This window comes from Aeromonas sp. 62-46 (genome assembly GCF_001898585.1).
GTDB lineage: Bacteria > Pseudomonadota > Gammaproteobacteria > Enterobacterales > Aeromonadaceae > Aeromonas > Aeromonas caviae.
The window spans coordinates 1-57,671 of record NZ_MKUI01000029.1; the positions used below are offsets into that span (position 1 = coordinate 1).

The 57,671-nt window shown below is 61.1% G+C and carries 47 protein-coding genes, 1 tRNA gene and 1 pseudogene (1 of these 49 running past the window's edge); 28 read left to right on the forward strand and 21 right to left on the reverse strand.

From position 1 onward, the window contains the following. Positions 1-118: 118 nt before the first annotated feature. The 3 genes from BGO64_RS09710 to BGO64_RS09720 all read right to left on the reverse strand — a co-directional run bounded on the left by BGO64_RS09710 (position 119) and on the right by BGO64_RS09720 (position 2,857). Positions 119-868 carry a tRNA-uridine aminocarboxypropyltransferase gene (locus tag BGO64_RS09710; RefSeq protein ID WP_286700592.1) on the reverse strand — a complete coding sequence of 250 codons (750 nt, stop codon included), beginning with the start codon at positions 866-868 and terminating at the stop codon, positions 119-121. A 190-nt stretch (positions 869-1,058) separates the two neighbouring features. Continuing rightward, positions 1,059-2,048 (reverse strand): D-alanine--D-alanine ligase, encoded by a 990-nt coding sequence (locus tag BGO64_RS09715; RefSeq protein WP_041215087.1) that lies wholly within the window; start codon positions 2,046-2,048, stop codon positions 1,059-1,061. Between the two features lie 200 nt (positions 2,049-2,248). Continuing rightward, positions 2,249-2,857, reverse strand: coding sequence for a 2OG-Fe(II) oxygenase (locus BGO64_RS09720; RefSeq protein WP_041211488.1), 609 nt, complete (start codon positions 2,855-2,857; stop codon positions 2,249-2,251). Positions 2,858-3,069: 212 nt separating this feature from the next. Here BGO64_RS09720 and BGO64_RS09725 point away from each other — a divergent pair, with 212 nt between their 5' ends. Continuing rightward, positions 3,070-3,546, forward strand: coding sequence for a glutathione peroxidase (locus BGO64_RS09725; protein WP_039038588.1), 477 nt, complete (start codon positions 3,070-3,072; stop codon positions 3,544-3,546). A gap of 196 nt (positions 3,547-3,742) precedes the next feature. Next, positions 3,743-5,131: a DEAD/DEAH box helicase gene (locus BGO64_RS09730; RefSeq protein WP_069651325.1), complete on the forward strand. Its 1,389-nt coding sequence runs from the start codon at positions 3,743-3,745 to the stop codon at positions 5,129-5,131. 70 nt (positions 5,132-5,201) lie between these two features. Here the strand turns inward: BGO64_RS09730 and BGO64_RS09735 are convergent, their stop codons facing one another. The 3 genes and pseudogenes from BGO64_RS09735 to BGO64_RS09745 form a co-directional block, all read right to left on the reverse strand. Beyond that, positions 5,202-5,639, reverse strand: coding sequence for an acetyltransferase (locus BGO64_RS09735; protein ID WP_045524585.1), 438 nt, complete (start codon positions 5,637-5,639; stop codon positions 5,202-5,204). A gap of 36 nt (positions 5,640-5,675) precedes the next feature. Next, positions 5,676-6,160 (reverse strand): annotated as a pseudogene (locus tag BGO64_RS09740) (GNAT family N-acetyltransferase). A 116-nt stretch (positions 6,161-6,276) separates the two neighbouring features. Beyond that, entirely contained in the window at positions 6,277-7,122 is an 846-nt protein-coding gene (locus BGO64_RS09745) for a DUF5718 family protein (protein ID WP_286700610.1), read from the reverse strand. A 291-nt stretch (positions 7,123-7,413) separates the two neighbouring features. Between BGO64_RS09745 and BGO64_RS09750 the strand changes: the two genes are divergently transcribed. The 4 genes from BGO64_RS09750 to BGO64_RS09765 all read left to right on the forward strand — a co-directional run bounded on the left by BGO64_RS09750 (position 7,414) and on the right by BGO64_RS09765 (position 9,405). Beyond that, the gene (locus tag BGO64_RS09750) at positions 7,414-7,965 is read left to right on the forward strand and encodes a class IV adenylate cyclase (protein ID WP_286700594.1); all 552 of its coding nucleotides are present in this window, start codon (positions 7,414-7,416) and stop codon (positions 7,963-7,965) included. A 26-nt stretch (positions 7,966-7,991) separates the two neighbouring features. Next, positions 7,992-8,384: an NUDIX hydrolase gene (locus tag BGO64_RS09755; protein WP_039038593.1), complete on the forward strand. Its 393-nt coding sequence runs from the start codon at positions 7,992-7,994 to the stop codon at positions 8,382-8,384. 101 nt (positions 8,385-8,485) lie between these two features. Continuing rightward, complete coding sequence (locus BGO64_RS09760; protein WP_010674875.1) at positions 8,486-8,992, forward strand: GNAT family N-acetyltransferase; 507 nt, start codon at positions 8,486-8,488, stop codon at positions 8,990-8,992. 104 nt (positions 8,993-9,096) lie between these two features. After that, positions 9,097-9,405, forward strand: a complete 309-nt coding sequence (locus BGO64_RS09765; RefSeq protein WP_069651329.1) for an antibiotic biosynthesis monooxygenase family protein — start codon at positions 9,097-9,099, stop codon at positions 9,403-9,405. A gap of 40 nt (positions 9,406-9,445) precedes the next feature. On the opposite strand, the gene pdxY is transcribed toward BGO64_RS09765, so the two are convergent. The 3 genes from pdxY to BGO64_RS09780 all read right to left on the reverse strand — a co-directional run bounded on the left by pdxY (position 9,446) and on the right by BGO64_RS09780 (position 12,263). Further along, complete coding sequence (gene pdxY / locus BGO64_RS09770; RefSeq protein ID WP_069651330.1) at positions 9,446-10,309, reverse strand: pyridoxal kinase PdxY; 864 nt, start codon at positions 10,307-10,309, stop codon at positions 9,446-9,448. 557 nt (positions 10,310-10,866) lie between these two features. Continuing rightward, positions 10,867-11,622, reverse strand: coding sequence for a DUF429 domain-containing protein (locus BGO64_RS09775; RefSeq protein WP_286700595.1), 756 nt, complete (start codon positions 11,620-11,622; stop codon positions 10,867-10,869). A gap of 77 nt (positions 11,623-11,699) precedes the next feature. Then, positions 11,700-12,263 (reverse strand): VC2662 family protein, encoded by a 564-nt coding sequence (locus tag BGO64_RS09780; protein WP_010674879.1) that lies wholly within the window; start codon positions 12,261-12,263, stop codon positions 11,700-11,702. A gap of 303 nt (positions 12,264-12,566) precedes the next feature. Between BGO64_RS09780 and BGO64_RS09785 the strand changes: the two genes are divergently transcribed. The 4 genes from BGO64_RS09785 to ybcJ all read left to right on the forward strand — a co-directional run bounded on the left by BGO64_RS09785 (position 12,567) and on the right by ybcJ (position 15,642). Then, on the forward strand, positions 12,567-12,917 hold the full coding sequence (locus BGO64_RS09785) for a phasin family protein (RefSeq protein ID WP_039040883.1): 351 nt from the start codon (positions 12,567-12,569) through the stop codon (positions 12,915-12,917). 95 nt (positions 12,918-13,012) lie between these two features. Then, positions 13,013-14,842, forward strand: a complete 1,830-nt coding sequence (locus tag BGO64_RS09790) for a class I poly(R)-hydroxyalkanoic acid synthase (RefSeq protein WP_286700596.1) — start codon at positions 13,013-13,015, stop codon at positions 14,840-14,842. Then, positions 14,839-15,243, forward strand: a complete 405-nt coding sequence (locus tag BGO64_RS09795; RefSeq protein ID WP_286700597.1) for a MaoC family dehydratase — start codon at positions 14,839-14,841, stop codon at positions 15,241-15,243. The genes BGO64_RS09790 and BGO64_RS09795 overlap by 4 nt, the downstream gene beginning before the upstream one ends. Positions 15,244-15,408: 165 nt before the next feature. Next, positions 15,409-15,642, forward strand: coding sequence for a ribosome-associated protein YbcJ (ybcJ, locus tag BGO64_RS09800; RefSeq protein ID WP_010674882.1), 234 nt, complete (start codon positions 15,409-15,411; stop codon positions 15,640-15,642). A 156-nt stretch (positions 15,643-15,798) separates the two neighbouring features. On the opposite strand, the gene BGO64_RS09805 is transcribed toward ybcJ, so the two are convergent. Next, positions 15,799-16,272 carry a DUF4442 domain-containing protein gene (locus tag BGO64_RS09805; RefSeq protein WP_010674883.1) on the reverse strand — a complete coding sequence of 158 codons (474 nt, stop codon included), beginning with the start codon at positions 16,270-16,272 and terminating at the stop codon, positions 15,799-15,801. Between the two features lie 428 nt (positions 16,273-16,700). Here BGO64_RS09805 and BGO64_RS09810 point away from each other — a divergent pair, with 428 nt between their 5' ends. Continuing rightward, a complete protein-coding gene (locus BGO64_RS09810; protein ID WP_201901128.1) occupies positions 16,701-17,882 on the forward strand; it encodes an Evf family palmitoylated virulence factor in 1,182 nt (393 codons plus the stop codon). A gap of 54 nt (positions 17,883-17,936) precedes the next feature. Here BGO64_RS09810 and BGO64_RS09815 read toward each other — a convergent pair whose 3' ends face one another. The 3 genes from BGO64_RS09815 to BGO64_RS09825 form a co-directional block, all read right to left on the reverse strand. Continuing rightward, positions 17,937-19,688 carry an ABC transporter transmembrane domain-containing protein gene (locus tag BGO64_RS09815; protein WP_286700598.1) on the reverse strand — a complete coding sequence of 584 codons (1,752 nt, stop codon included), beginning with the start codon at positions 19,686-19,688 and terminating at the stop codon, positions 17,937-17,939. A 109-nt stretch (positions 19,689-19,797) separates the two neighbouring features. Beyond that, positions 19,798-21,534 (reverse strand): ABC transporter transmembrane domain-containing protein, encoded by a 1,737-nt coding sequence (locus BGO64_RS09820; RefSeq protein ID WP_253584999.1) that lies wholly within the window; start codon positions 21,532-21,534, stop codon positions 19,798-19,800. Positions 21,535-21,673: 139 nt separating this feature from the next. Then, a complete protein-coding gene (locus BGO64_RS09825) occupies positions 21,674-24,472 on the reverse strand; it encodes a hybrid sensor histidine kinase/response regulator (protein WP_045524566.1) in 2,799 nt (932 codons plus the stop codon). Positions 24,473-24,625: 153 nt separating this feature from the next. On the opposite strand from BGO64_RS09825, the gene trxC reads away from it, so the two are divergent. The 3 genes from trxC (at position 24,626) to BGO64_RS09840 (ending at position 27,377) form a co-directional block, all read left to right on the forward strand. Then, the gene (gene trxC, locus BGO64_RS09830; RefSeq protein WP_010674892.1) at positions 24,626-25,066 is read left to right on the forward strand and encodes a thioredoxin TrxC; all 441 of its coding nucleotides are present in this window, start codon (positions 24,626-24,628) and stop codon (positions 25,064-25,066) included. A 154-nt stretch (positions 25,067-25,220) separates the two neighbouring features. Continuing rightward, complete coding sequence (locus BGO64_RS09835; RefSeq protein ID WP_010674893.1) at positions 25,221-26,609, forward strand: SLC13 family permease; 1,389 nt, start codon at positions 25,221-25,223, stop codon at positions 26,607-26,609. Positions 26,610-26,810: 201 nt separating this feature from the next. Beyond that, positions 26,811-27,377, forward strand: coding sequence for a cytochrome b/b6 domain-containing protein (locus tag BGO64_RS09840; protein WP_279962801.1), 567 nt, complete (start codon positions 26,811-26,813; stop codon positions 27,375-27,377). Between the two features lie 64 nt (positions 27,378-27,441). Here BGO64_RS09840 and BGO64_RS09845 read toward each other — a convergent pair whose 3' ends face one another. Both BGO64_RS09845 and BGO64_RS09850 read right to left on the reverse strand, forming a co-directional pair. Continuing rightward, on the reverse strand, positions 27,442-29,916 hold the full coding sequence (locus BGO64_RS09845) for a glycogen/starch/alpha-glucan phosphorylase (RefSeq protein WP_045524561.1): 2,475 nt from the start codon (positions 29,914-29,916) through the stop codon (positions 27,442-27,444). Positions 29,917-30,309: 393 nt separating this feature from the next. Next, complete coding sequence (locus BGO64_RS09850; RefSeq protein WP_005323525.1) at positions 30,310-30,507, reverse strand: DUF4250 domain-containing protein; 198 nt, start codon at positions 30,505-30,507, stop codon at positions 30,310-30,312. 234 nt (positions 30,508-30,741) lie between these two features. On the opposite strand from BGO64_RS09850, the gene BGO64_RS09855 reads away from it, so the two are divergent. Next, positions 30,742-31,221 (forward strand): cell division inhibitor, encoded by a 480-nt coding sequence (locus BGO64_RS09855; protein ID WP_286700599.1) that lies wholly within the window; start codon positions 30,742-30,744, stop codon positions 31,219-31,221. A 289-nt stretch (positions 31,222-31,510) separates the two neighbouring features. Here BGO64_RS09855 and BGO64_RS09860 read toward each other — a convergent pair whose 3' ends face one another. After that, positions 31,511-33,034 carry a fumarate hydratase gene (locus tag BGO64_RS09860; protein WP_010674897.1) on the reverse strand — a complete coding sequence of 508 codons (1,524 nt, stop codon included), beginning with the start codon at positions 33,032-33,034 and terminating at the stop codon, positions 31,511-31,513. A 210-nt stretch (positions 33,035-33,244) separates the two neighbouring features. Between BGO64_RS09860 and pabB the strand changes: the two genes are divergently transcribed. The 3 genes from pabB (at position 33,245) to BGO64_RS09875 (ending at position 36,739) form a co-directional block, all read left to right on the forward strand. Continuing rightward, positions 33,245-34,615 carry an aminodeoxychorismate synthase component I gene (gene pabB / locus BGO64_RS09865; protein WP_286700600.1) on the forward strand — a complete coding sequence of 457 codons (1,371 nt, stop codon included), beginning with the start codon at positions 33,245-33,247 and terminating at the stop codon, positions 34,613-34,615. A gap of 43 nt (positions 34,616-34,658) precedes the next feature. Next, the gene (locus BGO64_RS09870; protein WP_029314598.1) at positions 34,659-35,225 is read left to right on the forward strand and encodes a CoA pyrophosphatase; all 567 of its coding nucleotides are present in this window, start codon (positions 34,659-34,661) and stop codon (positions 35,223-35,225) included. 215 nt (positions 35,226-35,440) lie between these two features. Then, positions 35,441-36,739, forward strand: coding sequence for a serine/threonine transporter (locus BGO64_RS09875; RefSeq protein ID WP_029314600.1), 1,299 nt, complete (start codon positions 35,441-35,443; stop codon positions 36,737-36,739). A gap of 738 nt (positions 36,740-37,477) precedes the next feature. Here BGO64_RS09875 and sstT read toward each other — a convergent pair. Beyond that, positions 37,478-38,728 (reverse strand): serine/threonine transporter SstT, encoded by a 1,251-nt coding sequence (gene sstT, locus BGO64_RS09880; protein ID WP_039040871.1) that lies wholly within the window; start codon positions 38,726-38,728, stop codon positions 37,478-37,480. A 332-nt stretch (positions 38,729-39,060) separates the two neighbouring features. Here sstT and BGO64_RS09885 point away from each other — a divergent pair, with 332 nt between their 5' ends. The 4 genes from BGO64_RS09885 to BGO64_RS09900 all read left to right on the forward strand — a co-directional run bounded on the left by BGO64_RS09885 (position 39,061) and on the right by BGO64_RS09900 (position 46,304). Continuing rightward, positions 39,061-40,983, forward strand: coding sequence for a RecQ family ATP-dependent DNA helicase (locus BGO64_RS09885; RefSeq protein WP_286700601.1), 1,923 nt, complete (start codon positions 39,061-39,063; stop codon positions 40,981-40,983). 572 nt (positions 40,984-41,555) lie between these two features. Continuing rightward, positions 41,556-43,478 (forward strand): PrkA family serine protein kinase, encoded by a 1,923-nt coding sequence (locus BGO64_RS09890; RefSeq protein ID WP_010674903.1) that lies wholly within the window; start codon positions 41,556-41,558, stop codon positions 43,476-43,478. Between the two features lie 24 nt (positions 43,479-43,502). Beyond that, entirely contained in the window at positions 43,503-44,774 is a 1,272-nt protein-coding gene (locus BGO64_RS09895) for a YeaH/YhbH family protein (RefSeq protein WP_128272823.1), read from the forward strand. A 9-nt stretch (positions 44,775-44,783) separates the two neighbouring features. Further along, positions 44,784-46,304, forward strand: a complete 1,521-nt coding sequence (locus BGO64_RS09900; protein ID WP_113070181.1) for a SpoVR family protein — start codon at positions 44,784-44,786, stop codon at positions 46,302-46,304. Between the two features lie 59 nt (positions 46,305-46,363). Here BGO64_RS09900 and fadR read toward each other — a convergent pair whose 3' ends face one another. Next, the gene (fadR, locus tag BGO64_RS09905; protein WP_010674906.1) at positions 46,364-47,077 is read right to left on the reverse strand and encodes a fatty acid metabolism transcriptional regulator FadR; all 714 of its coding nucleotides are present in this window, start codon (positions 47,075-47,077) and stop codon (positions 46,364-46,366) included. A gap of 333 nt (positions 47,078-47,410) precedes the next feature. On the opposite strand from fadR, the gene nhaB reads away from it, so the two are divergent. Both nhaB and dsbB read left to right on the forward strand, forming a co-directional pair. Beyond that, positions 47,411-48,985 carry a Na(+)/H(+) antiporter NhaB gene (gene nhaB, locus BGO64_RS09910; protein ID WP_286700602.1) on the forward strand — a complete coding sequence of 525 codons (1,575 nt, stop codon included), beginning with the start codon at positions 47,411-47,413 and terminating at the stop codon, positions 48,983-48,985. Positions 48,986-49,071: 86 nt separating this feature from the next. Further along, positions 49,072-49,593, forward strand: coding sequence for a disulfide bond formation protein DsbB (gene dsbB / locus BGO64_RS09915; RefSeq protein WP_010674908.1), 522 nt, complete (start codon positions 49,072-49,074; stop codon positions 49,591-49,593). Positions 49,594-49,837: 244 nt separating this feature from the next. On the opposite strand, the gene BGO64_RS09920 is transcribed toward dsbB, so the two are convergent. From BGO64_RS09920 to uvrB, 3 genes are all read right to left on the reverse strand, one after another. Beyond that, on the reverse strand, positions 49,838-50,500 hold the full coding sequence (locus tag BGO64_RS09920) for a DedA family protein (RefSeq protein WP_010674909.1): 663 nt from the start codon (positions 50,498-50,500) through the stop codon (positions 49,838-49,840). Positions 50,501-50,647: 147 nt separating this feature from the next. Then, positions 50,648-50,905 (reverse strand): DUF1232 domain-containing protein, encoded by a 258-nt coding sequence (locus BGO64_RS09925; protein WP_010674910.1) that lies wholly within the window; start codon positions 50,903-50,905, stop codon positions 50,648-50,650. Then, positions 50,902-52,914, reverse strand: a complete 2,013-nt coding sequence (gene uvrB / locus BGO64_RS09930) for an excinuclease ABC subunit UvrB (RefSeq protein WP_286700603.1) — start codon at positions 52,912-52,914, stop codon at positions 50,902-50,904. Before uvrB ends, BGO64_RS09925 begins: the two co-directional genes overlap by 4 nt. Positions 52,915-53,046: 132 nt before the next feature. Between uvrB and BGO64_RS09935 the strand changes: the two genes are divergently transcribed. The 4 genes from BGO64_RS09935 to BGO64_RS09950 all read left to right on the forward strand — a co-directional run. Beyond that, positions 53,047-53,122 (forward strand) — tRNA-Asn (locus BGO64_RS09935). Positions 53,123-53,893: 771 nt separating this feature from the next. Next, entirely contained in the window at positions 53,894-55,579 is a 1,686-nt protein-coding gene (locus BGO64_RS09940; protein ID WP_124244211.1) for an aspartate:alanine antiporter, read from the forward strand. A 224-nt stretch (positions 55,580-55,803) separates the two neighbouring features. After that, positions 55,804-57,291, forward strand: a complete 1,488-nt coding sequence (locus BGO64_RS09945; protein WP_286700611.1) for an MltF family protein — start codon at positions 55,804-55,806, stop codon at positions 57,289-57,291. Positions 57,292-57,465: 174 nt separating this feature from the next. Then, positions 57,466-57,671, forward strand: partial view of a tripartite tricarboxylate transporter substrate binding protein gene (locus BGO64_RS09950; RefSeq protein ID WP_010674916.1) — the 5' portion only. It continues 760 nt past the right edge of the window; the window shows 206 of its 966 coding nt (coding positions 1-206); its start codon is at positions 57,466-57,468; its stop codon lies beyond the right edge, outside the window.

Below are 57,671 nucleotides of genomic sequence, written 5' to 3' on the forward strand. Positions count from 1 at the left end.
GATTAATCCAGAGCGCGGCTCTGGGCTTTGATGGCCTCCAGCCCCTCCAGCAGGGGCGCTTCATCCTCGCCGGGTGCACGGCTCACCCGGCCAGCCATGTAGCGGCTGCTGATGAGGATTAATCCAGAGCGCGACTCTGGCCCTTGATGGCCTCCAGCCCCTCCAGCAGGGGCGCTTCATCCTCGCCGGGTGCACGGCTTACCCGGCCAGCCATGTAGCGGCTGCTGAAGAGATTGAACCAGAGTTGCAGCGCCTGCCCCGCCCGTAGCTCCCCGGCCACTTCCAGCACGCAGGCGGCCACCTCGGCGGTGCACAGGTGCTCGTCGCTGTGGGCGACGCGCATACCGTAGGTAGAGAGCGCATCCGGCTTGATGGCGAGCACAGGGAAGCTGTCCAGATAGGGACTCTTGTTGAACATCTTGCGCGCCTCGGGCCAGGTGCCGTCCAGCAGGATGAACAGCGGCTTCTTGCCCGGGGCCAGTACCACCTCGCCGGTCAGACGGTCGGGCGCTTTCTCGCAGGCGGGAAAGACCACGTAGGGCTGCCAGGCGGGATCCGCCAGCAGGGCCAGCAGCTCGGGATGGGGTTCGGTACGCGACCAGAGAAAGGCCCAGGTGGAATCCGGCAGCACGTCGGCGATGAGGCGCCCGGTGTTGGAGGGCTTCATGGGCTCGCTGTCATACATCATGAGGCAGAAACCGGCCTCGGCCTTGAGCGCCGGGCGCCAGTCGCAGGCACACCAGTCGTGGCGCAGCTGGCAGGCATCGCAGCGTGGTACGCTGCCGCCACGGGCAAGAAAGGGTCGGGTCGAGACGCTCTTGCGCCAGATGCGCAGGCGGTTGACGGCGTGATCGGGGATGGGCTTCATGGAACGCGGCTCTGACGGTGCCTGTGGCGGGACAAAAGGGGGCTGATTGTAACGGCGCGCCCTCCTGGCGGCAAGGCTTGCCGGGCGGCGCCCTGCCCCCTTCCCTCCCCGCGTTCTGCCCGCCTCGCCCCCATGAAAAAAGGGCCCTGAGGCCCCTACTCACCATCCGTTGCAACCGGGTCTGGCGACATCAGACCGCCTTTCGCAGGATCTGCTCCAGATAGTGCGCGAAGCTGTGGCCGTGGTGCTCCAGCAGTTTCGGGAACATGGAGATGGAGGTCATGCCCGGGAAGGTGTTGATCTCGTTGAGCAAAATCTCCCCCTCTTCGGTCAGGAAGAAGTCGATGCGCGACAGATGGGTCAGCTTGAGCTGACGGAACGCCTTCAAGGCGTACTCGTGAATGGCGTCAGCCTGCGCCTGAGTCAGCCCCTCGGCCTTGAGCGCGGTCTCGGTGTGACTGGCGCTGCTGTACTTCTCTTCATAGGTGTAGAACTTGTCCTGGGGTACGCAGATCTCCCCCGGATAGGTGGCCACCAGCTCGTCACCATACTGGTAGACCGCCACTTCCAGCTCGCGGGGCTTGACCGCTTTTTCGATCAATACCTGCTCGGAGTAACCGAAGGCATCGGCAATGCCCTTCACCAGGTCTGCCTCGTTGCTGGCGGAGTAGCAACCCACGGAAGAGCCCTGGGAGGCAGCCTTGATGAAGACCTTGCCCCACTTGGCCAGCGCCGCTTTTGCCTCGGTCAGGCTCGCCTCGCCCTGCTCGGTCAGGAACAGGTAGGGGGTATTGGGGATGCCGATGGCGGTGAGCCACAGCTTGGTGGTGATCTTGTTGAAGCACACCTTGCTCGCCTCGGCGTCACAACCCAGATAAGGCAGGCCGGCCAGCTCGAGGAAGGATTGCAGATCGCCGGTCTCACCGGGATAGCCGTGGATGCAGGGCACCACGTAGTCCACCGGACGGGCCACGCTGTCGAACGAGAGCAGCTTGTCCAGCCCCAGCTTGCACTCGCGACCGTCGGCGGAGAGCCAGCGGTCGGCAAACATCTCGACCCGGGTCACTTCGATACCGGGCAGGAGCCCGAGCTGTTTTTCGAGGAAATTGGCGCTGCGCAGCGAGACTTCGTGCTCGGAGCCGCCACCGCCGCACAGCAGCAAGACATGCATGTTCTTCATTAGATGTGATCCCTTGGGAGAAGCGGCTTCGTCATCACCATGTCAAACCCAACCGCATGAAAACCGGACGAAGCCAGAAACGAACATAAGTGCGGGCAGTGTAGCAAGGGAGGGGAAGCCTTGTCAGCCGATGGGGCGCACCTCCCCCTGCCCGGGCAGATAAAAGTCTCTTCCTGTGTCAGAAACAGGATGAAATGCGCTCAACGGGGGGGATCGACCCGCCCGGCGCCATTGCCGTTGACCCGAAACCAGCCGGCAATGCTGTAGCGCTCCCGGCTTGCGGGCAGCACCTCGTGGGGAAACTCTTCAGACAGGAAGAGCACCAGCCGCCCGCCCCGGGGGGAGACATCCATCAGAAACTGCTCGCTGTCGTCATAGACCCGCAATATTCCCCCCGCCTCTGGCTGCCAGTCGTTGTTCAGGTAGAACACCGAGGTGAGCCGGCGGTTGGATCGCCCGGCGAAGGCGTCGCGATGGGTGGCGTAGAAGTCCCCCTGACGGTAGCGGGCAAAGTGGGCCTCGTAGTCGAATAGCCCCAGCATCAGGCTGCGATTGGCGGCCAGACGCAGGGACTCCATCCGGGCCAGATAGTCGGCCACCGGCGCGCCGAGGGAGGCGTCGAGCCAGTGGATCTGATCCCGACGGATATCGCGGTTGTCCTGATGCAGGGTCTCGCGCCCGATCCCCGCCGGTCGCCACTCGTCCGGCAGGCAAGCCTTGAGGGCATCCACCTCGGCGGCGGTTAAAAAATCATCCACTATCACCCAACCCCGGGTGTAGATGGCATCCATGACGGCTTGATAGTCCAAGATAGGCTCGCAGCGAGGGGAGAGAGTGCGCTTTGTAGCGACTTCGGACCATCGGCACAAACCGGATTGCTTCTCTTGAGAAGTCCCGCCATCAATAGGAGTCTGGGGGGGGGGCACAGACGCCCTCCCCCTTGCTCCCCGGCCCTCGGCCCGTTAACGTGCAAGGATTGTCCCCCGGGCGCCTTGTCGCCCCTCTTGCATCAGGAGAAACCATGCCCCTGCCCCTCATCCCCCTGCAACGACTCGATGGCACGGCCTGGTCCACCGCCGATCTGCAGGGCCGTGTCGTGCTGGTGGTCAACGTGGCAAGCCGCTGCGGTTTTACCCCCCAATACACCGGGCTTGAGGCCCTCTATCGCCAGTTCGGCCCCCAAGGCTTCGAGATCCTGGGCTTTCCCTGCGATCAGTTTGGCCATCAGGAGCCGGGCGATGCCGAGGAGATCGCCCGCTTCTGCTCTCTCGACTACCCGGTCAGCTTCCCCCTGATGGCCAAATGCGAGGTCAACGGCGCCGGGGCCCACCCCCTCTATCGCTGGCTCAAGGAACAAAAGCCCGGACTCCTTGGCAGCGAGGCCATCAAGTGGAACTTCACCAAGTTCCTGATTGACCGTGAAGGCCGGGTGGTGGACCGCTTCGCCCCCCAGACCAGACCGGAGGATCTGGTGCAGGCCATCGAGGGACTGCTCTGACGGGCGTGCGCCGCTCGCGACACGGCTGCTGCGCGTACGCCTCGCATCTGCTATATTACGCGCCCACGGTTCTCTTGTGCGGTCGCTTTGCCGGGCTCAGGCCCAGCCTCGATTGCGACCCACCCTATTTTCCATGTCGTGACGGACCAAGGCTGCCGTCACCCGTTGAGCCCAAGGCTCGGAGTGTCCCTCGAACATGTCATTCAATGAACTGGGTCTGTCACCGCACATCCTGCGGGCCGTCAAGGAGCTGGGTTACGAACAACCCACCCCCATCCAGCAGCAAGCCATTCCCGCCATCCTGGCCGGGCAGGACGTGCTGGGCGGCGCCCAGACAGGCACGGGCAAGACGGCCGGTTTCACCCTGCCCATGCTTCATCGACTGCTGGCCAACCACGGCCGTGGCGGTCGTCGCCAGGTGCGAGCCCTGGTGCTGACCCCGACCCGGGAGCTGGCCGCCCAGGTGGGTGAGAGCATCATCAAATATGCCCACCACCTGCCGTTTCGTACCCTGATCGCCTATGGCGGCGTCAGCATCAAGCCAAACCTGGACGCCATCAAGCTCGGGGTCGACATTCTGGTCGCCACCCCGGGCCGCCTGCTGGATCTGCTGACCCAGGGCGCCCTGACCCTGAGCGCCCTCGAGGTACTGGTGCTGGATGAAGCGGACAGAATGCTCGACATGGGGTTCATCACCGACATTCGCCGCATCATGAAGGCCCTGCCGGAGGAGCGTCAGACCCTGCTCTTCTCCGCCACCTTCTCCAATGACATCAAGGCGCTGGCGGACGATCTGCTCAAGGATCCCACCCTCATCGAGGTGGATCCCAGCAACACCGCCGCCGAGCAGGTAAGCCAGCGCATCATCCAGGTCGATCGGGAGCGCCGCCGGGAGATGCTCTCCCACATGATTGGCCGTGGCAACTGGCAGCGGGTGCTGGTGTTCGTGCGCACCAAGCAGATTGCCGACAGGCTCGCCCAGCAAATGCAGAAAGATGGCCTGGATACGGTCGCCATCCACGGTGACAAGAGCCAGGGGGCCCGCAACCGGGCGCTGGCGGATTTTCGTGAAGGCAAGGTGCGGGTGCTGGTTGCCACCGACATCGCCGCTCGCGGCCTGGACATCGATCAGCTTCCCCACGTGATCAACTTCGAGCTGCCCCAGATGGCGGAGGATTACATCCACCGCATCGGCCGCACCGGCCGCGCCGGCCGTGGCGGCGAGGCCATCTCTCTGGTGAGCCAGGACGAGCTGGGTCAGCTCAAGGAGATCGAGGCGCTGATCGGCCAATCCCTGACCGTGGAGATCCTGGAAGGATACGAGCCGAGCGGCAAGCCGAGCCGCCAGACCCTGCCGGGCAGCAAGCCGGTGCAAAACCCGCCCCGCGCCCGTGGCGCCGCCAATACCAAGGGTGGCAACGGCAAAACAACCGCAGGCAAGAGCAAGGCGAAGAGCGATGGCGGCAAGAAGCCAGCCCCAGCCCGCAAGCGGGAAGTGGTGGGCGAGGACATCGGTTTCGCCCCTATGCGCCGTCTGCCCAAGGCCCAGCGGGGCGACTATCAGGACAACTCCAGCGAGGAGTGAGGCAGATAGCTGCCGACCTGACACAAAAAACCGCCCACGTCCCGGGCGGTTTTTTTATGCTCTGGCGCCCTTAACCGGCGGCCAAGGCCATGTGCAGCAGGGGATAGGGCTTGCCCTGGCCATCCAGGGGGGAGCGCCCCGTCACCTCGAAGCCCAGGTGCTGATAGAAGCCGACAGCCTGGGCATTCTGCTCGTTGACGTCCACCCGGGTCGCCCCCAGGCAATGGATGGCGTGCGCCACCAGCTGGCGGCCGACCCCGCTCCCTCTCGCCTCGGGGGCGATGAACAGCATCTCGATGTTGCCCTCAGCCACCCCGATAAAGCCGACGATAACGCCATCCTGCCTGGCGCAATAAAGGCGCACGGCATCAAAATAGTGTTCGAGGATGAGAGGCTTGAGGGTGGCGATGTCTTCCTCTTGCAGGAAGTGATGGGTAGCGCGTACCGAGGCCTCCCAGAGAGCGATCAGGGCCGGGTAATCCCCGGTTTGTGCTGGTTCTATCTTCATGAATTGTTGGCTCAATTTATGGCAAAAGCGCCGATGCTAAGCCTTGGGGCCGAACCTCGTCAAGGTGCAGCCCTGGGCCTCTGCCTGCTTGATGACAAACCCCTTCTCGATGCCCGCCTTGAAGCCCAGCTTCTCATAGAGGCGATGGGCTTCATCGCGCCCTTCCCCCGAGAGCAGCATCACCTTGTAGCCATCCAGCCCCCAGGCCAGGGAGAGCGCCTGTTCAAGCACCTTCTGGCTCAGCCCCTGGCGTCGGAACGCAGAGGCCGTTACCACGTGCTCTATGATGCCAAAGGGCCTGCCGCCGTTGCTCAGGGTCGGGATCACCCCGAGCTGGCAGGTGGCGGCGAGCTCACCGCCCACCTTTGCCGCGATGATCCGCACCTCGGGCCTGGCCAGCAGGCTCGCGAGCGTCTCCATCGCCATGGAAAGCGGCATCACGGGATCCCGTGGTCTGAGCTCGGCGTAAAGGCTGAGCAAGCCGCCAGATCCTGCTCCCTGCACTCTCTGATCACCACCATGGCAACCTACCTGATCTGCCACTCCTCTTTCGGCTGATCATGCATGACGCCAGCATCGAGTGTGCACAGGCATAAAGAGAAAGAAGATGCCTCCCCAGGTTGGGAAGGCATCGCGATCAACGGGTCTTGACCGCCTGGAGCAGGACAGAGACATCGGCGCCAACGCGGCGGGTCGCGATGGCTTCGCGAATGGCGCGCTCGCTGTAGCGACTGGCGGGGTAGACCACCACGCAGGCGGTGTCACCGGGAGCGAGGAAGTGGGTCTCGCCAAAGGGGGTGTAGCGGGTGGCGCCAATGCTGATGAGTGCATGGGCCGGGCGCCCCGCCTGGGCCAGCAGCCCCTGGATATGCTCGGCCGGGCCTTCGTCCTGCTGATGGTTGAACTTGTCGATGGCCCACGCCAGCAACTGATCGTGGAAGTAACTGTAATCCACCGCCGCGCTGTCGATCCCGTAGGGGTGCAGCTCCCCGTCCCGCTCCAGATAGCAGGCGATGCGGTAGTCATCGAGCTCGCATCCTGCGGCAAAGTGGGTCAGGGGCAGCAGGTTCGCGGCCAGCCCCTTGCTCTCTTCACCCCAGTTCTTCTTCTCGCTGATCTTGTTGGCATTGGGGCGACGGATGGAGCAGTCGTTGTAGGCGCCAAACGCCTTGGGATGGATGGCCACCACCTGCTCCCCCGCGTACTCCAGCTCGCACCACAGTGCCACCTCGGGTTCAATCTGCACCTTCTCGTCCCCGCTCACCGCCGCCTCCGGCAGGAAGATGGCATCGCCGCTCAACGGGAAGACCCCGAGCTGGCCGGGATGGTTCGGCACATAGAAGGGGAACAGCGCCTTGGGGGCGACCTTGTCGTCAACCTTGACGGCGACGAAGTCCGCCGCCTCCCCTGCCTGCTCCAGGTGACCGGCGAAGTTGCCCGCCACGCCCAGTCCGATAAAGGGGGTCTGTGAGGTGATCTGCATCTGTGGCTCCACTGGCGCGGCCGGGGCCGCCGCCTCGTTGTCGTTGTCGTTGTCGTTGTCGTTGTCGTTGTTCAGGGCGGAAATACCGCCAAAGAGGGAGCTTATTAGAGCACAGCCCCCGTACGGCGCCCAGCCACCGGGCCACAAGCTGTGCACCAGGGCGGATTTCCCCTCACCATCTGGTCATAAAGTCAGCAGTCGATGCGAAGCTGTGATCCCGATGCTTGGGAGAGCACGGCACTTTTGCTAGGCTGCCCTATTGATTTGCCGTTCGGGAGCCGTCGCAAGGCCATGACCACCCACTTTCAGGGGCGCTTCGAGGTGGAGTTCAAATACCGCCTGACGGACAGCGCCGCCTTTGTGCATACCCTCACGGCCCTCGGCCCCGAGGTGATGGTGGCGGACAATCATGAGCAGGACTGCTACTTCGACACGGCAGATGGCGCCCTGGCCCGGGAGGAGAAGAGCCTGATCATCCGCACCATGGCCCCCAGCGGCATCCGGCTCTGGATAGTCAAAGGGCCCGGACCCGATCGCTGCGAGGCGGTCAACATCCCCGATGCGGACAAGGCGGCCAGCATGGTGCGCACCCTGGGCTACCAGCCGGTGCTGACCATCGACAAGCGGCGCAGCATCTATTTTCTGGGGGCCTTCCACGTCACGGTGGATCACCTGGCAGGCGTCGGTGATTTTGCCGAGCTAGCCATCATGACTGACGACGAGGCCGCCCTGCCCGCCTACCGCGCGCAGTTGCTGGCGCTGGCTAACCGGCTGGGACTGGCGCCCGAGATGCGGGAAACCCGCTCCTATCGCACCCTGTGCGAGCAGCGAGCCCCCCTTTGACAAGCGGCAACAAGAGGAATCTGCCCATGATCGACAAACTCGCCTGGCTGACCTTCAAGGAGGGACAACTGCTGTGCGCCCGCTCCCACGGCAAGGACATCTACTACATTCCGGGGGGCAAGCGCGAGCCGGGCGAGAGCGACGAGGCGGCCCTCGTTCGTGAAATCGAGGAAGAGCTCGCGGTCACCCTGAAACCCGACACCCTGGCGTTTGCCTGCGAGTTCAGCGCCCAGGCGGACGGCAAGCCGCAAGGGGTGAATGTCAATCTGCGTTGCTACACGGGGGACGCCGACGGCACGCCCGTCGCCTCGGCGGAGATCGCCGAGCTGCGCTGGCTGGACAGCCGCCACCTGGCCGAAGTCTCCCCCGTCTCCCGCCTGCTGTTCCAGTGGCTGGCAGCGCAGGGACTGATCCATTAAGAGACGGCGCACCTGACCGGATGACGATGGCACCGGCAGGAGAGTCCGCGCCCGAGACGTTAATCCCCCACGTGGGCCAAGAGAGAAGATGAGGACATTCAATGGAGATCCTTGAGGTCGAGAGCACCAGAGGCATCAAACCGGCGCTGATCGCCCTGCTGCAAGATTGCGTGGCCAGCGGTGCCTCGGTGGGCTTTCTGCCTCCCCTGCAGGAAGAGCAGGGGCTGGCGTACTGGCAAGGCATCGAGGGGGAGCTGGCGGATGGAGTGCGCAAGCTCTGGGTGGCGTTTGATCAGCACCATCTGGTGGGCGCCCTGCAGCTCTCCCTGTGCACCAAGGCCAACGGGGGCCACAGGGCCGAAGTGGAAAAGCTGATGGTCCACAGCCAGGCCCGTGGCAAGGGGGTGGGCCGCGCCCTGATGAACGCCATGGAGCAAGGGGCCCGGGACGCCAGGCGTACCTTGCTGGTGCTGGATACCCGGGTCGGCGACGTGGCCTCCAGCCTCTATCGCCAGCTCGGCTATCAGGAGGCCGGCCAGATCCCGGACTTCGCCCGCAATGGGGACGGCACCCTCGCCGCCACCCAGTTCTTCTACAAGCAGCTCTGAGGCAGACGGCCTGGCAAGACCGGACAGCGTGCCGGTCTTGCCCCCTCCAAGGCTCGGTGTACATAGGTTTTGGGTTCAATCAGACTCATCGGCAAGGAGCCATCATGATATTGGAAGTCGCCCATCTGCAGATCATTCCCGGCAAGGCCACTGACTTCGAGCAGGCCTTCGCCCGGGCCCAGCACATCATCAGCGCCATGCCCGGCTACCTGGGCCACCAGTTGCAGCGTGCCCTGGACGATCCCCATCACTACCTGCTGCTGGTGCAGTGGGAACGGTTGGAAGATCACACCCGGGGGTTCAGGGGCTCCCCCCGGTACCAGGAGTGGAAGGCCCTGCTGCACCACTTCTACGACCCCTTCCCCAGGGTCGAACATTTTCAGGATGCAACACCGATCAGTGCCGCAAGCTGAACCTTGATCAGCCAGTCCCGTCACGGGCTGATCAATGGCGTCAGGCCAGGCGCTCGGCCCTGTGGGCAATCTGCGGCTCGGCAAAGGCGCTCTGGGCCGTGATGAGCTGCAGCTCGTAGGCATTCGCCTCCCAGGTCTGTCGCAGCACCGCATCCACCGCGGCGTTGGTGCGCTCGAAGGCGCTCACCCCATCATATCCCGCCTGCAGGTTGGCCAGCATCAGGGCACTGATGAGATCCCCCACGCCCACCGGTTGGCGCGCGAAATCGTAAAGGGGACGGGCGATCAGATAGTCTCCCTCGGGGGTGGCAAGTAGCATCTCGAAGCGGCCGGGGACGCTGGCGGCGCGACCCAGGTGCTTGACCAGCACCATCTTCACCCCCTTCTCCAGCAACTGGCGTGCGGCGACCCGGGTCTGGGCCAGGGTTGTCAGATGGACATCGCACAGAGTCTCCAACTCCAGCAGATTGGGGGCCATGATGTCCGCCACCGGCAGGGCCTGCTCGGTGAGAAAGCGGGTGACGCCCGGGGCGACGATGCACCCCTTCTCCGGATGCCCCATCACGGGATCGCAGAAATAGAGGGCCGCCGGATTGGCTCGCTTAACCGCCGCCACCACCGCCAGGATCTCGTCCCCCTGCTCCGCCGAGCCCAGATAGCCGCTCAGCACCGCATCGCAGCGCGCCAGCACCTCGATATTGCAAAGCCCCTGGCACAGGGCGGCAATGTGGCCCGCCGGCATCGCCATTCCCTGCCAACCCGCCTCGTACTGGGTGTGGTTGGAGAACTGCACCGTATTGATGGGCCACACCTCCATGCCGAGACGGCGCATGGGGAACACGGCGGCGCTGTTGCCGGCACAGCCAAACACCACGTGGGACTGGATAGAGAGAATGCGTTTCATCGACACCACCGCACAAGAAACCTGAGGAAAAGAGGCAATATATCGGATGAAGAGACGGCTCTTCCAGCAATTAACGCCCTGACTCCCTATTTATGCTTCTGCAGGCCTAACTTGCCGCATATTTGACCGCCGCTACCCTGTTTCTGCACAACCCTGGAGCCATCTGCCCGCGGCTGCGGGGTGATAAATGTACTTGTACGCCTCTTGTCTGATGGCATACAAGGTGGTTTTTTAATCAACCATAAACAGTCGGGATCAAGGATGAGGTCCGATGAAAAGGCGCCAGTCGGCAGTCGGCAGTCGGCAGTCGGCAGTCGGCAGTCGGCAGTCGGCAGTCGGCAGTCGGCAGTCGGCAGTCGGCAGTCGCAAAGTAAGGCAACAAGGGCAAGGGTCAAGGAGGCGTCGGAAGATCACAGGACAAAGGCGGCCTACCCTTGCCTGACACCGTGGCAACGGCAAGCCATACGCAGTGGCGACAGCAAGTCACGTCACCAGTGCCGTGGCTGCAGCGAGTCGCCAGCAGTCTCATCAGAGGGAGCGTGGTGCCCTTGGGCGTCTTAATCCCGGGCGAAGTGGTAGACCCAGCCTTCGTCCGGTGCCATCTCGTCCGGCAGGTCCACCAGGGCGGGCAGCGAGGTGACGACCCCTTCGGCCGCAAATTGCAGGGCCATCAGGGCGCAGAGCGCGGCATCATAGGGATCCGTTCCAGGGATGAGGGACACCGGCAGGTGGGGTTGCAGCTCGGGCCGCACCGCAGAGGCTTTGCCCCCCATTTTGGCCAGGGCGGGATAGACCTCCAGCACCGCGCGCCCGGCAGCCCTCGCCTGTTTTGGCACCAGTTGCAGATCCCCGAGACGCGGCAGCATGGAGAGGGCCAGGGTGGCGTTGTTGCCGAGCCTGTCGAAGGTGGCGGAGAGGGGCTTCTTGCCATAGTGCTGATGGAGCCAGCGCTCGCAATCCCGGTAGGCGTAAGGGTTGTCAATCTCCCGCTGGGGCACGGGAAAGCCGCTCCCCCGCCCCGCCAGCAGATCGGCGAGGGCGCGGGGAAAGGCCAGGGGCGCATCGATGCCGAGAGCAAGGCGCGGGCAGGCCAGCACCTGCATCAGCGCCACCTCGTCTTGCAGGGCCGGGCGCAGCAGGGCATCCAGATCCGGCGCGACCCGGGAGCTCAGGCGAAACAGGGGGGAGATCCCGAGCCAGTGCAGACGCGACTCCCGGGCCTGCCAACCCACCACCGCCACCGCCTGGGCATTGCCCTGCCAGCCCCTCACGTCCCAGCCGATGCCGATGGCGTCCATGTGTTCCGTTGTCATGCCCCTGTTACCTCTGTGCAGCCTTGATGGAGCACAGGGTAATGGCTGCCCCTCCTAAAGCAAGGGCAAGTTGGTCCCTAGAAGGATTTCTTGAAGTTGATCAGGGGCAGAATGGGGAAGATGCCGTTCTCGGCGTAGTTGGCCAGGCCAATCTGCAAGCCGTCCAGGTGCTTGGTGGCATTGACGAATCCCAGCTGGAAGGTGGTGCGTTCGGCATAATTGACGAAGCCGACGTTGGCCAGGGCATTGCCCTGGGCGATGTTGACCGCCCCCCAGTTGAGCCCCTTCACATTGTTGGTCAGGTTGACGAAGCCCAGATTGAGGCCGGTATCCTGCCCTTCGTGCCAGTTGACGGCGTTGATGGCGACCCCGCCAAACTGATGGCGCACCCGGCTCGCGCCAAAGAACACACCAAGCTGCAGGCCGGTGAACTGATCCACGTCGGAGAGGGCGAACACCGGCAGATCGATCCCCTTCACCTGACCGGTGCGGCCGTAGAGGAAGGAAGCCCGTGCCCCTTCCACCTGATTGGACGAGGGCAGGTTGACACCGGGCAGGGAGATCTGGACCGGCGTGCTGGCCTGGGCGACACCGGCGAGGGTCAGGGCACCACAGCCGAGCAGCAGGGCGAACGGTTTCATCGGGGATTCCTTGTGAAGAGGGTGTGGCTCAAGGGTACCAGCGCAGGCCCCGGGGGACGAGGTCCCGGCCCTTTCCCTGCGTCACCTCTCGTCTGAATCCGGGGATGGCTCACTCGGCGGAATGGAAAATTCAAACAGAAACTAACATTTATGTCATTTACACCAAAGGTGGATTGGTTGCAGAATGCTCAAACGTGTGTTTGAACAGAGCAAACAACACGTAACACAGGGATGACGTGCTGTACCCGCAAGAAGGGTCGATTGACCCGCAAAAACAGTGTTCTGCCGAACCGGAGACCCATGATGAATATGGACGTGATCAAGAGCTTTACCGAGCAGATGCAAGGCTTTGCCGCTCCCCTCACCCGCTACAACCAGCTGCTGGCCAGCAACATCGAACAGCTGACCCGGTTGCAACTGGCGTCCGCCAATGCCTACGCCGAACTGGGGCTCAACCAGTTGCAGGCCGTCGGCAAGGTGCAGGATGCCCAGAGCCTGGCGGCCCTCGGCACCGTGCAGCTGGAGAGCGCCAGCCAGCTCTCCCGCCAGATGCTGGATGACATCCAGAAGCTCAGCGCCCTTGGCCAGCAGTTCAAGGAAGAGCTGGATGCCCTGACCGCAGATGGCATCAAGAAGAGCACGGGCAAGGCCTGATAACCCCTGGCTGCCCGTCTTGCGGGCAGCCACATCTCCCCACGACTCGACAGAACGGGCACGTGCCCGCCCCGGGCGTGGGTGAAGGAGAACACATGAGCCAATCATCTTACGGCCCGCTGTTCGAGGCCCTGGCCCACTACAACGACAAGCTGCTGGCCATGGCTAGAGCCCAGACCGAGCGCACGGCCCAGGCCCTGCTGCAGACCAGTCTGGACGATCTGGGCAAGGTGCTGGAGCAGGGCAGCCAGCAGCCCTGGCAGCTGATCCAGTCCCAGATGAACTGGTGGCAGGATCAGCTCAAGCTGATGCAGTCCCAGATGAACTGGTGGCAGGATCAGCTCAAGCTGATGCAGCACACCCTGCTCAAGAGTGCAGGTCAGCCGAGCGAGCCGGTGATCACCCCGGATCGCAGCGATCGCCGCTTCAAGGCCGAGGCCTGGAGCGAGCAACCCCTCTATGACTACCTCAAGCAATCCTATCTGCTGACCGCAAGACACCTGCTGGCGGCGGTGGATGCCCTGGAGGGCGTGCCCGAGAAGAGCCGGGAGCGACTGCGCTTTTTCACCCGCCAGTACGTCAACGCCATGGCTCCCAGCAACTTCCTGGCCACCAACCCGGAGCTGCTCAAGCTCACCCTGGAGTCCGACGGCCAGAATCTGGTGCGCGGCCTTGCGCTCCTGGCCGAAGATCTGGAGCGCAGCGCCGATCACCTCAACATCCGCCTGACCGACGAGTCCGCCTTCGAGCTCGGCCGGGATCTGGCGACCACCCCGGGCCGGGTAGTGCTGCGCACCGAGCTCTTTGAGCTCATCCAGTACAGCCCGACCACGGCGACGGTGGGCAAGACCCCGGTGCTGGTCGTGCCCCCCTTCATCAACAAGTACTACATCATGGACATGCGCCCCCAGAACTCCCTGGTGGCCTGGCTGGTCGCCCAGGGGCAGACGGTCTTCATGATCTCCTGGCGCAACCCGGGGGTGGCACAGGGGCTGGTCGATCTCGACGACTACGTGGTGGACGGGGTCATCGCCGCCCTGGACGCCGTGGAGGCGGCCACCGGCGAGCGGGAGGTGCACGGCATCGGCTACTGCATCGGTGGCACTGCGTTGTCACTCGCCATGGGCTGGCTGGCGGCGCGGCGCCAGAAGCAGCGGGTGCGTAGCGCCACCCTGTTCACCACCCTGCTGGACTTCTCCCAGCCCGGGGAGCTTGGCATCTTCATCCACGAGCCCATCATCGCGGCGCTGGAGGCCCAGAACGAGGCCAGGGGCATCATGGACGGGCGCCAGCTGGCGGTCTCCTTCAGTCTGCTGCGGGAGAACAGCCTCTACTGGAACTACTACATCGACAGCTACCTCAAGGGCCAGAGCCCGGTGGCGTTCGATCTGCTGCACTGGAACAGCGACAGCACCAACGTGGCGGGCAAGACCCACAACAGCCTGCTGCGCCGACTCTACCTGGAAAACCAGCTGGTGAAGGGGGAGCTCAAGATCCGCCACACCCGCATCGATCTCGCCAAGGTGAAGACCCCGGTGCTGCTGGTGTCCGCCGTGGACGATCACATCGCCCTCTGGCAGGGGACCTGGCAGGGCATGGCGCTGTTCGGGGGCGAGCGGCGCTTCATTCTGGCCGAATCCGGGCACATCGCCGGCATCATCAATCCGCCGGATGCCAACAAATACGGCTTCTGGCAGAGCGAGGCCGAGGCGGACAGCCCGGCGCAGTGGCTGGCGGGGGCGACCCACCAGAGCGGCTCCTGGTGGCCCGAGATGATGCGCTTTATCAAAGACCGTGACGAGGCAGAGCCCGTCCCCGCCCGGCAGCCTGTCGAGGGGCTGGAGGCGGCCCCCGGCAGCTACGTCAAGGTACGGCTCAATCCGGTGTTTGCTGGCGTCAGGAAGCAAGAAGAGGAACCCGCATGAGTACACAACCCCTTGCCGTGGGCATGAAAGCCAGCCTGACCAAGCGGTTCGGGGCGGCGGAGGTGGCCGCCTTCGCCGGCCTCTCGGAGGATTTCAATCCCCTGCACCTGGACCCGGACTTCGCCGCCACGACGGTGTTCGAGCGCCCCATCGTCCACGGCATGTTGCTGGCGAGCCTCTTCTCCGGGCTCCTCGGGCAGCAACTGCCAGGCAAGGGGAGCATCTACCTGGGCCAGAGCCTCGGCTTCAAACTGCCGGTGTTCGTGGGGGACGAGGTGACGGCGGAGGTGGAGATCATCGCCCTGCGGGACGACAAGCCCATCGCCACCCTGGCCACCCGCATCTTCACCCAGGGCGGCGCCCTCGCCGTGACGGGGGAAGCGGTGGTGAAGCTCCCTTGAGCGCCAGTGGCCTCCAGAGACACAACCAGCCCGATCGGGCTGGTTTTTTTGCCTGTGTTCGCCCCTTTTTCGGGGCAATTCGGCCCGGGCCCTTTCCCTGCCCCGCCTAACTGCCTAGAATGAGCCCCCGCTGTTTCAGCCATTCATCCAGCTAGAGGATTTCCCATGGAGACGTTTCTGCTCGAAGGTCACCCCTTCGTTGCCTTGTGTGACCTGATCAAGCATCAGGGTTGGGCCGATTGTGGCGGTGCCGCCAAGGCGCTGGTCGCCGAGGGCCTGGTGGAAGTGGACGGTCAGGTCGAGACCCGCAAACGCTGCAAGATAGTCGCCGAGCAGGTGGTCAACTTCAACGGCATGAAGGTAGTCGTGAAGGAAGGCGTCAGCCCCGAGATCCTCTGATCCTGACGCCCTGCCACGCAAGCGCTACCCAGCACAGTGGCCGAGCGGATGGTCAACTTCAACGGCATGAAGCATGAAGGCCGTGGTGAAGGAAGGGAGCAGCCCCGAGATCCTCTGATCCCGGCTTGAACAAGGGCGCCAAGCGCCCTCTGGCCTTCAGCTGGCCTTGATGGAGAGGGTCAGCACGAAGCGGGCCATGGCCTCGTCGCCGTTGCGCGACGGGCAGGTGGCCACCACCTGGATGGGGCGGTTGATGCGCTGACCGCTCGCCAGGGACTCGTCGATCATGGCGTCGATAAGCTCCCCCGCCGCGCAATCAAACTGCACGTCCCCCTCCGGGCGCTTCAAAAACTCCCCCTGCACATCCTTGAAGGCGAAATGCACCTTCTTGCGCCGCGCCCGCCCCTTCTCCATGACCAGGAGCCCTCCCACCAGGTCGGCACCGGTGGCGAGCGCCCCGAAATACATGCTGCCCAGGTGGTTGCGGGTGCGCCAGCCCAGCGGAATGCGGATGCGCAGCGCCCTGGCGTCCATCTGCTCGATGACGGGGGCACAGAAACCAATGACGGGAATGTAGCGCCAGGCGAACAGACGCAGGGCGAGGTTGGCTTTGAGGCGTTGCAGGTCCATTGCAAACTGATCCGATGAGTGAATGTGACGCAAATGTTGCCAGCCTGCATCCCGATAGACAAGCCTCCCGTGCCATCCCTGTGAGCGGGCCCCCAAAGGGTATTTGCAAAATTCATGCAATGGCCAGGTTCTATTTGTCTGGCAAATGATAAAACCGGCCTTTCCTGACCTCGGGTCGCCCCTCTCTTACCCTTTTTCCGAATTTTTTCAAGGTCCCGCCCCGGATGACTGGACCATGACAGCCATATCCGAATGAAACACAACGAGAAATACTCCCCGTCAGGGGGCTAGCCCAGGATCCCGCCCCCGCCACTGGGATTATTCGCAGTAACCAAACCCCCTCTCCCTCGCTAGGCTGTTGCTGGCCCGGAAGTAGCCACTCGGCACCGGGTCAACCCGTCTACCAATCTCACCATAAGGATAGAGAGATGAGTCACGTGCAACAGTTGTTCAACGGGGGCGAGAGCGCCGGTACTTTCCAGCTCAACTTCAACAACAACCGTGCCTACGAGCTGTTTGGCCGGGAGTACCTCAAGTGCTATGCCAACCTCAGCGCCAAGGGGAAGATGAGCAAGCCCCTGCCCACCGGGCCGCTGAGCTACACCGTCGACTTCGCCATGGATTGCGGCTGCAGTTCGGTGCTGTTTGACTTCAACCTCGCCTACAAGAAGACCTTCGGCAACCAGTTGCAGGCCCCCCTGTGGCGCGAGTCGGACTACGAGGCCGAACTGGTGCTCTGCCAGCTGGTGCGCGAGGCACCGGCCAACCGCCTGAGCAACCATGATCAGTTCGCCGAGGCCGAGGCCTTCTTCAACGACGTCAATCTGCCCGACACCGTCCGGGCGGTGGGCAATGATCCCTATGCCGACAAGGACGGCCTGGTGGAGTTCATCGTGGCCAACGAGCTGCTGGACGATCCCGCCGTCATGGCCAAGCTGGCGGAACAGAAGGCCTACCTCATCGCCATCACCTCCGTGGTCACCGCCTACATCAACCGTTACGCCGAAGCCTATGGCGAGCAGTACAAGACGGACGCGGATCTCTGGGCCAGGGCCCTCTCCAAGATCCCTCTGATGGGGCCGAGCAAGATCGATCAGCAGAGCTACAGCCGCCACATCAAGGGGCTCAGCATCGCCACCGACTTCATCAACTTCATCATGGACGTGGTGGTGAGCCAGGGCACCACGGCGCTGGCCAGCTTCAACAAGTTCCTGCAAAAGCAGGGGGATGCCATCCGCTTCGGGGTGGAGAACAACAAGGACTTCTACAAGACCATCACGGTGGGGGTCACGGTGGAAGTGTTCAAGGTGGGCAACGAGCTGGTCTATGTGCCGAAGATCAAGCAGTACCGCGTCAACTTCGACCGCCAGAACAGCAAGTTCACCTCCGCCTGTGCCAGCGCCGAGTTCGTCGACATCTACTTCAACTACCTCTATGCCGCCAACGTGTTCGACTACGAGGCCCTCAAGGACCCCGAGATCAAGCGCGACTTCGACAACTTCATCCAGAAGCAGCGCAAGGCACAAATTGAAGAAGCGGACACCTTCTTCAACGATGACTTCCCGCCCCTGGAGCCCAAGCTGGTCAGCCGCAGCAAGGTCACGGTGTAACCCCGCCAGTCAAAAAAACAGCCGGCAGATGCCGGCTGTTTTTTTAGGTGGGCCTCAGGCCCGTTTCTCTTCAAGCCAGGCCCCCTGGCTCTGCATCTCGAACAGCTGGGCATAATGCCCCCCCAGCGCCATCAGCTCGCCGTGGGTGCCGCGCTCGCTCACCCACCCGCGGGAGAGTAGCAGGATTTCATCGGCATCCACTATGGTGGAGAGGCGGTGGGCGATGGCGATGGTGGTGCGACCACGGCGCGCTGCCGAGAGCGCCTGGGAGAGGGCGAGCTCGGTCTGGGAGTCCACGCTCGCGGTCGCCTCGTCCAGGATGAGGATGCGCGGATCCCCCACCAGGGCGCGGGCAAAGGAGAGCAGCTGGCGCTGGCCGGCGGAGAGGTTCTTGCCCCCCTCCTCCATCAGGGTGGCCAGACCATCGGGCAGGTGGCGCACGAAATCGGCCAGCTGCACCTCCTCCAGGGCCTGCCAGAGCCGCCCATCCTCGATGCCGTCACGCCCAAGGCGCAGGTTCTCGGCCAGGGTGCCGACGAAGATGAAAGGATCCTGCTGCACCAGGCCGATGCTGCGGCGCACCGCCGAGAGGGCCAGGTCGTTCATGGGGTGATCATCGAAGTGGATGCTCCCCCGATCCAGGGGGTAGAAACCCATCAGCAGGCTGATGATGGTGGACTTGCCGCTGCCGGTGTGGCCCACCAGCGCCAGCATCTGGCCCGGCCGGGTGGCAAAGCTCACATCTTGCAGCACCTGCTGCTCCCCGTCGTAGGAGAAGCCCACCCCGTCGAAGCGTACCCGTCCCTCCAGGGGGCGCACCTCCCCGTCGGTGCTCTCGCGGGTTTCATCGAGCAGGGCGAATACCCGCTCCCCCGCCACCATGGCCTGCTGCAACTGGTTGAGCTGGTTGGTCATCTCGATGAGGGGCTCGATCATCCGCCCCAGATAGCTGATGAAGGCGTAAAGCACCCCCACCTGGATGGCCCCCGCCGTGCTCAGCCCCTCGTGGGCAAACAGGGCCAGCAGACCGATGAGCACCATCATGTAGAAGAGATCGATGAGGGGGCGCAGCAGGATGCCGTTGATCTTGAGGCTCTTGATCCGCGCCTGCCAGTGCTGCTGGTTCACCCCCGCAAAGGCGTTGGCGAAGTGGCGCTCCTGCACCATGGCCTGGATCACCGGCATCCCCTGCAACGACTCGTTGAGACGGCTGTTGATGTCGGAGAGCAAGGATCGGGTCGCCCGCACCACGGGCACGCTCAGTTTCTGGTAGAGCCACATCACGGCCCCCACCGCCGGCAGCAGGGTGGCGCACACCAGCATCAGGCGCAGATCCAGCAGCGCCATGGAGAGCAGGATGCCGCACAGGAGCACCACTTTTTGCACCAGGAGCCCTATCACCTGGACATAGAGGTTCATGATCGCCTCGGTGTCGTTGGTGATGCGGGAGATGAGGGAGCCCGAGCGGTGCTTGTCGAAATAGCGGGCAGGCAGGCGGATGGCGGTGGCGAACACCTGCTCGCGCAGACGCTGCACCACCGCCTGGGCGATGCGGTTGAAGCGCAGGGATTGCAGGTAGAAGCCGGCCGCCGACAACACCTGCAACCCCAGATAACCGGCGGCAAGGGCGGCGATGATGCCCCACTCCAGCCGGCGCGGCGCCAGGTAGTCATCGATGAAGAGCTTGATGAGCAAGGGGCCCGCCACCTCGGCGCCGGTGGCGAGCAGCAGGCAGATGCCCGCCTGCACCAGCCAGCGGGGATAGCTGGCGCAGTAGGCGAGCAGCCGTTTGATGGTTGGATTCACAGACTTGCCTCCAGCACAACGTTCCACGGGAATTGACTCTCTTTGCTCCCCTCTCCGCTCGCGGGAGCCGGGCGGGGGGTGAAGGAAACCAGGGGCCTTGTCATCCTGTTCACAGGCTCTCCTCCACGTCCTGCTCCAGGCGCTGGTAGCGGACCATGTCCGCGTACCAGCCGTTCCTGGCCATCAGGGTCTCGTGACGGCCCCGCTCGCTGATCGCTCCCTGCTCCAGCACCAGGATCTCGTCCGCCTGCTCCACCGCCGTCATGCGGTGGCTCACCAGCACCAGGGTGCGCTTGTGGACCTTGAGGGCCAGCAGGATCTGCTGCTCGGTGTGGGCATCCACCGCCGAGAGGGCGTCATCCAGCACCAGGATAGGGGCATCCAGCAGCAGGGCGCGGGCGATGGCCAGACGCTGCTTCTGACCGCCGGAGAGGGTCACCCCCTTCTCTCCCACCTCGGTTTCATACCCTTTGGGGAAGCGACTGATGTCGTCGTGAACACAGGCGATGCGCGCCACCCGCTCAATCTCCTCCCGGCTCGCCTCGGGGCGGCCCAGGGCGATGTTGGCCGCGATGGTGGTGGAGAACAGAAACGGCTCCTGGGGCACATAGGCAAACTGGCTGCGCAGCTCACCCAGCGACAGTTGCGAGATGGGCACCTCCCCCATGCGGATCTCCCCGGCCGTGGGGTTGGCCAGGCGCATCAGCAGCTTGAGCAGGGAGCTCTTGCCTGCCCCGGTGCGTCCCACTATCCCCAGCATGGCGCCAGCCTGCAGGGTGACATCCACCCCCTGCAACAGGATGCGCTGCTCCAGCCGGTAGCCCAGCCCCTGCACCCGCAGGGGAAAGGCCGAGGCCAGCGCCACGGGATGGGCCGGCTCCTCGATGTCGCTGCGCTCCCCCAGCAGGCTTTCGATGCGCGAATAGGCGGCGCTGCCCCGCTCGATGATGTTGAACAGCCAGGCGATGGCGAACATGGGCCAGATGAGCTGGCCGAGGTACATGGTGAAGCTGGTGAGCTCCCCCAGAGTCAGCTTGTCTTGCAGCACCAGGGCGCTGCCCCCTGCGACAGCCAGAAAATAGGAGCAGCCGATGCACAGGTAAATCACGGGGTCGAACTTGGCGTCGATGCGGGCCACCGCCATGTTGCGCTCCCCCGCCTGACGGGTCAGCTCGGCAAAGCCCTCGTCCTCCAAGGATTCGACCGCGTAGGATTTGAGCACCCGCACCCCGGAGAGGGCCTCCTGGGTCTTGTTGTTGAGGCGGGAGAAGGCCCCCTGAGCCGCCTTGAACTCCTTGTAGATCTGGGTCCCGAAGCGGTTCATGAAGAAGGCCATCACCGGCAGGGGCAGCAGGGAGAGCAGGGTCAGCTGCCAGGAGTACTGGCTGCACATGATGGAAAGCACCAGGATGCCGACGATGAAGGAGTCCACCAGGGTCAGCACCCCTTCCCCTGCGGTCATCTCCACCGCCTGGATGTCGTTGGTGGCGTGGGCCATCAGATCACCGGTGCGGTGGCGCTGGTAGAAATCCGGGCTCATGCGGGTGAAGTGGCTGAACAGCCGGTTGCGCAGCACGTAGGCGAGCCGGTAGGAGGCACCGAACAGCATGACCCGCCACACGTAGCGCAGCAGGTAGATAAGCAGTCCCAGGCCAAAAAGCCCCGCCAGATAGCCGGTCAGGGTGCCGCTGTCCAGGTCACCCTTGGCGATGCCATCCACCACCCAGCCCACCACCTTGGGGGGGATCACGGTCAACAGGGCCACCAGCATCAGCAGGGAGATGGCCACCAGATAACGCCGCCACTGATCCTTGAAAAACCAGCCAAGCCGCAAAAATACGCTCACAGAGAAGTCCTTGGTCGCGGCGCGCTGCCGCGTGATCATGAAGAGAAGCTCAATACAATCGCCCCCTGGCGGGGGCGAACGAGTGGGTCATCATAGCCTGAAGCGGGTGACTTGAGAACGATTGCTATCTTGCCCTCCCTCAGAGCCGCTTGTCGGGGGGCGAAAACGGGAAGGCGACCGACTCCTGCTGCTCCCCGGTGAGCAGGAAGTGGGAGACCTCCTCCCGGGTCTGGGTAAAGACCTGCTGCAACTGGTTGAGCTCCCCCTCGCTCAGCTCCTCCTGCAGCCGCAGCCGCCACTCCAGTTCCCCGGCCAGCAGTTGCAGGCGGGAAGCGGAGATGTTGGCCGAGACCCCCTTCAGGGTATGCAGCAAGCGGCACGCCACTTCGGGCTGCTGGCGACGCAGGGCGGTGCGGATGTCCCACAGATCGTCCTTGTGCTCGGAGAGGAACAGCTTGAAGAGGATCTGCAGCGCCTCCCTGTCATGCTCCAGCCGGCGCAGAGCATCCTCCAGATCCAGCACGCCCATGAGGGCCGGCGGCTTGACCTCGATGGGCACCTTGGGCTCCCCGCCGCTGCTCTTCACCCATTGCAGCAGGTTGTTGTAGAGATCGAGCTTGCTCACCGGCTTGGTGACATAGCCGTTCATGCCGACGCCAAGGCAGCGCTCCCTGTCCCCCGGCATGGCGCTGGCGGTGAGGGCGATGATGGGCACATCGTGCTTGTCCACCATCTTGCGGATCTGGCGGGTGGCATCCAGCCCGTCCAGCACCGGCATCTGCAGATCCATCAGGATGACGTCGAACGGCTGCTCCGCCACCTGCTCCACCGCCTCGCGGCCGTTGTCCACCACGGTGACCTTGGCCTCCACCCGGCGCAGGTACTCCAGAATGAGCTGCTGGTTGACCCGGTTGTCCTCGGCCAGCAGCACCCGGGTACCGCGCAGCAGCTCCCGGAACTGCTGCTGATCCCCCTGGGCCTCCGCCTGGCGGACCTTGCTGTCATGGGAGCTGCCGTTGAGCAGTTCGTCCACCTTGGCCAGCAAGGCGTTTTCCGTCATGGGCTTCGCCAGGAAATGGGTCAGTCCCATGCTCTCCATCCGCCCGTGCAGCCCCTCCCTGGACCAGGCGCTGGTCATCAGGACAGGCAGGCGCCGCCACTGGCTGTGCTGGTACATCTCGAGGGCCAAGTCCAGGCCATCCTCCTGACCCATGCGCCAGTCGAGGATGGCGAGGCGGATGTGATGCCCCTCTTCCCGCAGCACCTGACGGGCGCGGGAGAGGCTGTTGACCGTGATGACGGACGCCCCCGCCCGCCCCAGGATGTCCTTGGCCAGTTCCAGCACCAGCTCATTGTCATCCATCATCAGGATCAGGGGCTGGTGATCGAAGAAGACCCGGCGCCCCGAGACCCCGTACACCGCCTGGGAGATGGGGATCTCGAACAGGAAGGTGGAGCCCACCCCGGGTTTGCTCTGCACGGTGATCTCCCCGCCCATCAGCCCCACCAGGCGCTGGGAGATGTTGAGGCCAAGCCCGGAGCCGCCATATTTGCGGGTATTGCCCGCCTCCAGCTGGGTAAAGGGCTGGAACAGCTGGGCCTGCTTCTCCGGGGCGATGCCGATACCGGTATCCCGCACGCTGAAACAGACCCGCATGGGATGCTGGCTGGTGAGGGTGATGGCCACCTCCACCTCGCCCCGCTCGGTGAACTTGATGGCATTGTTCACCAGGTTGACCAGTACCTGACCGAGGCGCAGCGGATCCCCGCGCAGAAAGTCGGGCACGGCGGGAGACTTGTTGATGATGACCTCGATGTGCTTGCGCTCCGCCAGATCCGCGAACATGGCGGCGAGGGAGTCGAGCTGCTCGCTGAGATCGAAGTCGATCTCCTCCAGGGTCAACTTGCCGGACTCCACCTTGGTGAGATCCAGAATGTCGTTGATGAGCAGCAGCAAGGTGTCCGACGAGGATTTGATCTTGTTGAGATAGTCCCGCTGCTGGGGATCCAGACTGGTTTGCAGTGCCAGGGCGCTGAAGCCGATGATGGCATTCATGGGGGTGCGGATCTCATGGCTCATGTTGGCCAGGAAGTCGCTCTTGGCCTGGGCCAGCAGCGCGGCATGGCGAGAGAGCTCGCTCAGCTTCTGGTTGCGACGCCACAGGGTCGCGGCCACCAGCGAGAAGCAGAGCAGCGCCCCCCCCAGCACCATCAGGTAGAAGCGGCTCTTGAGGGAGGAGGCCCGCTCCAGCTTGCTCTGCTTCCAGGCGGGCAGTGAGCTCAACCCCTTCATCTCCACCACCTGATTGCGCAGGCGATGGTACTCCATCACCTGCTGATTGAACTCCTGGCCCAGCCGGACGAGGGCCGCGACCCTCGGCTGCTCGCCATAGCGGTCAAGCAGGTGCTGCTGGAGTTGCAACAGTTGCCGCTGCTCGTTCTGATCCCAGCTGCGTCGGAGGTAGTGGTGCAGGCGCATGAGTTCGGTCAGGTCGCGGTACTGCGCCTCACCGACCGGCAGGGTGCCTTGCAACGCCTTGAGCTGGCCCTGGAAGCGGGGAGCCAGATACTCGATGGTCATCTCCATGGTGTAGAGCCTGGCGAGATCCAGCAGATAACCGTCGATGTCCCGCTGCAACGCCTGGGAGCCGGGGTCGTCCACCGACTCCGGATCCTCGTGCACCAGCCTGACGAATCTGTCCAGGTGACTGGAAAGCAGGCTCAGGCGTTGCTGTACGCTGCCATCGCTGGCCTTCTCGCGCCCCAGCAGATAGACGGTATCGGTATTGACCCGATTGAGCACCATCTCAGCCGCCACGCTCAAATCGAAGGCACGCTGCTGCTGGCTGAGCAACTGCCAGCAATAGGCAGAAAAGCCCACCAGCGATACGATGATAAGGCCAAAGACAACACGATTGCCCCGTGCAACACTCTTCATCCCGTCTCGATTCTCATGTCATGGTCGGCCATCCGGTGACATCAGGTCACGGCCGGAGGCCAACTGTGAAAAACCACTGAGTGCTATGTTACCGTTAGTCGGCGCTCTGATTGCAATAAAGATGTTGCCGGGCCATGAAATAAGGAAGCAATTATGTCACTTGTCACCACCTATTGTAGCCAATGCTTTACCCGCAACCGCCTGCCTGTCGAAAAAGCAGACTCAAACGCGAAGTGTGGCCGCTGCCGTCACGCCCTCTTCGAACAAACCCCGGTGGCGGGGCGTCAGGCCAGCTTCGATGCCCTGATCCAGTCCGACATCCCGGTGGTGGTGGACTTTTGGGCAAGCTGGTGTGGCCCCTGCCTGCAGTTTGCCCCCGTCTTTCAGGAGGTCGCCCGGGAGCTTGAGCCCCGCCTTCGCTTCGTGAAACTCGATACCGAGCAGGAGGCCGCCATCGCAGGTCGCTATGGCATTCGCAGCATTCCTACCCTGATGGTCTTCCAGCGGGGGGAGATCCTGGCACAGCGCAGCGGCTCCCTGCCCAAGAGCCTGTTCAAGGAGTGGCTGCTCTCCTTCACCTCCCCCGTCAAATGAAAATAAAATGTTTCATTTCTGTTTGATTGAAGATCCATTTTCACTTGACTCTGTGAGTCGCCACATGATTTGACCATATCCCCCTGTTTCAAACAGGGGGATATATGTAACCTCGGCATCACAACAACAACCATAAATTAACCGAGAGAACGTTATGCACACATCGGCTGTACCTCCGACTCCCCCCTCACGCTGGCTGGACATCAAGTCCGGGATCGTCATCCTGGATCTGCTCCTGCTCTGCGCCATGCTGGCATGGCTCCCGTTTGATCCCATGGTCAACAAGGGGCTGGCCATCCTGATCTTCATCGCCATCCTCTGGCTGACCGAGGCGGTGAACATCACCATCACTGCCATCTCCATCCCGGTGCTCGCCACCCTGCTCGGGGTGTTCGACATGAGCAAGTCGCTGACCGACTTTGCCAACCCCGTCCTGTTCCTCTTCTTTGGCGGCTTTGCCCTCGCGGCAGCCCTCTCCAAGCAGGGACTCGACACCCAGATCGCCGGCAAGGTGATGCAGCTCGCCAAGGGACACCTGGGCTGGGCTTCCATCGTGCTCTTCACCATCACGGCCGCCCTCTCCATGTGGATCAGCAACACCGCAACCGCGGCCATGATGATGCCGCTGGCCCTCGGCATGCTGAAGGGGCTGGACGTTCACAAGGAGCGCCGCACCCTGGTCTTCGTGCTGCTTGGCGTCGCCTATAGCGCCAGCATCGGTGGCATCGGCACACTGGTGGGCAGCCCCCCCAATGCCATCGCCGCCGCCCAGATGGGCTTGGGCTTCACCGACTGGCTGGAGTTCGGCATCCCCGTGGTGATCATCTTCATGCCGGTAGGTATCGGCCTGCTCTACTGGGTGACCCGTCCCAATCTCTCCCACCAGGTCAGCACCGAGCAGGTCACCATCGAGTGGACAGGTCAGCGCAAAGTGACCCTGGCCATCTTCCTGACCACGGTGCTGCTGTGGATTGGATCCCAGCCTCTTGCCAAGGCACTGGGCGGCATTCCCCAGTTCGATACCCTGATCGCCATGGGCGCCATCCTGGCCATCGCCGTCAGCCGGGTCGCCAGCTGGGATGACATCAACCAGAACACCGACTGGGGCGTGCTGCTGCTGTTCGGGGGTGGTCTCACCTTGAGCGCCATCCTCAAGCAGACCGGGGCCAACGCCTTCCTGGCGGAGCACCTCTCCAGCGGCCTCTCCTCCATGCCCATCTTCGTGATCCTGCTCTGCCTGGCCGCCTTCGTGGTGTTCCTCACCGAGCTGGTCTCCAACACCGCCACCGCCGCGCTGCTGGTGCCGCTGTTCGCCGGGGTGGCCGAGGCTCTGGGGGTCTCCCCCATCGTGGTCTCCGTGCTGATCGCCGTCGGCGCCTCCTGTGCCTTCATGCTGCCGGTGGCCACGCCCCCCAACGCCATCGTCTTCGCCAGCGGCCATATCCAGCAGCGGGAGATGATGCGGGCCGGCCTGGTACTGAACCTAGTGTTCACCGTCATCCTGACCATGCTGGCCTATTTCATGGGGGATATCCTCCACTGAGGTTCGCCCCCTAATGCCCCTACAAGCCCCGCATCGCCGGGGCTTTTTCTCGCCCCGAAACCACCGCACTCCCTACCCGTGACATCACGGCGACATTAACTCGCACTTAAGAAATCGCCTTCATGATGCTGACAACGGCCATCACGCAGCCATGGCTGACGATGGCGATGATCATGGACATCACGACAAGGGGATCACCTCATGGGAAAGACGATGCAGAACAACCGTGAAATCAAGGTATGGGATCCGGTGGTCAGGGGATTTCACTGGGCCACTGTGCTGTTGTGCGTGCTGAATCTCTTCATCCTTGAAGAGGGGGCGCGCAACCACCGCTATGCGGGATATGCGCTGGCCGGACTGCTGGTACTGCGCATCGTATGGGGTTTCATCGGCTCCTATCATGCCCGCTTCGCCCAGTGGCTGCCGACACCGACCGGGGTCATCACCTATCTCAAGGAGACGATCAAGGGGCGCCACCCCTACTACGCCGGTCACAATCCTTTGGGGTCCTTGATGATACTGCTGCTGTTGACCTGCCTTGTCGGCACCGCCGCCAGCGGGATCATGACCGAATACGGGCCGCTCTCCGGCACCCATCGCATGGAAGAGATCCACGAGTTCTTTGCCAAGGGGCTGCAGGTGACCATCTTCGTCCATGTACTGGCCGTCATCGCCCTGGATCGCCTGGTACGGGGCGATCTCGTCAGGGCGATGATCACCGGCAAGAAACGGGTGCCGGCAGACACCCGAGTGGTCGACAGGCCCTGAGCCTCCCTCAGCCCGACAGATGAAAAAAAACCCCGCATCGCGGGGTTTTTCACAGGAGCAGACATCAGCCGACGCTGCAGCTCGTCAGTTTCCAGATCCGGTCTACGTAATCCTGGATGGAGCGGTCGGAGTTGAACTTGCCCATGGTGGCAGAGTTGATGATGGCTTTCTTCGCCCACAGGGCCGGATCCCGGTACCAGGCGTCGATCAGCTTGTGCGCCTCGGAGTAGGACTCGAAATCCGCCAGGGTCAGGTAAGGGTCTCCCCCTTCCAGCAAGGAGCGCTTGATGGAGGCCAGCTCCCCCGGGCGACCCGGCGTGAAGTAGTCGGTATCAAACCAGTCCAGCACGGCTTTCAGTTCGGAGTTGGCGTAGTAGAAGTCATACGGGTTGTAGCCGCGCGCCTTCAGGGACTTCACCTCGTCCACATTCAGACCGAAGATGGCGCAGTTCTCGGCACCCGCCTCTTCGGCGATCTCGATGTTGGCTCCATCCAGCGTCCCGATGGTGATGGCACCGTTCAGCGCCATCTTCATGTTGCCGGTACCGGATGCTTCGTAACCTGCGGTGGAGATCTGCTCGGAGACATCCGCCGCCGGGATCAGCTTCTCGGCAAGGCTCACGCGGTAGTTCGGCATGAACACCACTTTCAGCTTGCCCTGGATACGGGCGTCGTTGTTGACCCGCTCCGCCAGCTTGTTGATGGCGTAGATGATGTCCTTGGCCAGCTTGTAGCCGGGCGCCGCCTTGGAGCCGAAGATGAACACCCGCGGATGCATGTCATAGTCCGGGTTCGCCAGCAGGCGACGGTAGAGCGCCATGATGTGGATGAGGTTCAGTTGCTGGCGCTTGTACTCGTGCAGACGCTTGATCTGGACGTCGAAGATCGCCTCCGCGCTCACGTCGATGCCGGTTTCCGCCTTGATGACCTTGACCAGCTTCTCCTTGTTGTGACGCTTGATGGTCATGAACTGCTGCTGGAACGCCTTGTCATCGGCAAACTTCACCACGCTGCGCAGCTTGTCCAGTTGCAGCGGCCACTCCTTGCCCACCACCTCGTTGTAGAGTTCGGCCAGTTCCGGGTTGCAGGCCAGCAGCCAGCGACGGGGAGTCACGCCGTTGGTGACGTTGCACATCTTCTCGGGCCACAGCTCGGCATACTCGGGGAAGAGATCTTCCTTCACCAGCTTGGAGTGGATCTCGGCCACGCCGTTCACCTTGGAGGAGCCGATGACGCACAGGTTGCCCATACGCACCTTGCGCACGTCACCCTCTTCGATGATGGAGAGCTTGGCCTTGATGGCATCGTTGCCCGGCCACTTGGGCTCCACCAGCTCGTTCAGGAAGCGGGCGTTGATTTCATAAATGATCTCGAGGTGACGGGGCAGTACCTTCTCGAACAGGCTGACGGACCACTTCTCCAGCGCTTCCGGCAGCAGGGTGTGGTTGGTGTAGGAGAAGACCTGATAGCAGATGCCCCAGGCGGTATCCCAGTTCAGCCCCTCTTCGTCCACCAGCACGCGCATCAGCTCGGGGATGGCCACGGTGGGGTGGGTATCGTTGAGCTGGATGGCGATTTGCGCGGCAAAGTTGCTGAAGTCACTGCCATGCACCCGCTTGTAGCGACGCATGATGTCCTTGATGGAGCAGGCGCAGAAGAAGTACTGCTGGATCAGGCGCAGCTCCTTGCCGGCGTCGGTCTCATCGTTCGGGTAGAGCACCTTGGAGATGGTCTCGGCCTGGGCCTTCTCGGCCTGGGAGTCGATATAACCACCGGCGTTGAACACGTCCCAGTCGAAGAACTCGGAGGCGCGGGATTCCCACAGACGCAGGATGTTGACGGTGTGACCACCGAAGCCGACCACCGGAATGTCCCAGGGCACCCCTTTGATCTTGCGACCGGCGTGCCACACCTTCTTCAGGCCCCCCTTGTCACCAAAGACGGTCTCCACGTAGCCGTAGAGCGGGATCTCCTGCACCGATTCCGGGCGGCAGATCTCCCAGGGGTTGCCATATTCGCGCCAGGAGTCCGGACGCTCGATCTGACGGCCATCCTGAATTTCCTGACGGAACAGGCCGTGCTCGTAGTGGATGCCATAGCCCACCGCCGGGTAGTTCAGAGTGGCCAGGGAATCGATGAAGCAGGCAGCCAGACGACCCAGGCCGCCGTTGCCAAGGGCCATGTCAGGCTCTTGTTCACACAGATCGGTCAGTTCCAGACCAAGTTCACCCAGCGCCTCTTCACAGACTTTGTAGAGGGAGAGGTTGTGCAGGTTGTTGGAGGTCAAACGCCCCATCAAAAATTCAGCAGAGAGATAGTGAATCGCACGAGTATCTTTCTTGAAGTGAGTCTGCTGAGTACGGGTCAGGCGCTCGTACACCTGTTCATTGACGGCGGCAGCGGTCGCTTTCCACCAGGCATCCGGAGAGGCTTTCTGTTCGCTTGTACCCAAGGTAGAACGCAGGTGACGCACGATACTCGCCTTGAGCTGATCTTTATCCAGTTGGAGATCCTGGTCTGTCTTCTTCTTGGTAGCCATAAACCATTTTCCTTCGTTACAAATAAAAAATGTCATCCCATCGGGGGGACCGGCGCTGTTGTTATCTCAGAATATGCTCCGGCGGGGGCATACTAGCTAAAGCCAAGGGTTTAAAAGTTAACGTGAGTCACACTTTAACGCATAAAAATGACAGTTTCACCATGAAAACCCTTTCCTTGAGCCAGCCTGAATGAAATATAAATTTCGTTTTAAATCATAGTGATATAAGAAAACAAAAAAGATAATTTCATGAATAGGTTTTCAATGATTGCCTGTGACTGAAAATACGTGAAAATAACCGCCGACTAGGGAGGAATTGAAAGCGTTTTCAATTCACACCTCCTCGTCAGGTAATAAAAAGGATGCCCCAATCGGAGCACCCTTTGATTTCAATTAACCATGTGCCTTGAACTGATTGCTCATAGGGTCGTAGTGATACCCGATCTGTTGCAGACGGGTAGCCAGCTGATCTTCTGTCATGTCGTAGTAAGCCAGCAGCTCTTCCAGACCATCACACTCCAGCCGCAGCTTCTCGTTGATGATCCCGAGCAGAATGTTCGCATCCAGTCGTTGCAAGGTACTAACGTCCATCTCGCTCCCTCCTCTCCCTATACAGGACTGTATAACCATGAGCGCCGACCCGAAGTTTGTCTACAGGTTAAAAAACACCCTGTACAAGGAAGATATAAATATCCTTTTTAATCATGTAGTTAAAGTCGTCTCCTGTTAATCGGCTCACACTTTTAGCCACAAATGACTTGTCACTCCTTGCGAACAGAACTACTGTATGCGCATACAGCATGGTTATTCATACAGGAACGACATATGAGCCAGCCCCTGAATCTTTGCCCCCCTTCCTCCTCTGCCGGTCTGATCACCACCTGGCCCACTCGCCATCAGAGCAAGATGGGACAAGAGCAGCGGCGCGGCCCTCTCCATCAGGAAGCGCCGCTGCTGGATGCCCTGGGGCAACTGAGTCAGTCCGACAGTGGCTGGATCCTGCTCGTCGCCCCGCCAGGCCTGCCCGCCGCCGCGCAATTGCAGGCCAGAGGGATCAATCCTGCCAGGGTGCTTGTCGTGCACGCCCCCAAGATCAAGAATTGGCAGCGCCTGCTGGAGCAGAGCCTGATGAATGGTCACTGTGCCGCCGTGCTGACCTGGCTGCCTGAACAGGTCGCTCTGGACCGGAGCACATTGAGCACCCTGTGCCAGCGTGCCGGTGTCCTGACCCGCTTCTTCGAGCCCGCAACCTCTCTGGGTGGGGCACTGAGCTACGGCGGCCAGGATATCTACCTGAACCACTGATCGCCCCTTCGGCGTAACAGCCAATGCGCCGGCATTGCCCACCGGGTTATCCAGGCTTCCGACCCGGGATGTCATGGCGACAAAGACAAAGCAGCACAGCAGCACAGCAGCACAGCAGCACAGCAGCACAGCAGCACAGCAGCACAGCAGCACAGCAGCACAGCAGCAGTAAATTTGCTCAGATCCAGACCGTCAAATGAGGCCCGCAAAAAAGGCGACCCGAGGGTCGCCTTTCAACATGCAGCTGTACGGGGCTAACCGCTCTCCGTTTGCACCGAAGTCCGATTGATCAAGCCAGCTTGGTCTCCAGCTCGGCAATCTTGGCGGACCAGTAGGCCGGGCCGGTCTCGTGGATGTTGTTGCCCTGGGAGTCGACCGCCACGGTGACCGGCATGTCTTCCACCTCGAACTCATAGATGGCCTCCATCCCCAGATCGGCAAAGGCCACCACGCGCGCTTTCTTGATGGCTTTCGCCACCAGGTAAGCGGCGCCACCCACCGCCATCAGGTAGACAGCCTGGTGCTGCTTGATGCTCTCGACCGTCTTGGGGCCGCGCTCGGACTTGCCGATCATGCCGATAAGGCCGGTTTCTCCCAGCATCATGTCGGTGAATTTGTCCATCCGGGTGGACGTGGTGGGACCAGCCGGGCCGACCACCTCGTCACGTACCGCATCGACCGGGCCCACGTAATAGATGAAGCGGTTGGTGAAATCGACCCCTTCCGGCAGTCCTTCACCTTTTTTCAGCATGTCGGCGATGCGCTTGTGGGCGGCGTCGCGGCCGGTCAGGATCTTGCCGGAGAGCAGCACGGTATCGCCGCTCTTCCAGCTGGCAAGCTCTGCCTTGGTGATACCATCCACGTTGACCCGGCGCACATTGCCACCGGACTCACGGGTGATCTCCGGCCAGTCTTCCAGCCTGGGGGGTGTCAGCTCCGCCGGGCCGGAGCCATCGAGTTCGAAATGCACGTGACGGGTGGCGGCGCAGTTGGGGATCATCACCACGGGCTTGGAGGCGGCGTGGGTCGGTGCGGATTTCACCTTCACATCCAGCACCGTGGTCAGGCCGCCCAGCCCCTGGGCACCGATCCCGAGCTTGTTGACCTTGTCATAGAGCTCGACCCTCAGCTTCTCTTCGGTGGTCTCGGGACCACGGGCAATCAGCTCCTGGATGTCGATGTGCTCCATCAGAGCTTCCTTGGCGAGCACCGCCGCCTTCTCGGCGGTGCCGCCGATGCCGATGCCGAGCATGCCGGGCGGGCACCAGCCAGCCCCCATGGTCGGCACCGTCTTGAGCACCCACTCCACGATGTCGTCGGAGGGGTTGAGCATCACCATTTTCGATTTGTTTTCGGAGCCGCCCCCCTTGGCCGCGATACTCACTTCCACCTTGTTGCCCGGGATCATGTCGATGTGCACGACAGCGGGGGCATTGTCTTTGGTGTTCTTGCGGCTGCCGGCCGGATCCGCCAGCACGGAGGCGCGCAGCGGGTTGTCCGGATTGGTATAGGCGCGGCGGGTGCCCTCATCCACCATCTCCTGGACCGTCATGTCGCTGTCCCACTGTACCTGCATGCCGATCTTGACGAAGCAGGTGACGATACCGGTGTCCTGACAGAGCGGGCGATGACCTTCGGCAGACATGCGGGAGTTGATCAAGATCTGGGCCAGGGCATCCTTGGCGGCCGGGTTGATCTCGCGGTCATAGGCGGCCTTGGCGGCCTGCACGAAATCGAGGGGGTGGTAGAAGGAGATGTACTGCAGGGCGTCAGCAATGGAATCGATAAAGTCCTGTTTTCTAATGATGCTCATATCATCCTCACTGGTCCTTGTTATCGCTTGCGCGAGCAAGGGCTTCCATATGAGCCGGGCCTTCGGCAGGTGGCAAATGCACCTGGAGCCGGCAGACTGCGGCGTGTTTTTATAACGGTGTTTTTCTTAAAAATGCCGGCGGCCATGATACGCTTGACCACCCGAACCGGCTAGGGAGCCGGGCGCAAACTGTTGCCTATGTAACAAAAAATGAAACCAAGACTGCATATCCACCATTTCGACCCGCAGGCCTCGCTCCACACCTGGTTCGCCAGCCTGCAACACCAACCCTGGGCCATCCTGCTGGAATCCGCCAGCCCCCTGGGGGCTGACAACGGTTTTGACATCATCAGCGCCGATCCGCTTGCCACCCTGGAAACCCGGGGTACCAGCACCTGCCTCACCCAGGATAACCACCAGCACCATCATGACGGCGATCCCCTCGCCCTGCTCGCCAAGACCCAGCAAGCCCTGCTTGGGGAGCGCGTTGAGGATGACTCGGGATTGCCGTTTATCGGGGGAGCCCTGGGACTCTTTGGCTACGATCTGGGCCGACGATTCGAGCGTCTGCCCGCAGTGGCGCAACAGGACATCCAGGTGCCCGACATGGCGGTCGGGATCTATGACTGGGCGCTGCTGCGAAATGTCGCGACGGGACACTGGCAACTGGCCCACTGGGGTGATGAAGCCGGCCTCGCCCGCAGGCTCGACTGGCTGATGGCGCAGCGCGAACGACCCCCCCTCCCCCTTCGCCTGACCGGCCCCTGGCAGAGCAACATGACGCGGGCCGAATACGGAGACAAGTTTGCCCGTATCCAGGCCTATCTGGCGGCGGGGGATTGTTACCAGATCAACCTGACCCAGCGCTTCAGCGCCCCTTATCAGGGGGATGAATGGTCCGCCTATCTCGCCCTGAGCGCCGCCAACAAGGCGCCGTTCTCCGCCTTTGTCCGCCTGCCGCAAAGCGCCATTCTGAGCCTCTCCCCGGAGCGTTTCCTGCTGCTCGACAAGCGCCATATCGAGACCAAGCCCATCAAGGGCACCCGGCCTCGCCACCCGGATCCCGCCCAGGATGCCAGGGTGGCCGAGTCACTCGCCAACGCCGACAAGGACAGATCGGAGAACCTGATGATCGTCGATCTGCTGCGCAACGACATCGGCCGGGTGAGCCGGCCGGGATCGGTCACTGTGCCGCATCTCTTTGCCGTGGAATCCTTCCCGGCGGTGCATCACCTGGTCTCCACCATTCACGGAGAGCTGGATGCGCGCTGGCAAGAAGTGGATCTGCTGCGGGCCTGCTTCCCCGGCGGCTCCATCACAGGGGCTCCCAAGATCCGGGCGATGGAGATCATCGAGGAGCTGGAGCCGGTGCGGCGCAATGCCTACTGCGGCAGCATCGGTTATCTGAGTCAGCACGGAAGGATGGATACCAGCATCTGCATCCGTACCCTGATCGCCGAAGCCGGTCAGCTGCACTGCTGGGCGGGGGGCGGCATCATCGCCGACTCCGATCCCGACGCCGAATATCAGGAAACCTACGACAAGGTGGCCCGCATCCTGCCACTGCTCGATGCCCTTTGATCCCATCCGGCCCTGCGGGGCCGACACAAGGAGACCCATGGAGATGACGAGTGCCGAGCTGCTGACCCGCTTTTTGCTGCAGCGCCCCGCCCCCGCCCATCGCCTGGCACTGGCCGGGCTCAAACCTGCCGCCGTGTTGATCCCCCTGGTGGAGCGCCCCGAGGGCCTGCACCTGCTGCTGACGCGCCGCAGCGCCGCCCTGCGCCACCACCCGGGGCAGATCAGCTTTCCCGGCGGGCGTCAGGACCCGGAAGACCGGGACCTCATTCACACCGCGCTCAGGGAAACCGAGGAGGAGCTTGGCATTCCCCCCTCCCAGATCCGGATCATCGGCAGCCTCACCCCTCTCAATACCGTCTCACGCTACGATGTGCTGCCGGTCCTCGCCATGCTCGACCCAGGCTACGGGCTGACCCTGAGCCAGGACGAGGTGGCCCAGGCCTTCGAAGTCCCCCTCGCTCACGTGCTGGATCCGGGGCAGCACATAGCCCTGAGCCTGCCAAGAGCGGACGGTCGTCACACCATCTATTGGATCCCTTGGGAGCAATCTTTCATCTGGGGAGCCACTGCCAGCATGATCCGCCAGCTTGCCCAGCACATCTCGACATAACATTTTGACAACATGATGAGGTGAGAAATTATCCAGTTAACATTCAAATAACACTGCATTTGATAAATAAATTTTGATTTTTTATTCTTTTGATCACATTTCTACAAGAAAGTACGGGTTTCAGCCGCACAAAGGTGAATTTGATCAACATTTTTGATTAAAAAGAAAGTATTCTTGCGCCGACTAATTAAAACCACACATTCGGGGTGAGACACATGTCCAATACTGTCACTGGCGCACAGGATGTTGCAGCCGCACAGGAGCAAGGAATCAGCTCGGTCCAATCTCGCGGTTGGAGTAAACAAGACACCACCTGGGTGATCAGCCTGTTCGGTACCGCCGTCGGTGCAGGCATCCTGTTCCTGCCCATCAACGCTGGCATGGGTGGCTTCTGGCCGCTGGTGGTGATGGCGCTGCTGGTCGGCCCCATGACCTACCTGGCCCACCGTGGTCTGGCGCGCTTCGTGCTTTCCTCCAAGCAGCCCAATGCCGACATCACCCAGGTGGTGGAAGAGCACTTCGGCGTGGGTGCCGGTAAATTGATCACCCTGCTCTATTTCTTCGCCATCTACCCCATCGTGCTGATCTACGGCGTGGGCATCACCAACACGGTGGAAAGCTTCCTGGTCAACCAGTTGCAGATGACGCCGCCCCCGCGCTGGATCCTCTCCATCGTGCTCATCATGGCCATGATGTCCGTGATGCTGGCTGGCGAGAAGCTGATGCTGAAAGTGACCGAGTTCCTGGTCTATCCGCTCATCGCCATTCTGGCGGGCATCTCCCTGTACCTGATCCCGGACTGGACCGGTGCGGCCCTGAATGAAATGCCGAGCACCAAGGATTTCGCCACCACCCTGTGGCTGACCATCCCGGTGCTGGTGTTCTCCTTCAACCACAGCCCGGCCATCTCCAGCTTCGCCCTGGCTCAGCGCCGTGATCACGGTGAGCATGCCGTCGCCAAGTCCGACGCCATCCTCAAACGCACCGCCATCATTCTGCTGGGCTTCGTGATGTTCTTCGTCTTCTCCTGCGTGATGAGCCTGACGCCGGCCCAGCTGGCAGAAGCCAAGTCCCAGAACATCGCCGTGCTCTCCTACCTGGCCAACCAGCATGCGAGCCCCATCATCTCCTACTTCGGTCCGCTGGTTGCCTTCGTGGCCATCGTCTCCTCCTTCTTCGGCCACTATCTGGGTGCCCGTGAAGGTCTGAAAGGGATGATCGTCCAGAACATGCGCAGCTCCGGCAAGGCACCGAACCACAAGAAAGTGGAGCTGTTCATCATCGCCTTCTTCATCCTGACCCTGTGGGGCGTTGCCGTGATCAACCCCTCCATCCTCGGGATGATCGAATCCCTGGGTGGCCCCATCATCGCCACCATCCTGTTCCTCATGCCCATGTACGCCATCAAGCGCGTTCCGGCCATGGCGAAATACCAGGGCCAGATCAGCAACGTCTTCGTGGCGACCATGGGCCTTATCGCCATCTCCGCCATCCTTTATCAACTGGTCGGCTAAGCCTTCCTGCGATACCGTCGGGCCAGCATAGGCCCGGCGCCTCCCACAGCCCGGCAGATCTCCTCTGCCGGGCTGTGTTCGTTATGATCATCAGGTACTGGGCTCAGATGATCAGAGCCCCCTGCCCTCAAATCAGAGACAGTCCTGTCACCCACTCTCTTTCCCCTTGGTGACAGCTTGCCGCTCATATTCCTTCGTCCATGACACACGACCAAGACGTGCTGCGTTATCCCGTCATCTACCGCACGCCATCGGCCTTGCCAGGCAGGACACCAGAGCCCTTGTCCTTACCAGGAACGCCCGCTCTTCGGGGTTTAGCCCAGAAAGCCGACATCCCCACCCAACGGAGCCTTTCTTCGAGGCACTCAGGGAAGTACCGGCCACAGGGCGCAGACAAACCGCCGAGAGGGCCTTGACCGGGATTCTCGTGCAGCGACCGAAGAACAGATGACCCCTTCGGTCACCAGAGGGGATGCAACAAGCCGCCATGCTGACAGCACAAACAGCCCGATATGCCCGGCCGAATGCAGCGCCGGGCACGTTGGTACAGGGAATGGCGTGTTGGCGGTGGCGAGAACACGAAGGCGGCCAACGGGCCCCTCCCGGGAAATCACACAGGGGGATCCGAGCACTGTCAATGCCATGACACGGCGAGAAGGTGCAGTGCGCCTGACGCGCGCGCAAATAAAAAGCGCCCTCCGAAGAGGGCGCCTGTGCAGAGCAGAAAGTCTTAGGGGATCAGGCTTCGCGGCTGGGCACCGGGGCGGCATCCAGCAGGCTCTCATCCTCGGCCATGCAGGCGGCCGCAGTGAACAGCACGTCGGTGGAGCTGTTGAGGGCCGTCTCGGCGGAATCCTGCAACACCCCGATGATGAAGCCAACGGCCACCACCTGCATGGCGATGTCGTTGCTGATACCGAACAGGCTGCACGCCAGCGGGATCAGCAGCAGGGAGCCGCCCGCCACACCGGAAGCGCCACAGGCACTGATGGTGGCAACGACGGAGAGCAGAATGGCGGTCGCCATGTCCACTTCCATCCCCAGGGTATGCACCGCCGCCATGGTGAGCACGGTAATGGTGATGGCGGCGCCGGCCATGTTGATGGTGGCCCCCAGCGGGATGGAGACCGCATAGGTGTCTTCCGGCAGGCGCAGCCTCTCGGCCAGGGCCATGTTGACCGGAATGTTGGCGGCGGAACTGCGGGTGAAGAAGGCGGTCACACCGCTCTCTTTCAGGCAGGTCAGCACCAGGGGATAGGGGTTGCGCTTGATCTTCCAGAAGACGATCAGCGGATTGACCACGAAGGCGATGAACAGCATGCAGCCGATCAGTACCACCAGCAGTTGGGCATAGCCAAACAGCGCATCGAAGCCGGTTTCAGCCAGGGTGGAGGCAACCAGACCCAGGATGCCGAGCGGAGCGCAACGGATCACGGCCTTGACGATGGCGGAAACCCCGTGAGACACATCGGAAATCAGTGATTTGGTGCTCTCATTGGCGTGACGCATGGCGATACCAAGGCCGATGGCCCAGGCCAGGATGCCGATATAGTTGGCTTCCAGCAATGCTTTCACCGGGTTGGTCACCACGTTGAACAGCAGGGTCTGCAGCACTTCCGTGATGCCCCCCGGCGGCGTGATCTCGGTAGCGCCTGCCACCAGATGCAGGTTGGAGGGGAACAGGAAGCTCGCCACCACTGCCACGGCAGCTGCCAGGAAGGTACCCAGCACATAGAGCAGCAGGATCGGTTTCATGTTGGTCTTCTGGCCGTGCTTGTGGCCGATGATCGCCGACATCACCAGCACGAAGACCAGCAGCGGCGCCACGGCCTTCAGGGCGCCGACGAACAGACTGCCGAGCAGACCCGCCGCCTTGGCCCACTCGGGCATGAACATCGCAAGAAGGATACCGAATACCAGACCGACCAGGATCTGGCTAACCAGACTGGTGCTGTTGACCAGTCGAATGAGGGGGTGTTGTTGTGTCATCAAGTAGTCCCTGTGCACTCATGGTGCGTGAATCATTAGTCCTGTTGGCAACCAGCCCCGCGCATTGGCACCGGTCCGTTGACGGTGACGCCGTGGGCAGCTCTTCTGGTGGATCTGTCCCGTTCGCGTGGGGTTGCGGACAGGAATATCCCATCTGCCATGGTTTTTTTCCACATAATCACTGAAAAATATCAGGGTTACCTCACAAAAAATCTACAACAATGTGATAACACAATATCAACCACGGTCAAAATGTCACCAAACCAGTCCGATCATCGGCCACCACTGGGCCAGAAGTGATATGATGACGCCCTTTTTCAGGGAGCCTTGCCATGATCACCTCTTTATTGACCCGACACTTCGGCTTTGATCGCTTGCGACCCGGGCAGGAAGCGGTGATCAGTCGTCTGCTGGCCGGCAAGAGCGCCGCAGCCATCTTCCCGACTGGCGCGGGGAAATCCCTCTGTTATCAATTGCCCGCCCTCGCACTGCCCCACCTGACCCTGGTCATCTCTCCCCTGCTGGCCCTGATGCACGATCAGCTCGCCTTTTTGCGCAGCAAGGGGATCGCCGCCGCCACTCTGGATTCCAGCCAGACAGCGGAAGAGAGCCGGCGCGTGATGCAGCAGGCCAGCGATGGCCAGCTCAAGATCCTGATGATCTCGGTGGAGCGCCTCAAAAATGAGCGCTTTCGCCGCTTCATCGCCCACATCCCCCTGTCACTGCTGGTAGTGGACGAGGCCCACTGCATCTCGGAGTGGGGCCACAACTTTCGCCCCGACTACCTGAAGCTGCCGGACCATCGCCGCGATCTGGCCATTCCCCAGGTGCTGCTGCTCACCGCCACCGCCACCCCGGCGGTGATGGCAGACATGCAGGCCAAGTTCGGCATAGAAAAAGAGGATCTGGTGGTGACCGGTTTCTATCGCCCCAATCTGGTTCTCGCCGTCTTCCCGCTGGCCGGCAGTGCCCGCGATACCTGGCTGCGTGAGGAGCTGCACCGGGATCCGGCCGCCCCCACCATCGTCTACGTGACTCTGCAACACAGCGCAGAACAGTGCGCCGCGCAGTTACAGGCCAGCGGCATCCGGGCATGCGCCTACCATGCGGGGCTCGATCCCGCTCTGCGCAGCCAGATCCAGCGCGACTTCATGGCTGGCAGACTCGACTGCATCGTGGCCACCATCGCCTTTGGCATGGGCATCGACAAAGCCGACATTCGCCGGGTCATTCACTACGACCTGCCCAAATCCATCGAGAACTACAGCCAGGAGATAGGCCGCGCCGGACGTGACGGGCTTCCCTCCCGCTGCACCGTGCTGGCGAGCCGCGCCCAGTTGCCGGTACTGGAAAACTTCGTCTATGGGGATACACCGGACAGGGACGCCATCGCTTACTTGCTCGATATCGTGCGCCAGAGCGGCGCCGAGTGGGAATTCAGCCTGCTGCGCCTCTCCAACGAGACCAACATTCGCCAACTGCCCCTCAAGACCCTGCTGGTCTATCTGGAGATGGCAGGGGTCATTGCACCGGCCTACAGCTACTTTGCCGAGTACCGTTTCAGGTTCGTACTGGAAAAACAGGCGATCCTCGCTCGTTTCAATTCCGAACGCCGCCTGTTCCTGGAGCAGGTCTTTGCCTGCGCCCCCCAGGCTCGCACCTGGTGCACCATGGACTTCGAAGCGCTGTGGCAGGGATACCAGGGGGAACGCCAGCGCGCCGCGACGGCGCTGGACTACCTGCAGCAGCAGGGTTGGATCGAGCTTGAAAGCAAGCAGATGACCGAGGTCTATCGGGTGCTGAGCCAGCAAATCGATACCGCGACCCTGGCCGAAGAGCTGCATGGATTGTTTGAAAAGAAAGAGCAGAGCGAGCTGGCCCGCCTTCAGGCGCTGCTGGCCTTTTTCACCTCGACCACCTGCCTCAGCCATGAGCTTGCCCGCTATTTTGCCGACGACGCGGCCCCCGAGCGGTGCGGGCACTGTTCCGTCTGCCGGGGAGAGATCGCCGTGTTGCCGCCGCTTGCATCACCGGGCTTGCCCAACGAGCACGGTTTGCGCGCCTGGTGCGACCCACTGATCGCCCTGTGCCATCAGCGCCATCCCAGGATCCTGACCCGTTTCCTGTGTGGCATCGCCACCCCGCTGACGACCCGTCTCAAGGCCAGGGATCTGGCCGGTTTTGGCCAGTTGGCGGACCATCCCTTCACCGAGGTGCTGGCGGCGGTGTCAGCCCTCTATCCCGCCGGATCCTGAGCTTGCAGGTTTGACGCCGTTCAGGCGCTGAAAAAATAAGACCCTCGCGGATGCGAGGGTCAAGCCAACGGAAACGTGCTTAAACAGAGCTTAGTATCTGCACAATCACCCACTCTCTTGCTAAAGCGATGACTGCTCGACACAGGGCCAATCTAGAGCAGCCAGAATGTAGCGTCAATGTAAAAATTAGAGCAAAAACACCAAACAAACAACATTACGTTGACGTAAGCGACATGTCTTTTCACCCTCTATTCCCTGCCGCCCTTGCCCTTGCAGGCACCGCCCCCTGACAAAACAGAGCGTCACCATTTTCTCCCTCTGGCACACAAAGATTTATTTTTTATGTCTTTGACATTTGCATCACTGTCGTGGCAAAAATAATTTAACAGTCAGTAACATAGGTATGTCACTTACTGCTTCTTCCCGCACGAGGATCGGGAAGCTCCCGCACAAACTTAAACCAATGATGGCGATGGATTACTGGGGGCTGTTGACTAGGCTTAAGAGGTAAACAGAACAAAAGTAGTGATCCACTCTTTTTCAGGGCAAGCGACTATAACGAGGGCTAAGTTATGGGCATCTTCGAGCACTATCAACAGCGGTATGAGAAGGCCAGAGAGGAGGAGTACAGCATCCAGGAGTTTCTGGATATGTGCAAACAGGACAAATCCTGCTACGCCTCTGCCGCCGAACGTCTGCTGACCGCCATCGGCGAGCCGGAAATGATCGACACCTCGACCAATCCACGTCTCAGCCGTCTCTTTTCCAACCGCGTCGTCGCGCGTTATCCCGCTTTCAAAGACTTCTATGGCATGGAAGAAGCCATCGAACAGATTGTCTCCTATCTCAAACATTCCGCTCAGGGTCTGGAAGAGAAGAAACAGATCCTCTATCTGCTCGGACCGGTTGGCGGCGGTAAATCCTCGCTGGCAGAGAAACTCAAATCCCTGATGCAAAAAGTGCCCATCTATCGCATCAAGGGCTCACCGGTGAACGATCACCCCTTCTGCCTGTTTGACATCGACGAAGATGGCGAAATCCTCGAGAAGGAGTACGGCATCCCTCGCCGTTATCTGCGCCCCATCATGTCTCCCTGGGTCGCCAAGCGCCTTCACGAGTTTGGCGGCGACATCACCAAATTCAAGGTGGAGAAGGTAAACCCCTCCATCCTCGATCAGATCGCCATCGCCAAGACCGAACCGGGGGACGACAACAACCAGGACATCTCCTCCCTGGTCGGCAAGGTCGATATCCGCATGCTGGAACACTTCGCCCAGGATGATGCCGATGCCTACTCCTACTCCGGTGCGCTGTGCAAGGCAAACCAGGGGATGATGGAGTTCGTCGAGATGTTCAAGGCGCCCATCAAGGTGCTGCACCCGCTGCTGACGGCGACACAAGAGGGGAACTACAACGGTACCGAGGGGCTCTCCGCCCTCCCCTTCGACGGCATCCTGCTGGCCCACTCCAACGAATCCGAGTGGCAGCAGTTCCGCAACAACAAGAACAACGAAGCCTTCCTCGACCGTGTTTACATCGTCAAGGTGCCCTACTGCCTGCGCGTCTCGGAAGAGGTGAAGATCTATGAAAAACTGCTGTTCAACAGCGAGCTGACCGAGGCCAAATGCGCACCGGGTACTCTGGAGCTGCTGGGCCAGTTCTCGGTGCTGTCGCGACTCAAAGAGCCGGAAAACTCCAGCCTCTATTCCAAGATGCGGGTCTATGACGGCGAGAGCCTCAAGGACACGGATCCCAAGGCGAAGAGCTACCAGGAGTATCGCGACTATGCCGGTGTCGACGAGGGCATGAACGGCCTCTCCACCCGCTTCGCGTTCAAGATCCTCTCCCGCGTCTTCAACTTCGACCACGCGGAAGTGGCTGCCAACCCGGTGCACCTCTTCTACGTGCTGGAGCAGCAGATAGAGCGCGAGCAGTTCCCGCAAGAGCTGCACGATCGCTATCTGGAGTTCATCAAGGGTTACCTGACTCCGCGCTACGTCGAGTTCATCGGCAAGGAGATCCAGACCGCCTACCTCGAGTCGTATTCAGAGTACGGTCAGAACATCTTCGATCGCTACGTCACCTACGCCGACTTCTGGATCCAGGATCAGGAGTATCGTGACCCCGAAACCGGCCAGCTGTTTGACAGAGCGTCTCTCAACAGCGAGCTGGAGAAAATTGAAAAACCTGCCGGGATCAGCAACCCGAAAGATTTCCGCAACGAAATCGTCAACTTCGTGCTGCGGGCCCGGGCCAACAATGCAGGCCGTAACCCCAACTGGACCAGTTACGAGAAGCTGCGCACCGTGATCGAGAAAAAGATGTTCTCCAACACGGAAGAGCTGCTGCCGGTTATCTCCTTCAACAGCAAAACCTCGGCTGAGGAGCAGAAGAAGCACGATAACTTTGTCGAACGGATGATGGAGAAAGGCTACACCCGCAAACAGGTGCGGCTGCTCTCCGAGTGGTATCTCAGGGTACGCAAGTCATCCTGACCCTGCCGTGTTCAAGGGGGAGTTATGGCGCATTTTATCGACCGCAGGCTCAACGGCAAAAACAAAAGCGCTGTCAATCGGCAGCGCTTCATCCGCCGCTACAAGAAGCAGATAAAACAAGCGGTCTCGGATGCTGTCTCCAAGCGCAGCATTCAGGACGTGGACAAGGGTGAGAGCATCAGCATCCCGACCAAGGACATCGGGGAACCCCATTTTCATCAGGGTCATGGCGGCAAACGGGAGATGGTGCATCCGGGCAACGACCAGTTCGTATCTGGTGACAAGATTGACCGGCCCAAAGGGGGTGGCGGCGGCCAGGGGAGTGGCGAGGGCCAGGCCTCGGATCAAGGAGAGGGCGTCGATGATTTCGTCTTCCAGATCTCCAAGGACGAGTACCTGGACTTGCTGTTCGAGGATCTGGAACTGCCGCGGCTGCAAAAGACCCAGCTCAACCAGCTGATGGAGATGAAGACCTATCGGGCTGGCTACACCTCCAACGGGGTGCCTGCCAACATCAACGTGGTGCGCTCCCTGCAAAATTCGCTGGCGCGGCGCATGGCGCTGCAGGCAGGCAAAAAGCGTCAGTTGCGTGAACTGGAGGAGCGCCTGGCCCAGCTGGCCTGCGAGCCCAACGACCATTTCGCCGAAATGGCGCAACTTGAAAAAGAGATCAGGGAGCTGAAACGGCGGATCGATGCGGTCCCCTTTATCGACACCTTCGACCTCAAATTCAACAACTTTGTCAAACGGCCCGTCCCCTCGAGCCAGGCGGTCATGTTCTGCCTGATGGACGTTTCTGGCTCCATGGATCAGGCCACCAAAGAGATGGCTAAGCGTTTCTATATCCTGCTTTATCTATTCCTGAGCCGGACTTACAAGAATGTCGAGGTGGTCTACATTCGCCACCATACCCAGGCCAAGGAGGTGGACGAGCACGAGTTCTTCTACTCCCAGGAGACCGGCGGCACCATCGTCTCCAGTGCGCTCAAGATGATGAACGACATCATCAACGAACGTTATCCCGCCAACCAGTGGAACATCTATGCGGCGCAGGCATCGGACGGTGACAACTGGGCCGATGACTCACCGCAGTGCAGGGAGATCCTGGCGCGGGACATCATGCCAAGGGTGCGCTACTACTCCTACATCGAGATCACCACCCGTGCCCACCAGACCCTGTGGCACGAATATGAGTCGGTAGCCAGCCAGTTCCCCCACTTTGCGATGGAACACATTCGCAAGGTCGAGGATATCTATCCGGTGTTCCGCGAGCTGTTCAAGAAACAAGCGGCGTGAGGAGGTCACATGATCGAAACTGAAAAACGCGTAGCGCCACTGGATGACGGACCAGACTGGAACTTCGATCTTCTGGAGACCTATCATCAGGAGATCGCCCGGGTCGCCCGTTTTTACAAGCTGGACACCTACCCCAACCAGATCGAGGTGATCACCGCAGAGCAGATGATGGATGCCTACTCCAGTGTCGGCATGCCCATCGGCTATCAACACTGGTCGTTCGGCAAGCGCTTCATCCACACCGAACGCAACTACAAGCGCGGCCAGATGGGACTCGCCTACGAGATCGTCATCAACTCGGACCCCTGCATCGCCTATCTGATGGAAGAGAACACCATGCCGATGCAGGCGCTGGTCATGGCCCACGCCTGCTATGGTCACAACTCCTTCTTCAAGAACAACTATCTGTTCAAGGCCTGGACAGATGCCTCCTCCATCATCGACTACCTGTTGTTTGCCAAGAACTACATCACCGAATGCGAGGAAAAACACGGCATCGATGCGGTAGAGAAACTGCTCGACTCCTGCCATGCCCTGATGAACTTCGGGGTGGATCGTTACAAGCGGCCCCAGAAGATTTCTCTGGCCGAGGAGAAGCGACGCCAGAAGGCGCGGGAAGATTATCTGCAAACCCAGGTCAATGAGCTGTGGCGTACCCTGCCCAAGCAGCACAAGATTGCCGGGGTGGAAGACAGACGCTATCCTGCCGAGCCTCAGGAGAATATCCTCTATTTCATCGAAAAGAACGCCCCCCTGCTCGAGCCCTGGCAGCGCGAGGTGGTACGTATCGTGCGCAAGATCAGTCAGTACTTCTACCCGCAGAAGCAGACGCAGGTGATGAACGAGGGCTGGGCCACCTTCTGGCACTACACCATTCTCAACCACCTCTATGACGAGGGAAAAATCAGCGATCGCTTCATGCTGGAGGTGCTGCACAGCCACACCAACGTGGTCTATCAGCCCCCCTACAACAGCCGGTATTACTCGGGGATCAACCCCTACGCCCTTGGCTTTGCCATGTTCACGGACCTGCGTCGCATCTGCGAACACCCGACCGAGGAAGATAGATACTGGTTCCCCGATTACGCTGGCACCAACTGGGTCGAGACATTGCATTTCGCCATGCAGAACTTCAAGGACGAAAGCTTCATCAGCCAGTTCCTCAGTCCCAAGGTGATGCGCGACATGAAGCTCTTTGCCATCGATGACGACGATTTGAAGAACTACCTCAAGGTATCCGCCATTCACAATGAAGAGGGCTACCGGCTGGTGCGTAGCACCCTGTCCGCTCAATACAACCTGAGCAACCTGGAGCCCAACATTCAGGTCTACAACGTGGCAGTGAAAGGCGATCGCTCCCTGACTCTGCGCTATGTTCCCCACAACCGCATCCCCCTTGGCGAGTCACGCCACGAGGTGCTCAAGCATCTGCATCAGCTGTGGGGCTTCGATGTGGTGCTGGAGCAGGACAATGGCGAGCTATCCGCAGATATCATCGGCCGTTGTCCGGACCGCAAGAGCATGACCTGACGTCAGTGCCGGGCATAAAAAAACGCGCCATCAGGCGCGTTTTTCTTGGGTCAGGGCAATCAGTTGTCACACAGGTTGCTTGGCATGTCCTGACGCAGACGGGTCCAAAGCTTGCCAGACTCGATGCCGTACTGGCGTACCGTCATGAACACGGCTTCGTGATCCTTGGTTTCGGCCAGCTTGCGCAGCGTCTTGTAGTAGGCATCTGCGGTTTCGCGCGCCTGCTTGTCCGAGAAGTAGTAGCGGCCAACCCGGCTGTACAAGCCCTTGAAACCATTGAGGATCAAGGCATAGATGGGGTTGCCCGAGGCAAACGAAAGCTGATGATGCAAACGGTAGTCGAAGTCCGCATAGGCCTCGGCCGTGTTCTCCACATCATCGGCACCACGCAGTATCTCGGCGGCCTGTTCCGGGTTGTTACGAATGGCGCCACGGATGAAGATGGTGCAGATGTTGGTCCGGGCGGAGAGCAGCTGTGCCACCAGATCCGGCACCTTGTCCTGATCGAGACGCGCCAGGGTCTCCAGAATGTTGAGACCGGAGGTTTCCCAGAAATTGTTGACCTTGGTCGGTTTGCCATGCTGGATGGTGAGCCAGCCATCACGGGCAAGGCGCTGCAACACTTCACGCAAGGTAGTGCGAGTCACGCCGATCAATTCGGACAGCTCGCGCTCCGCCGGCAGAATGGATCCAGGAGGAAAGCGATTGTTCCAGATGGACTCGATGATGTATTCCTCGGCAAACCCGGCAGGGCTTTGCGCTTTAATGACCATGTAATGACTCTGTTGTAGTGCGTAAAAAGGCCCCCGAATAATAGCAAAGCCGGTCATGCTGGCAAGCAGAAGGTCGGTCCTCTGCTCACATTACCCCGAACTTTTTGTTAAAAATATGTATACAGCAACAGATGGGGAGTCAACCAACACCAAATGATGGGGATATAAGCGTTTGCTCGCTGGGCAAGTTCAGCGAGCTTATTTATAGTTATCGCTCCCTTGATTAAAATCATGTGCAATCAATCTGATACAGGTGAATATCCGGATGTTCGGCTCGGGTCGGGCTCGACTGCATAGACGCAGATATCAACAACAGAACAGAGAACCATCATTATGCCAATCAGCCTAGGGCGCGCGTTTACAAAGAACTTTTTGGGCAATGCTCCGCGATGGTACAAAATTGCCATCGTTCTATTCCTGCTGATCAACCCGATCATTTTCTACGTTGATCCCTTCCTGGCCGGCTGGCTGCTGGTTGTCGAGTTTATTTTCACCCTGGCCATGGCACTCAAGTGCTATCCGCTGCAACCGGGCGGACTCCTGGCCATCGAAGCCGTGCTCATCGGCATGACCTCCGCCAACCAGATAAAACATGAGCTGGTGGCCAATATCGAAGTGCTTCTGCTGCTGGTCTTCATGGTGGCCGGCATCTACTTCATGAAGCAGTTGCTGCTCTACGTCTTTACCAAGATGCTGGTGCGCATCCACTCCAAGACGTTGCTTTCTCTCGCCTTCTGCCTGGTGTCTGCATTCCTCTCCGCGTTCCTTGATGCCCTGACCGTGATCGCCGTGGTCATCAGCGTCGCAACCGGCTTCTACGCCATCTACCACAAGGTGGCCTCCCGGGATGAGTCCGGCAATCTGCATCATGATGACGAAGAGATTGACGAGCTCTCCCGCCAGCATCTGAACGAGTTTCGTGCCTTCCTGCGCAGCCTCATGATGCACGCCGCCATCGGTACCGCCCTGGGGGGCGTCTGCACCCTGGTCGGCGAACCCCAGAACCTCATCATCGGTGAACAGGCGGGGTGGCACTTCGGTGAATTTGCCATTCGCATGGCGCCAGTCACCATCCCGGTCTTCATCTGCGGCCTGCTGACCTGCATCCTGGTCGAAAAATTCCGCTGGTTCGGTTATGGCGCCCGCTTGCCCGAGCCCGTGCGTCACATCATGGAATCCTACGAGCGCGACGAAGACGCACAACGTACCCCGCAGGACAAGGCCAAGCTGATCGTCCAGGCGCTGATTGCCACCTGGCTTATCACGGGTCTTGCCCTCCATCTGGCTGCTGTTGGGTTAATCGGCCTGACGGTCATCGTGCTCGCGACGGCGCTCACCGGCGTGACCGAAGAACACGCGCTTGGCAAGGCATTCCAGGAGGCTTTGCCGTTCACCGCCCTGCTCACCGTCTTTTTCAGCGTGGTCGCCGTCATCATCGATCAACAGCTGTTCAAGCCGGTGATCCAGTGGGTACTGGCGGCCAAGCCGGAGGATCAGCTTGCCCTCTTCTACTTGGCAAACGGTCTGCTCTCCATGGTCAGTGACAACGTCTTCGTCGGCACCGTCTACATCAACGAGGTGAAGACCGCCCTGATCAACGGCGCCATCAGCCGGGAGCATTTTGATCTGCTGGCCGTGGCCATCAATACCGGCACCAACCTGCCATCGGTCGCCACCCCCAATGGCCAGGCCGCATTCCTGTTCATGCTCACCTCGGCCCTCGCTCCCCTGCTGCGCCTCTCTTATGGCCGCATGGTCTGGATGGCGCTGCCCTATACCCTGGTGCTGGGGCTTGTCGGCTTTTTCTCCGTGGAACTGCTCCTCGGTCCTGTAACCGAATGGTTCTATCAGGCAGGGTGGTTGCTGGATCATGGGGCACTGCCACTGCCCACCCCGTCCACACACTGATCATGAAAGGGGCTGTTCGGCCCCTTTCTTTTCAGATGGGGCTCTGCTCTAATTCAGCCACTATTTTTCTCTGAGAGATCAATCAGATGATCGAGTATCTTCGCCGCATTGCCAGTCATCGCCTGGCCTGGGGATTGCTGGCAGCCTCCGCTTTCGCGCTGGAACTCTGCGCCCTCTTCTTCCAGCACGTGCTGGGTTTGCACCCTTGCGTGATGTGCATCTATGAACGTATCGCCCTCCTCGGCGTGCTCACCGCCGGGCTCCTCGGCATGGTCGCGCCAGAGCGCTGGTACCTGCGCTGGAGTGCCATGCTCCTGTGGGGTTACAGCGCCTTCTGGGGCCTGAAACTGGCGCTCAAGCACGTGGATTACCAGATGAACCCCTCCCCCTTCAACGTATGCGAAGGGTTTGTTGACTTCCCTGCCTGGGCACCACTGGATAAATGGGTTCCCTGGATGTTCTACCCGGACGGCGACTGCAGCGAGATCAGCTGGCAGTTCCTCGGTTTCTCCATGCCGCAGTGGCTCGTGGTCATCTTTGCCGCCTACCTGCTGGTGTTCGTCATCGTGGCTGCTGGCAACCTGATAAAAGGGCGCTGCTGCAACTAGTCGTTCACTCGACCATAAAAGGGAGCCCGTGGCTCCCTTTTTATCTCCTCTTATCGCCTCACGGCCCCATGCCCAGGGGGCCGGCTCCCCTTCTCCCTGTTCTGCCAATGAAGTGGCTGCCTGCGGGTGTGCATCATCGTAACAGGCCACAAGCGGGTCAAAGGGCGCAGCGGCGACCTGCCACTCAGCCAACCAACAAGAAGGGAGCCATAGGCTCCCTTCTTTCATGTCGTGCACGGCGATGTCACGCGCCTTCGGAGGTAGCCTTGCTGGCACTTCTCCTGGCCTTCACCATGCCGATCACCATGGGCAACAAGGAGACCGCGATGATGCCGAAGATGAGCAGGGTAAAGTTGTGGCGCACTACCGGCAGATTGCCAAAGAAGTGGCCGGCATAGACGAAGGAGAGCACCCACAAGAGCCCCCCCACCAGGTTGAACGCCAGGAAGCGGGGATAGGTCATGGCCCCCATGCCCGCCACGAAGGGGGCGAAGGTCCGCACTATGGGCAGGAAACGGGTGATGATGATGGTCTTGCCGCCATGCTTGGCATAAAAAGCATGGGTCTTGACCAGATAGTCCCGACGAAAGATTTTGGAATCGGGGTTGCGAAACAGCTGCTCACCGAAGAAGTGGCCTATGGTGTAGTTCACCACGTTGCCGAGCACCGCGGCGATGATCAGCACGGCGGCCAGGGTGTGCACGTCCAGCACGCTGCCCACTGTGAGGGCACCTGCAGCAAACAGCAGGGAGTCCCCCGGCAGGAAGGGAGTCACCACCAGCCCGGTTTCACAGAAGATGATCAGAAACAGGATGGCGTATACCCAGACGCCATAATTCTCGAACAGCTCTTTCAGATGCACGTCAACGTGCAGAATAAAGTCGATGGCAAAGAGGATCAGATCCATTTTTTGGTACCCATGAAGTGAACGGCGTGGAGTCTACGCCAATGAGACCTGGCTCACAATCTCCCCATGGTCCCCTTTTTCGAACCCCATGAAGGGAGTCATTCAATCCCCCCTTCTTTTCCCCTTTCCCTGAACGTAGGCTTCTGCTCACTCGGCCTTGTCCAGAGCGGCCAGCACCTCGCCGGGCAGGCATTTCTCCCAGCCCCACAAGAGGAGCAGCAACAGGGTCGCGTCGTCGAGCCAGCCAAGGAGAGGCACCACATCGGGGACAACGTCCACCGGGCTGATGCCATAGAGCAGGATAAGGATCACCAGCCCCTTCGCCCACCAGGGTGTGCCTGGGTGGCGAAAGCCCTGATAGAGGCGGCGCAAACGCCGCCAGATGAGCCAGCGTCTGGCGCTCATGACTCGATCAGCTCGCCGCGCAGCCGCTGGATCTGATCCCGCAGCGCCGCCGCCTGTTCGAACTCCAGATCCCGCGCATGCTGGAACATCTGCTCTTCCATCCGCTTGATCTCCTTGCTGATCTCGCTGGCAGAGCGGGCATGGTACTCTCCTTGCGGTTCGGCAGCCTTGCGACTCCCCTTGCCGGCCTTGCCCGCCGTGCGGCTGCCCCCCATGTCCATCACATCGCCGATGGCCTTGTTGAGCCCCTTCGGCACGATGCCGTGTTCCAGGTTGTGGGCGTGTTGCAGGGCGCGGCGCCGCTCGGTCTCTTCGATCGCAACCTTCATGGAGTTGGTGATGGTATCCCCGTAAAGGATCACCTTGCCGTTGAGGTTGCGCGCTGCCCGGCCGATGGTCTGGATGAGGGAGCGGGTGGAACGCAGGAAGCCCTCTTTATCCGCATCCAGAATGGCCACCAGGGAGACTTCCGGCATGTCGAGGCCTTCGCGCAGCAGGTTGATGCCCACCAGCACGTCGAACTTGCCAAGGCGCAGGTCGCGGATGATTTCCACCCGCTCCACGGTATCAATGTCCGAATGCAGATAGCGCACCCGTACCTCGTGATCCGACAGGTATTCGGTCAAGTCCTCCGCCATCCGCTTGGTCAGTGTCGTGACCAGCACCCGCTCCTCCACGGCGACCCGCTTGCGGATCTCGGAGAGCAGATCGTCCACCTGGGTGCTGACCGGCCGCACTTCCACCTCGGGATCGAGCAGGCCGGTGGGACGCACCACCTGCTGCACCACGTCACCGCCGGACTTCTCCAGCTCGTAGGGGCCCGGGGTCGCCGAGACGAACACAGTCTGGGGCATCAGCGCCTCGAACTCGTCGAACTTGAGGGGCCGGTTGTCCAGCGCCGAGGGAAGCCGGAAGCCGTACTCCACCAGGGTCTCCTTGCGGGATCTGTCCCCTTTGAACATGGCGCCGATCTGCGGCACCGTGACGTGGGATTCGTCGATGATGAGCAGGCCGTCCCCCGGCAGGTAGTCAAACAGGGTGGGTGGCGGCTCACCCGGCGCGCGACCGGAGAGGTAGCGGCTGTAGTTCTCGATACCGGAGCAATAACCCAGCTCCTGCATCATCTCCATGTCGAACTGGGTGCGCTGGCTGATGCGCTGCTCCTCCACCAGCTTGTTGAGGCTCATCAGCTGCTCGCGCCGCCCCTTGAGCTCCTCCTTGATGTGCTCGATGGCACCCAGGATGGTTTCCCGCGGGGTGGCGTAGTGGGTCTTGGGGTAGATGGTGTAGCGCACCACCGTCTGCTCGATGGCACCGGTCAGGGGATCGAACAGGGAGAGGCGTTCTACCTCTTCATCAAACAGCTCCACCCGCAGGGCCAGCTTGTCCGATTCGGCGGGGTAGATGTCGATCACCTCCCCCCGCACCCGGAAGGTGCCGCGCTGGAAGGCCATGTCGTTGCGGGTGTACTGCAGTTCGGCGAGGCGGCGCAGGATATCCCGCTGATTGATCACGTCTCCCACTTTGAGGTGCAGCATCATGCTGAGGTAGGCCTGGGGATCCCCCAGACCATAGATGGCCGACACCGAGGCGACGATCACCACGTCGCGCCGCTCCAGCAGCGCCTTGGTGGCTGACAGCCGCATCTGCTCGATGTGATCGTTGATGGAGGCATCCTTCTCGATGAAGGTGTCCGTGGTCGGCACATAGGCTTCGGGCTGGTAGTAATCGTAATAAGAGACGAAATACTCCACCGCGTTGTCGGGGAAGAACTCCTTCATCTCCCCATAGAGCTGGGCCGCCAGGGTCTTGTTGGGCGCCAGGATCATGGTGGGGCGATTGAGGGTCGCGATGACGTTGGCCATGGTAAAGGTCTTGCCCGAACCGGTCACCCCGAGCAGGGTCTGGTGGGCCAGTCCCGACTCGATGCCATCGAGCAGCTGGGCGATGGCCCTCGGCTGATCCCCGGCGGGTTGAAACTGGCTGGCCAACTGGAATAACTTGCTCATGACGACTCCCGGCAAAAAACGGCAAGGGTGCAGTGTACCCCGAGTTGAAGGAGCTGGGTATCCGCTCACCCTCCCTGATGGCTATTGACCCCGAAATACGACCTCTGTATGATGCACCTCCTTGCCTGATGTTCCCCCGTAGTTCAGTCGGTAGAACGGCGGACTGTTAATCCGTATGTCACTGGTTCAAGTCCAGTCGGGGGAGCCAATTCCTCACCATCTCGGTGCAAGTTATCCACTTTAGTGCTTTCCTCTTCCAATTTTAATGCACAAGCCCTTCCCTGCGGCCTGACTCCCTTTTGATCTCACGATACTGACCAGCAGCGTTTTGTTCTGCTGCGCATAACTATTTGATTTTTATAGAAACAATTTATTGCAGGTATTTTTTGAACAGTCCTTGCAGCCCAGTGTTGGCGCGGCTTTCAGCCTGATCGCCAAGTTTCATGAACAGGGTTATCCACAGTTTCTGTGGGTAACTTGACCAAAGCCACGGTTCATCTGGGTTGGCAGCCATTGTCCCCGGTTTGCGCTGGCCGCCTCCCCTCTTCCCCATTTTCTGCTGTTTTTCCCTTCCCCCCTAAATGGGATGAATTGACTCGCGGTGCTGCCCGTGGGGGATTTTTTTTCGCTATGCCGCATCCTGCGGGTCAGCCCTCGCCGGATGAGTCATGAGTCTCTTTTGTAACCCTTCAATTTCCTCAGTGGAAAATGCTGAAAAACGTGCCCGTTTGCTCCCCATGCAGCAGGTAATAAATTGTCCACAGGAGTGTCATCCCCTCCCGGCTCGACAGCATATTTCACTCATTGACAGCGGGCCTTGCAGCGTAAAATAGAGGTGTTTTCCCCAGCCCCCCCTCGCATCCCTATCTTCACCGAAGAGACCAGCACTTAACTGGCTGTTAATCCGCTTTGGCGCTTCTTTCTTGATACAGGATCCGGCACAATATCGGCCCCACTTTTTTCCTCGGTTTTTCCGGGCATGACCATAGATTTCGTGACACTGCTACATCAAAGCGACTCCCTGCTGCTGTTCGTGGTACTGGCCTTCGGGCTGCTGCTGGGCAAGGTACGCATCGGCAACTTCCAGATAGGCAACACCATAGGCGTGCTCTTCACCGCCCTGCTGTTTGGCCAGATGGGATTCCAGTTTTCCACCTCCACTGAAAACGTCGGCTTCATGCTGTTCATCTTCTGCGTGGGGATTGAAGCGGGGCCGCACTTTTTCAGCGTCTTCCTTCGCGACGGCATCCACTACATCACCCTGACCCTGGTGATCCTGCTGTCGGCCCTGCTGCTGACCGTGGGGCTCGCCAAGTTCTTCAATCTGGGGCCCGGCATGGCCGCCGGCATTCTGGCAGGTTCTCTCACCTCCACGCCGGCCCTGGTGGGGGCCCAGGACGCCCTGCGAAGCGGATTGCTCAACCTGCCCCACCAGACCGACATGCAGTCGGTGCTCGACAACATGGGGATAGGCTACGCCCTGACCTATCTGGTGGGCCTGGTGGGCCTGATGCTGGTGGTGCGCTACCTTCCTTCCCTGGCCAGGCTGGATCTCAACACCGAGGCCCAGAAGATCGCCCGCGAGCGGGGGCTCTCCGACAGCGAGAGCCGCAAGACTTATCTGCCCATCATCCGCGCCTATCGGGTCGGCCCGGAGCTTGCCGCCTGGATCGGCGGTCGTACCCTGCGCGAAACCGGCATCTATCCTCACACAGGCTGCTATGTGGAGCGCATTCGCCGCAACGGCATTCTGGCGAGCCCGGATGGTGACGCCGTCATTCAGGAAGGGGACGAGATCGCCCTGGTGGGCTACCCCGAGAGCCACGAGAAGCTCGACGTCAACTACCGCAACGGCAAGGAGGTGTTCGATCGCAACCTCCTTGACCTGCAGATCGTCACCGAAGAGATCGTGGTGAAGAATGATGCCGTGGTGGGTCGCCATCTGGTGGAGCTCAACCTCACCGAGAAGGGATGCTTCCTCAACCGGGTGGTGCGCTCCCAGATAGAGATGCCCTTTGATCGCAACATCATGCTGCAAAAGGGCGACGTGCTGCAGATCAGCGGCGAGAAGCAGCGGGTCAAGCTGCTGGCCAACAAGATAGGCTTCATCAGCATCCACAGCCAGACCACGGATCTGGTGGCTTTCGCCACCTTCTTCGTGCTGGGCCTGCTCATCGGCTCCGTCTCCCTGGTGTTCGGCCAGATAGAGTTCGGCCTCGGCAATGCCGTTGGCCTGCTGCTGGCGGGGATCCTGATGGGCTACCTGCGTGCCAACCACCCCACGGTGGGCTATGTGCCACCAGGCGCCCTGCGCCTTGCCAAGGATCTCGGACTCGCCGTCTTCATGGTGAGTACCGGCCTCAAGGCGGGGGGCGGCATCCTTGATCACCTGAGCGAAGTGGGGATGGTGGTGCTCTTCTCCGGCATGCTGGTGACCACCTTGCCGGTGCTGGTAGGCTACCTGTTCGGCATCTGGGTGCTGAAAATGAACCCGGCCCTGCTGCTTGGTGCCATCACCGGGGCACGTACCTGCGCCCCGGCCATGGACGTGGTGAACGAGGCGGCCAACAGCTCCATCCCGGCGCTCGGCTACGCCGGCACCTATGCGGTGGCCAACGTGATGCTGACCCTGGCGGGCTCCTTCATCATCGGCTTCTGGTTCTAGCCGCCGACTACCTGCCCGCCCATGAAAAAAGGGAGCCTCGAGGCTCCTTTTTTTCATGGGCGGGCACTCCTGGATGGAATAGTGGAAATCGTGCTATGGGGACGGGTCTATCAAACCCAATAAGCTAAATCCTCTACAAGGCGCCACTTACACTCAATAAAACGAGCGAGGTGTAAGTGATGAAACGCGCATGGATGATTGTGATCTGGTGGTTCTGCACCCTGATGCCAACCTGGGGGGCCGAATCCGGCAAGCAGGTGGCCCCCGAAGCAGGGACGGAGAAAAGCGCCCTGAGCTTTGAAAACGACGAGCTTGCCAAACCTAGGCTGGGAGATCTCGACGTCATGCTGGAACAGCGCACCATCAGGGTGCTCACCACCTACAACAAGACAGGATTTTTCATCACCAAGGGCGTGCAACGGGGGGCCACCTACGATGCCTTCATGCAGGTGGAAAAGCGCCTCAACGAACAGTTGCGCAAGAAAAAGGCGATCAAACGCCACCTCAAGGTGCACTTCGTCTTCATTCCCGTGGCCCGGGAAGCCCTGCTGGCCTCCCTCATTGAAGGCAAAGGCGACATCGCCGCCGCCAACCTCACCATCACGGACAAACGCAGGCAACAGGGTATCGCCTTCACCGATCCCCTGCTTGAAAACGTGCGGGAGCTGCTCATCTCCGGACCCCTCTCCCCCAAGGTGGAAAGCGCCGCCGATCTCGGGGGCCAGCGCGTCTTCGTACGCCCCTCCTCCAGCTACTACGAGAGCCTGCTCGCCTACAACCAGGCCCGCAAGTCGGCGGGAGAGCCCCTCATCGACCTCCAACCCGCCTCGGAGGTGCTCGAAGATGAAGATCTGGTGGAGATGGTGAACGCAGGCCTGCTCCCCTTCATCGTCATGGACGAGCACAAGGCCCGCTTCTGGAAAAAGATTTTCCCCGGGATCACCATTCACGACACCCCCGTGTTCCGGGAGGGGGGCGTCATCGCCTGGGCGGTGCGCAAGGAGAGCCCCCAATTGCTCGCCATGCTCAACGAGCAGATAAAGGCGCTGCGCGGCAAGGCGACGGGGGACGAGATCCTGGCCCGTTATCTCAAGCAGAACAAGTTCGTCAAAAGCGCCGCCGCCGAGGCGGAGCGCAAGAAATTCCTGCAGGTGGTCGAGCTGTTCCGTGAATATGGCGAACGCTATGACATGGACTGGCTGCTGATGGCGGCCCAGGGCTACCAGGAGTCCGCCCTCAACCACCAGGCCCGCAGCCATGTGGGCGCCATCGGCATCATGCAGATCATGCCCGCCACCGGCAAGGGGCTGAAGGTCGGCGACATCCGCCAGCTCGAGCCCAATATTCACGGCGGCGTCAAATACATGCGCTGGATGATCGATCACTACTATGCGGACGAGCCCATGACCGCCCTCGACAAGGCCCTCTTCTCGTTCGCCTCCTACAATGCCGGCCCCGCCCGGGTGGCGCGGCTCCGCGCCGAGGCCAGAAAACGGGGGCTGGATCCCAACGTCTGGTTCCACAATGTCGAGTACGTAGCGGCGGAGAAGATTGGCCCCGAGACGGTCACCTATGTGGGCAACATCTACAAGTACTACATCGCCTACAAGCTGGTGATGGAGCAGGTGGCCCTGCGCCAGCAGGCGAGCGATGCCCTGAAACAGGAGGCGAAGGAGGACGTCAGCACATCGGCGGCGAAACCGACCCAGTGAGCCTTGCCGGACGAGGCGCTCACGAGCGCCTCGTTTCTATGCGCGCGCCCCTCTTCGGCCCATGACCAGAATGAACACAATGGTCACAACAGCCTTAATAGCCATTACGGTCAGATTGTTTTCCAGCCAGACATGATTAATTAACCTTCTTGCAACAATCACAAGGAGAGCACCATGTTGCAAGGAACCCTCAAACGCACCCTGATCGGTAGCCTGCTCGCACTGAGCGTCGGCGCCCACGCCCAGATCAACGAAGTCCACTTCCTGATCCCGGGCGGCGCTGGCGGCGGCTGGGATACCACGGCCCGCGGCACCGGTGAAGTGCTGGCCAAGTCCGGTCTGGTCAAGACCGTCTCCTACCAGAACATGTCCGCCGGTGG

Coding starts and splice junctions, on each gene's coding strand:
- BGO64_RS09710 (WP_286700592.1), bottom strand. CDS start 868: ATGAAGCCCATCCCCGATCACGCCGTCAACCGCCTGCGCATCTGGCGC.
- BGO64_RS09715 (WP_041215087.1), bottom strand. CDS start 2,048: ATGAAGAACATGCATGTCTTGCTGCTGTGCGGCGGTGGCGGCTCCGAG.
- BGO64_RS09725 (WP_039038588.1), top strand. CDS start 3,070: ATGCCCCTGCCCCTCATCCCCCTGCAACGACTCGATGGCACGGCCTGG.
- BGO64_RS09730 (WP_069651325.1), top strand. CDS start 3,743: ATGTCATTCAATGAACTGGGTCTGTCACCGCACATCCTGCGGGCCGTC.
- BGO64_RS09735 (WP_045524585.1), bottom strand. CDS start 5,639: ATGAAGATAGAACCAGCACAAACCGGGGATTACCCGGCCCTGATCGCT.
- BGO64_RS09745 (WP_286700610.1), bottom strand. CDS start 7,122: ATGCAGATCACCTCACAGACCCCCTTTATCGGACTGGGCGTGGCGGGC.
- BGO64_RS09750 (WP_286700594.1), top strand. CDS start 7,414: ATGACCACCCACTTTCAGGGGCGCTTCGAGGTGGAGTTCAAATACCGC.
- BGO64_RS09755 (WP_039038593.1), top strand. CDS start 7,992: ATGATCGACAAACTCGCCTGGCTGACCTTCAAGGAGGGACAACTGCTG.
- BGO64_RS09760 (WP_010674875.1), top strand. CDS start 8,486: ATGGAGATCCTTGAGGTCGAGAGCACCAGAGGCATCAAACCGGCGCTG.
- BGO64_RS09765 (WP_069651329.1), top strand. CDS start 9,097: ATGATATTGGAAGTCGCCCATCTGCAGATCATTCCCGGCAAGGCCACT.
- pdxY (WP_069651330.1), bottom strand. CDS start 10,309: ATGAAACGCATTCTCTCTATCCAGTCCCACGTGGTGTTTGGCTGTGCC.
- BGO64_RS09775 (WP_286700595.1), bottom strand. CDS start 11,622: ATGACAACGGAACACATGGACGCCATCGGCATCGGCTGGGACGTGAGG.
- BGO64_RS09780 (WP_010674879.1), bottom strand. CDS start 12,263: ATGAAACCGTTCGCCCTGCTGCTCGGCTGTGGTGCCCTGACCCTCGCC.
- BGO64_RS09785 (WP_039040883.1), top strand. CDS start 12,567: ATGAATATGGACGTGATCAAGAGCTTTACCGAGCAGATGCAAGGCTTT.
- BGO64_RS09790 (WP_286700596.1), top strand. CDS start 13,013: ATGAGCCAATCATCTTACGGCCCGCTGTTCGAGGCCCTGGCCCACTAC.
- BGO64_RS09795 (WP_286700597.1), top strand. CDS start 14,839: ATGAGTACACAACCCCTTGCCGTGGGCATGAAAGCCAGCCTGACCAAG.
- ybcJ (WP_010674882.1), top strand. CDS start 15,409: ATGGAGACGTTTCTGCTCGAAGGTCACCCCTTCGTTGCCTTGTGTGAC.
- BGO64_RS09805 (WP_010674883.1), bottom strand. CDS start 16,272: ATGGACCTGCAACGCCTCAAAGCCAACCTCGCCCTGCGTCTGTTCGCC.
- BGO64_RS09810 (WP_201901128.1), top strand. CDS start 16,701: ATGAGTCACGTGCAACAGTTGTTCAACGGGGGCGAGAGCGCCGGTACT.
- BGO64_RS09825 (WP_045524566.1), bottom strand. CDS start 24,472: ATGAAGAGTGTTGCACGGGGCAATCGTGTTGTCTTTGGCCTTATCATC.
- trxC (WP_010674892.1), top strand. CDS start 24,626: ATGTCACTTGTCACCACCTATTGTAGCCAATGCTTTACCCGCAACCGC.
- BGO64_RS09835 (WP_010674893.1), top strand. CDS start 25,221: ATGCACACATCGGCTGTACCTCCGACTCCCCCCTCACGCTGGCTGGAC.
- BGO64_RS09840 (WP_279962801.1), top strand. CDS start 26,811: ATGGGAAAGACGATGCAGAACAACCGTGAAATCAAGGTATGGGATCCG.
- BGO64_RS09845 (WP_045524561.1), bottom strand. CDS start 29,916: ATGGCTACCAAGAAGAAGACAGACCAGGATCTCCAACTGGATAAAGAT.
- BGO64_RS09850 (WP_005323525.1), bottom strand. CDS start 30,507: ATGGACGTTAGTACCTTGCAACGACTGGATGCGAACATTCTGCTCGGG.
- BGO64_RS09855 (WP_286700599.1), top strand. CDS start 30,742: ATGAGCCAGCCCCTGAATCTTTGCCCCCCTTCCTCCTCTGCCGGTCTG.
- BGO64_RS09860 (WP_010674897.1), bottom strand. CDS start 33,034: ATGAGCATCATTAGAAAACAGGACTTTATCGATTCCATTGCTGACGCC.
- pabB (WP_286700600.1), top strand. CDS start 33,245: ATGAAACCAAGACTGCATATCCACCATTTCGACCCGCAGGCCTCGCTC.
- BGO64_RS09870 (WP_029314598.1), top strand. CDS start 34,659: ATGACGAGTGCCGAGCTGCTGACCCGCTTTTTGCTGCAGCGCCCCGCC.
- BGO64_RS09875 (WP_029314600.1), top strand. CDS start 35,441: ATGTCCAATACTGTCACTGGCGCACAGGATGTTGCAGCCGCACAGGAG.
- sstT (WP_039040871.1), bottom strand. CDS start 38,728: ATGACACAACAACACCCCCTCATTCGACTGGTCAACAGCACCAGTCTG.
- BGO64_RS09885 (WP_286700601.1), top strand. CDS start 39,061: ATGATCACCTCTTTATTGACCCGACACTTCGGCTTTGATCGCTTGCGA.
- BGO64_RS09890 (WP_010674903.1), top strand. CDS start 41,556: ATGGGCATCTTCGAGCACTATCAACAGCGGTATGAGAAGGCCAGAGAG.
- BGO64_RS09895 (WP_128272823.1), top strand. CDS start 43,503: ATGGCGCATTTTATCGACCGCAGGCTCAACGGCAAAAACAAAAGCGCT.
- BGO64_RS09900 (WP_113070181.1), top strand. CDS start 44,784: ATGATCGAAACTGAAAAACGCGTAGCGCCACTGGATGACGGACCAGAC.
- fadR (WP_010674906.1), bottom strand. CDS start 47,077: ATGGTCATTAAAGCGCAAAGCCCTGCCGGGTTTGCCGAGGAATACATC.
- nhaB (WP_286700602.1), top strand. CDS start 47,411: ATGCCAATCAGCCTAGGGCGCGCGTTTACAAAGAACTTTTTGGGCAAT.
- dsbB (WP_010674908.1), top strand. CDS start 49,072: ATGATCGAGTATCTTCGCCGCATTGCCAGTCATCGCCTGGCCTGGGGA.
- BGO64_RS09920 (WP_010674909.1), bottom strand. CDS start 50,500: ATGGATCTGATCCTCTTTGCCATCGACTTTATTCTGCACGTTGACGTG.
- BGO64_RS09925 (WP_010674910.1), bottom strand. CDS start 50,905: ATGAGCGCCAGACGCTGGCTCATCTGGCGGCGTTTGCGCCGCCTCTAT.
- uvrB (WP_286700603.1), bottom strand. CDS start 52,914: ATGAGCAAGTTATTCCAGTTGGCCAGCCAGTTTCAACCCGCCGGGGAT.
- BGO64_RS09940 (WP_124244211.1), top strand. CDS start 53,894: ATGACCATAGATTTCGTGACACTGCTACATCAAAGCGACTCCCTGCTG.
- BGO64_RS09945 (WP_286700611.1), top strand. CDS start 55,804: ATGCCAACCTGGGGGGCCGAATCCGGCAAGCAGGTGGCCCCCGAAGCA.